The sequence below is a fragment of the Oryzibacter oryziterrae genome, from assembly GCF_021864535.1.
GTDB classification, from domain to species: Bacteria; Pseudomonadota; Alphaproteobacteria; order Rhizobiales; family Pleomorphomonadaceae; genus Pleomorphomonas; species Pleomorphomonas oryziterrae.
The window spans coordinates 56,116-113,026 of the sequence record NZ_JAKJIC010000015.1; the positions used below are offsets into that span (position 1 = coordinate 56,116).

The window sequence follows — 56,911 nt, forward strand, 5'->3', positions numbered from 1 at the left end:
CGAGAGCCGGCAAGGTGATCCGCGCGGCGGCGCGACGGGGGCGGCCGGTGCTGCGGGCGAGCGTGGTGCAGACCGGCAAGGCGATCGCGACGGGCACGCGCGTCTATGCCTTCAGCGGCATCGGACGGCCGGCCAAGTTCTTCGACCAGCTGCGGGAGGCGGGTATCGAGGTGGCGGGCACGCGCAGCTTTGCCGACCATCACCTCTTCAGCAATCTCGAGGCCAAGGAGATCCTGGCCGAAGCTGAACGGCTGGACGCGCGCCCGGTGACCACCGAGAAGGACGCGGTGCGCCTGCGCGGCCGGTCAGGGCCCGCCGCCGAACTCTATGAGAGCGTGGTGACGCTGGGCGTGGAGACGCAGTTCGAGAACCCGATCGCGGTGGCCGAACTTCTGAAAGCGGCGCGGGCGCGCTGGCTGCGCGACACCTTCGAGCAGCTGCCGACGGCCTGATGTGCCGGCTGGGATCAGCGGGCGTTGTTGGCGCGGCGATAGGCTTCGAGCGCGGCTTCCGCGTCGAGATAGGCTTCCTGGTGCTCGACGCTCCAGTATTTGAGATCCTGAATCAGGATGGGGCGCCCGGTGATCGCGCAGCGCACATAGGTGCCGTTGCGCAGGATCTTGTAGTCGCCGTCGAGATAGCGGATCTGGGCTTCGCCGCCGCCAAAGGAAAAGTCCATTCTGTTCATGCAAGATCCATCATACCAACTCGCCCGGGATGCAGATGCCTGGGCTCGTTGACTTCATTTCGAATTTCTCATCTCGATCAAGAGCATGAGAAAGCCAAAACCGGAATGTCGAGTGTCACTTCGAAGACAATCGATATAACCCCGCGACCGAGCGGCTGCAAGCCGCCTTGGGTTGATCAGGCGGCGGCTGGGCGCATGTGGCGGCCAAGCTTGCCGATTTCCCGATAGGCAATCAGCACCGCGCCGACGCCGAAGACGGCGGCACCGACGCTCCAGGCCATCATCACCGCCTCGGCGCTGCCCATCTGGTAGCCGACCCAGCAGAAAGGCACGGTGCCGAGCGTGGCACGGCCCCAGTTGAACAGCGTCGAGTAGGTGGCATAGCCGAGGTTGTTGAAGGCGGAGTTGGCCACGAAGAGCGCCCCGGTGAAGGCGAATGTGGGCGCAATCCAGCGGCAGAAGTAGACGATGATCTCGCTGGTGCCCGGCGAAGCGTTGAAGGCCATGGCGATATAGGGCGCCAGCGGCACGCAGATCAGCCAGACCACCGCCACGTAGACCAGCGTGAAGGTGAGGCTGTCGGCGAGCGTGCGGCGGACGCGATCGAACTGACGGGCACCGAAGTTCTGCCCGAAGATGGCACCGACAGAGCCTGACAGCGCAAAGATGGCGCCGAACAGCATGGGGTAGAGGCGGCCGATGATGGCCCAGGCGGCGACCGCATCGGTGCCGAAGCGCGAGATGATGGCGGTGACGAAGATGTTGCCGGCCGGCGTTGCCAGATTGGCAAGGATGGCGGGCATGGCGATGCCCATCAGCGGCCGGAAGTCCTCGCGCACATTGGCAACGGTGGGGCGCTGCAGCATGCGGTGGACCTGATGGACACCGTGCCAGCCGATGCCGATCATGACGAAGCGGGAGATGAGCGTGACGATGGCGGCGCCTTCGACCCCGAGATGCAGACCGAAGATGAAGATGGGATCGCAAAGGGCGGCGGTGACGGCACCGCCGAGCGTCACATACATGGATCGGCGGGCGTCGCCGGTGGCGCGGAGAACGCCGGTCATGGCCATGCCGATGCCGAGCAACGGGCTGCCGGGCATCGCGATCCAGAGATAGATCAGCGTGGCGTCGAGCGTCGCCCCTTCGGCGCCCATGGACGACAGGAAGGCCGGCAAGAGGGGCATCATCAGGGCGGTGACGAGCGTCATCGCCACCAGGGAGATGACGAGGCCCGAGCTGGCAAGACGGCGGGCGCGCTCGCGGTTGCCACCGCCGATGGAGCGGGCGCAAAGGGCGGTGACGGCGATGGTGAAGCCGATGCCCAGCGAGGTCATCAGGAACAGCACCAGACCGGCGTAGCCCATGGCGGCCGTGTATTCGGTGCGACCGAGGAAGGAGATGTAGAGGAGGTTGATGACGTCGACCACGAAGATGGCCATCAGACCGATGGAACCGGTGGCGGTCATCACCACCACATGGCGCATGATCGAACCACTCAGGAAGGCCGCACGCGGCGACGAAACTGTGCTCATGGTGTCCTTCCGGATGATTTCGAACAGGAAAAGTCGCCGCGTTGGGGCGGCTCAGGGCAAGACGCGCCCCAGACTAATGCTGGCCACTGCCGGAACACGACAGCAGCCGGCCGGGAGATCCCGATGATGGCCGCAAGCCTCTCGCCTGCCCGGCCGCAATAAGGCTTGGACAGGCAAGGACCCGCGAGCTTTGTCCCTCACCCAGGCCATGACACGGCCTGGCGGGTGGGGTCAATGCAGAACGGTGGCGCGAACGCCCTCAAGGCTGAGAATCTGGCAGCTTTCCGAGCCGACCACGCCCTCGCAAACCTCGGCCATGCCGCGATGGATCATGGAGAGCGCAACGTAGAAGATGATCAGCAGGCCGCCCCAGGCGATCCAGCGATGGCGGGCGAGGAGACGCGCAATCAGGGTTGCGGCGGCGCCCATCAGCGCGACGGACAGGAGCAGGCCGATCACCAGAACGACCAGATGGTTCTTGGCAGCGCCGGCGACGGCCAGGACATTGTCGAGCGACATGGAGAGGTCGGCAATGATGATCTGCGTCAGCGCCTGGCGGAAGCTCTTGTTGCCGACGGCCGGCGGGTCGTTGGACGCGTCGCCATCCATGGCGTTGGAGGCGGCGTCGAGTGCCTGCTGCTCCTCCTGGTGGGAGGCGCGGATCTCGCGGAACATCTTCCAGCAGACCCAGAGCAGCAACACGCCACCGGCGAGCGTCAGGCCGATGATTACCAGAAGCTGGGCGGCAATCAGCGCGAAGAAGATGCGCAGGAGCACGGCACCGCCGATGCCCCAGAAGATCACCTTGCGGCGAATGGCCGGATCGACGCCGGCGGCGGCCATGCCGACAACGATGGCATTGTCGCCGGCCAGTACCACGTCGATGAAGATGACCTGAAACAGCGCCGAGATCTCGCCGGCATATTGGTGAAAGAGGTTCAAGGCGCGTGGCTCCAATCAAGGACGCGACCGCGCCCGGTGTTCCTGCAGGGACTTTGGCCTGAGAGACCCTCTTTTCGATCCGGTCAGGCCAAGCTGCCCGACGGGCACTCACGTGTTCAAGTAATGGTCTGGGAGCCCTGCTTCAATACGAATTACGTGTTCGCACCGAAGGAAAAGGCAAATCTGCAACGATTTGATCAAGAGCTTGAATTCGTAAAGGAATCTATACCGGCAACCCCAGACGGCGCAGATCGGCGGCAAGACGGGCGGGATCGGTGTAGGTCAGCCCGGTGAGACCGGCCGCTGAGGCGCCCTCGGCATTCTCGGGCATGTCGTCGATGAAGACGGTTTGACCGGGGGCAAAGCCGAGATGCTCAAGGCAGCGGGTGAAGACCGCGGGATCCGGTTTCTTGGTGTCAAACTGGGCGCTGACGGTGAAGCGGTGACCGGCGCGGGCGGCAAGTTCCGGCACCAGATCGTGACGGCGCGCATGCACAAGCGGGCCGTTGTTGGTGAGGACGCCGACGGCAAGGCCCGCCGCCAGCAGCTGGTCGATGATGGCGAGCGTGCCGGGCACCAGCGTCATGGCGGCCTTGCGGGCGGCGAGCCACTGGTCTTCCGCAAGCGGGTAGCCGAGGCGATCCTGCCAGGACTTCAGGTAGAGCGGGCCGGTGGGATAGGCGCCGCCGTCGGCGGCGGCTTCGAGCCCCTCGGACCAGATGGCCGTTTCGATGAAGACAGGATCAAGGCCGGTCATCCCGGCGAGGCGGGCGACGCGGACCGAGCGATCATAGGCATAGACGACGTCGTCCATGTCGAACAGGACGAGCTTCACAGGCGAGGACGTCATGGATCAGGTCGCCGTGCCGCCGACGGTCACCGCGTCGATGCGCAGCGACGGCTGGCCGACGCCGACGGGCACGCCCTGCCCGGCCTTGCCACACATGCCGACGCCCTTGTCGATCTCCATGTCGTTGCCGACCATGGAGACGCGCTTCATGGCATCCGGGCCGTTGCCGATGAGCATGGCGCCCTTGATGGGTTCCTCGACCTTGCCGTTGCGCACGCGGTAAGCCTCGGTGCAATCGAAGACGAACTTGCCGGAGGTGATGTCGACCTGGCCGCCGGAGAAGGCGACGGCATAGATGCCGTCCTTGACGGAGGCGAGGATTTCCTCGCGCGTCTTGTCGCCGGAGAGCATGTAGGTGTTGGTCATGCGCGGCATGGGCACATGGGCATAGGACTGGCGGCGGCCGTTGCCGGTGGAGGCCGCGCCCATCAGGCGGGCGTTCTGGCGGTCCTGCATGTAGCCGACCAGCCGGCCGTTCTCGATCAGCGTGGTGCGCTGGCTGGGCGTGCCCTCGTCGTCGATGGTCAGCGAGCCGCGCGCGTCGGGGATCGTGCCGTCATCGACGATGGTCACGCCTGGGGCGGCAACCATTTCGCCCATGAGACCGGCAAAGGCGGAGGTCTTCTTGCGGTTGAAGTCGCCCTCGAGGCCGTGGCCGACCGCTTCGTGCAGGAGCACGCCGGGCCAGCCGGGTCCGAGCACCACGTCGAAGGTGCCGGCGGGAGCGGGCTTGGCTTCGAGATTGACCAAGGCCTGGCGCAGCGCCTCGTCGACGGCGGCGTGCCAGCGGTCGGGCGTGATGAAGGGGGCGAGATTGAGCCGGCCGCCCTCGCCGAAACCGCCGCTTTCCTGCCGATCGCCCTCACCGACGATGACGGAGACGTTGATGCGGACGAGCGGGCGGACGTCGCGGACGCGGGTGCCGTCGGCGCGCAGGATCTCCACCACCTTGTGCGAGGCGGCAACGGAGGCGGACACCTGACGGACGCGCGGATCGCGGGCGCGGGCATAGGCGTCGATCTCGGAGAGCAGTGCCACCTTGTCGGCGAAGATGGGCGATAGCAGCGGATTCTCGTCGCCGTAGAGCTTGACGTTGGTGGCGCGCGGCGGCGCGGACATGGTGCCGGAATAGCCCGAGGCGACAGCGCGGACGGCGTCGGCGGCGCGTTTCAGCGCCTTTTCGGAGATGTCGTCGGCATGGGCATAGCCGACGGACTCGCCGGCAACCGAGCGCAGGCCGAAGCCCTGGTTGACGTCATAGGTGGCAGCCTTGAGGCGGCCGTTGTCGAAGGCCAGCACCTCGCCCTGGGCGCGCTCCAGATAGAGCTCGCCGTCATCGGCGCCAGCAAGGGCGTCGGCAACGATGCGGTGCGCGGCGTCGGGATCGAGGCCGGTCAGGGCGAAAAGATCATGGGAATCAACGGTCATCGACACACTGCAGTCCGGTCTTCGAGGGGGCTCTTCAATAGAGCGTTGCCCGGTAGCGCTCAAGCATTTCCGCCTGGGTCTCGGCCTGGTCGAGGCCGAGCTGATCGCGCATCATCTCGCCCATGGAGGGCAGGATCGCGCGGTCGACACGGTTCTCAGCGGACCAGAGATGCGAGCGCATGAGGGCCTTGGCACAATGCAGGTAAACCTCGGCGACCGCAATGACCAGCACCGTCTTCGGTAACTTTCCCGCGACCTCGAAGCGGGCGAGGAGGTCCGGATCGGTCTCGATGGTGGCGTGGCCGTTGATGCGCAGCGTCTCGTCGACACCGGGAACCATGAAGAGCAGGCCGACGCCGGGATTATCCAAGATGTTGAGAAGACTGTCCAATCGGTTGTTGCCGGCGCGATCGGGCAGAAGCAGCGTGCGATCGTCGGCGACCGCGACGAAGCCCGGCGCGTCGCCACGCGGGGTGACGTCGCCCAGGCCGTCGGCCCCATGGGTGGACAGAAGGCAGAAGGGCGAGAGCTCGATGAAGCGGCGGGCATGGCGGTCGAGCGCGGGCAGGACCTTGCGGCGGGAGCGCTCGCGCGCATCGCCATAGAGGGCGCGCAGGGATGCTGTGTCACGGATGGCAGACATGTCACCTCCAGGTCACCGAAGGACCGGCGTTTTGTCGCGCGAATGTCGCGCTTCGTGCGCATAGGCCACCAGACACGCCAGAAGCCGTCGCCCGGCGTGGGGCGCCTCACGGCAAGGCGGCGTAGCCTTCCTTGAAGCCCTTGAGCGAGACGGGAATGCCGATGCCGTTCTCGGGCGAGTCGTAGATGACGAAGAGCGCCTTCTGGCCGGTGGAGAGCTGGTTGATCAGATCGTCCTGCAGGATCACCTCGGCATAGCAGCCGCGGGCGCGGCAACGGACGAAGCCGGCGCGGCCGATATCCTTGTCGTCGATCCGCAGGCCGAGGCCGGCCATGAGATAGACGCCGAGCGGGGCGAGCACGCGCATGATGCGCGCCTTCTTGTCCACGGTCTTCACGATGAGGACGGAGAGGCCGATGTTGTCGCGATCCTCGGCGGTGACGTTCTGCACCATGGCGCATTGCTTGTCGCGGGCGCCGACCGGCTGATCGCAGCGGATCTGCCAGTCGCCGAAAACCTGCTCGACCTTGCCGTCGGAAAACTCCTGGGCGGCGGCAGGTGTGGAAATCCCTGCAAAGGACGAAAGGACCAGCGAAAGGGACAGGAGGGTGGAAAGGGCGCGCTTCGACTGCATCGAACGATCTCGTGGTTCCGTCTGGTCCAAATACCGGCAGAGCGACTGAGCGCTGCCCGGCGCAAGCAAAACCCGCCAAATGCGGCGAATCAACGAATTACGATCTTTATACACGCAATTTTCCGCGCCCGCGTCGATCCCGTGCCGCCTGAAGGCGACGCACCGCAAGCGCGTCCCAACGTCACGCTTGCAAGGTGAGAATGCCATTGCGAATGACTTGCATATGTGGTTTTTTACGTAGGATGTTTGATCCAGATCAAGGCGCGAAACGATTTTCCTCATGGGAGAACGCGTTTTGAATCAAGGGCTCCACCGGAGACGGCAAGGCGCTCGGGCAGAGGAGAGCCCTGGGAATCACGGCATCGGGGCGACCGGCCGAAAGGCGGGAGAACGGGCCCCCGATCCGTCTGGATCAAAGTTGGGAAAGCACCGCGAAGCCGCAGCCGGCGCGACGGCTCGGAGCGGCGGGGAATGGAGGGGGAACCGTGTTCAGATCCGCAAATCGCCTGTATGGGGCGATCATTGCTGCAGGCACCTGCCTTGTATCGACCCAAGCTTGGGCAGAGGCCCAGCCGTGGGGCACCTATCTTCAGCCTGCCGACACGCAGGTGGCGGAGGATATCCACACCTTCGGCGCCCTGACCTTCTGGATCGTCGGCATCATCACGCTGTTCGTGCTGGGGCTGCTGGTCTACGTGGTGGTGCGCTTCAACGCCAAGGCCAACCCGGTTCCGTCCAAGACCTCGCACAACACCATGATCGAGGTGGTCTGGACCATCGCGCCGATCATGATCCTGCTGATCATCGCCGTGCCGTCGTTCCGCCTGCTCTATGAAGAGCTGGTGATCCCCGACGCCAAGATGACCATCAAGGTGACGGCCAACAAGTGGTACTGGAACTACGAGTATCCCGAACAGGGCGACATCTCCTTCGACAGCTACATGCTGAAGGACGAAGAGCGGACCGATCCGGTGAAGCAGCCGCGCCTCTTGGCCGTGGACTCGCCGCTGGTGCTGCCGGTGGGTGAGGTGATCCGCATCCAGGTGACGGCCACCGACGTGATCCACTCCTTCGCCATGCAGCCCTTCGGCGTGAAGATCGACGCCATTCCCGGTCGCCTCAACGAAAGCTGGTTCAAGATCGAGAACGCCGGCACCTTCTACGGACAGTGCTCGGAACTGTGCGGCCAGAACCACGCCTTCATGCCGATCGAGATCCGGGCGGTGACCGCCGACCAGTTCGCCAAGTGGACGGAAGCGGCCAAGACCGATCTCAACGCCGCCAAGGCCCTGCTGGCCCAGTTCGACGACGAGAACGCCAAGGCCCCGACCACGGTGGCCGCGAACTGACGTCTGGTCTGCCTTTCAGCGCCTTTCGGTCGGCTGAGGCCGGCCCTTGATACAGACATCCACGAGGAGCCTTTCATGGCTACAGACACGCATTCGGCCCATCACGACCACCCGCATGGATGGCGCCGCTACGTCTATTCGACCAATCACAAAGACATCGGCACCATGTACCTGATCTTCGCAGTGTGCATGGGCCTTCTGGGCGGCGGCCTGTCGGTTGCCATGCGCATGGAGCTGCAGCAACCCGGCCTGCAGATCTTCGGCGATCCCAACGTCTACAACATGATCACCACCGCGCATGCGCTGATCATGATCTTCTTCATGGTGATGCCGGCGCTGATCGGCGGCTTTGCCAACTGGTTCGTGCCCATCATGATCGGCGCGCCCGACATGGCCTTTCCGCGCATGAACAACATCAGCTTCTGGCTGCTGCCGCCGGCGATCATCCTGCTCACGCTGTCGATGTTCGTGGAAGGCGCCGACGGCTCCAACGGCGTGACCGGCGGCTGGACCATCTATCCGCCCTATTCGACCACCGGCACCCCGGGACCGGCGATGGATTTCGCGATCCTGTCGCTGCATATCGCCGGCGCGTCGTCGATCCTCGGCGCCATCAACTTCATCACCACAATCTTCAACATGCGCGCGCCGGGCATGACGCTGCACAAGATGCCGCTGTTCGTGTGGTCGGTGCTGGTGACGGCGTTCCTGCTGCTGCTGTCGCTGCCGGTTCTGGCGGGCGCCATCACCATGCTGCTGACGGACCGCAATTTCGGCACCACCTTCTTCGACCCGGCCGGCGGCGGTGACCCGATCCTGTTCCAGCACCTGTTCTGGTTCTTCGGCCATCCGGAAGTGTACATCCTGATCCTGCCGGGCTTCGGCATCATCAGCCACATCGTCTCCACCTTCTCGCGCAAGCCGGTGTTCGGCTATCTGGGCATGGCCTATGCCATGGTGGCGATCGGTGGCGTCGGCTTCGTGGTCTGGGCGCACCACATGTATACGGTGGGTCTCAGCGTCGACACCCAGGCCTATTTCCTGGCTGCGACCATGGTGATCGCGGTGCCGACGGGCGTGAAGATCTTCTCGTGGATCGCCACCATGTGGGGCGGTTCGATCAGCTTCCGCACCCCGATGCTCTGGGCGATCGGCTTCATCTTCCTGTTCACCGTGGGCGGCGTGACGGGCGTGCAGCTGGCCAATGCCGGCTTCGACCGCGTGCTGCACGACACCTATTACGTGGTGGCGCATTTCCACTATGTGCTGTCGCTGGGTGCCGTGTTCGCCATCTTCGCCGGCTTCTACTACTGGTTCCCGAAGATGACCGGCTACATGTACTCCGAAACGCTGGGCAACCTGCATTTCTGGATCATGTTCATCGGCGTGAACCTGGTGTTCTTCCCGCAGCATTTCCTTGGGCTGCAGGGCATGCCGCGCCGCTATGTGGACTATCCCGACGCCTTCGCCGGCTGGAACCTGGTCTCGTCGATCGGCTCCTACATCTCGGCCTTCGGCGTTCTGGTGTTCCTCTACACGGTGTTCGACGCCTTCGCCAAGAAGCGCGTGGCCGGTGCCAATCCCTGGGGTGACGGCGCCAACACGCTGGAATGGACCCTGCCCTCGCCGGTGCCGTTCCATCAGTTCGAGCAGCTGCCGGTGATCAAGGGCGACCTGCACTGACGAACCCGCGTTCCTCTGGCGCCCCTCAGTCTCCCAAGGGCGCCAGACCGCCCGGGTGCCGACCCGCTGGATGGCCGGCACCCGGGAATAACCTTCAAGGCAACGGCCTTGCAGCAAGAGCATAGGCGGAACCCATGGCCCTGATCGACGATACCGATGTTGTCCTCAGCCCCGCCGTAACAGGCGGTACGGGCTCGATCGGCGACTATTTCGAGCTTCTGAAGCCGCGCGTGATGTCGCTGGTGATCTTCACGGCGCTGGTGGGCCTGATGCTGGCCCCGGGCGGGCTGCATCCGCTGCTGGCCGCGGTTGCCCTGCTGGCCATTGCCGTGGGCGCGGGAGCCTCGGGCGCGCTCAACATGTGGTATGACGCCGACATCGACCGGATCATGTCGCGCACGGCGCGCCGTCCCATTCCCGACGGGCGGGTATCGCCGTCCGAAGCGCTGCATTTCGGCAGCGTGCTGTCGGTGCTGTCGGTGCTGGTGCTGGGCGTTGCGGTGAACTGGGTGGCGGCCTTCCTGCTGGCCTTCACCATCTTCTTCTACGTGGTGGTCTACACCATGGGGCTGAAGCGCCGGACCTCGCAGAATATCGTGATCGGCGGTGCCGCCGGGGCCTTCCCGCCGATGATCGGCTGGGCGGCGGTGACGGGCACGGTGTCGATCGAGAGCATCGTGCTGTTCCTCATCATCTTCTTCTGGACCCCGCCGCATTTCTGGGCGCTGGCGCTGGTGAAGTCCGAGGACTATGCGCGGGCCGGCATCCCGATGATGCCGGTGGTGGCCGGCGAGCGGTCGACGCGGCTGCAGATCTTCACCTATGCGCTGGTGCTGGCACCGATCGGCGTGGCGCCGGCGGTTCTCGGCTTTGCCTCGCTTGCCTATGGCGTCTTTGCCGCCGGGATGGGTGCGGCCTTCGTCGCGCTGTCGGCGCGCGTGGCCTTCCACGCCAAGAGCGGTGCCGAAGCCAAGCGCATCAACATGCAGCTGTTCTTCTTCTCGATCGCCTATCTGTTCGCGCTGTTTGCCGCCTTGCTGGTGGACGGCGTGGTCAGCCGCATCATCTCGTGAGGTCCGCCATGCATATCGTTCCCATCGTCGAACTCACCCCCGCCCAGAAGGCAGCCCAGCGCCGCCGCTCGATTGCCATCGGCCTCGGCCTTGGCGCGCTGGTGGTGCTGTTCTTCCTGGTCACCATCGTCAAGATCAGCGGCAATATCGCCCAGCACGCGGCCATGTGATCCGGACCGGGAGGACTGCAGGTGAACGCGCCTTCAGACGTCAAGGCTAGAGAACCGAAGGCCAACCGCAACGGTGCGGTGGCGCTGGCCTGCGCCGGCGTGTTTCTCGGCATGGTCGGCCTCGCCTTTGCTTCGGTGCCGCTCTACCGCATCTTCTGCCAGGCGACCGGCTATGGCGGGACGACGCAGGTGGCGAAGGCGGAAGCGGCGGGCCAGAAGCTCGACCGGCCGATCACCGTGCGCTTCGATGCCAATGTGGCCGACGGGCTCGACTGGGAGTTCCGCCCGGTGAGCGCACCGGAGACGCTGAAGATCGGCGAGATCGCCACGGCGCATTTCCATGTGCGCAACCGCTCGGACAAGCCGCTGTCGGCCACCGCCGCCTTCAACGTTGCGCCCGACTCCATGGGCGCCTACTTCTCGAAGATCCAGTGCTTCTGCTTCAATCAGCAATCGCTGAAACCGGGCGAGGAAGCCGATCTGGCCGTCACCTATTTCGTCGACCCCGCCATGGTGGACGACAAGAACAGCGCCGGCGTGCACACGGTCACGCTGTCCTACACCTTCTTCCCGACCGAGGAAGTGGGGCGGACGGTGGTGAGCACGGAGGCCGGCAAGGGCCAGGACACCAGGTCCTGAGACATGAATCTGATCAAACGTCCGCGCGGCCGCCGATCACGGCGTGCGGATGAGAGGGGGAAGAGGACAAATGGCTGGATCAAGCAAGATCAATCACGACTATCACCTTGTTGACCCGAGCCCGTGGCCGTTCCTGGCCTCCGTGGGCGCGTTGGTGATGGCCATCGGCGCCATCGCCTACATGCGCGCCAACGCGGGAGGCGAGCTTCTGATCGCCGGCTTCGATCTCACCACCAAGTGGATCTTCCCGGTGGGCCTGCTGATCGTGCTCTACACCATGTTCGGCTGGTGGCGCGACACGGTGCGCGAGGCGCATGCGGGCTATCACACCCGCGTGGTGAGCCTGCACCTGCGCTATGGCATGATCATGTTCATCGCCTCGGAGGTGATGTTCTTCGTGGCCTGGTTCTGGGCCTTCTTCGACGCCAGCCTGTTCCCGGGCGAACTGAAGCAGGTGGCGCGCACCGCGTTTACCGGCGGACACTGGCCGCCGCAGGGCGTGGAAGTGTTCAGCCCCTGGCATCTGCCGCTGCTTAACACCATGATCCTGCTCACCTCCGGCACCACGGTGACCTGGGCGCATCACGCGCTGATCGAGGGCGACCGGCAGGGCCTCAAGTGGGGCCTGATCCTGACGGTGGTGCTGGGCGCCTGCTTCACGGGCATCCAGGCCTTCGAATACAGCCACGCCACCTTCGGATTTGGCGGCAACATCTACGGCGCCACCTTCTTCATGGCCACCGGCTTCCACGGTTTCCATGTGCTGGTGGGCACGATCTTCCTGCTGGTCTGCCTGATCCGCGCCTTCAAGGGGCATTTCACGCCGCAGCAGCATTTCGGCTTCGAAGCCGCCGCCTGGTACTGGCATTTCGTCGACGTGGTCTGGCTGTTCCTGTTCGCCTGCGTATATGTTTGGGGCGGCTGGGGCGGCATGGTCGCCGAATGATGGAGACCGGCTGTCCGCCTGATGGACGGCCGGTGCAATATCATTTCGCCAAGATGCTGACGCATCGGCTCAATGAAGGTATTTCGAATTTCTCATTTGCATCAGGCATGAGAAGTTCGAAAGCGGAATACCAAGAGTCATTTTCAATGACACTTGGTATGAACAAGGATCGACATGATGGACAACCGCCCCTCCTCCGCGCCGGTCTCGCCTTTTGCAGCCGGCCTCAAGGGGCGGTGTCCGCGTTGCGGCGAGGGCAGCCTGTTCAAGGGCTTTCTCGACACGGCGCCGGCCTGCACCAGCTGCGGGCTCGACTACAAGTTCATCGATGCCGGCGACGGGCCGGCGGTGTTCGTGATCATGATCGTCGGCTTCATCGTGGTGGGGCTGGCGCTTTATGTGGAAGTGACCTGGCAGCCGCCCTTGTGGCTGCATGCGGTGCTGTGGCTGCCGCTGACGCTGGTCCTGGGACTGGGATTGCTGCGTCCTTTCAAGGGCGTGCTGATCGCCCTGCAATATTCCAACAAGGCTGAACAGGGCCAGCTCGACAGACCGTCCGGGCCGGACGCGCCGTGACCGACGCCGTCCTCCCCCGCCGCTCCTTCGTGCGCCTGACGGTTGCCGCGGCGATCGCCTTCCTGATCCTCGTGGGGCTGGGCACCTGGCAGGTGCAGCGGCTGCATTGGAAGGAAGCGCTGATCGACAGCGTCAATGCCCGCGTCCATCTCGCGCCCGTACCGATGCCGGCACCTCGGAGCTGGGCCGGTCTCGACACGCAGGGACTGGCCTACACGCCGGTGACCGTGAGCGGCAGCTTCGACCATTCCCATGAGATTCACGTGTTCATCGCGCTGGCCGAGCCACGCGGCCGCTTCGGCGGGCCGGGCTATTTCGTGCTGACGCCGCTGAAGCTGGACGGTGGCCAGTGGGTGTTCGTCAACCGCGGCTTCGTGCCGGAAGCCAACCGGGATCCGGCAACGCGCCTGGAAGGTCAGGTGTCGGGACCGCAGACCGTCTCCGGCCTGTTGCGACCAAGCGAACAGCCAAGCTGGCTGTCGCCGGCGGACGATATCGCCAAGAACGTCTGGTTCGTGCGCAACACGGCCGCAATGGCCAAGGCGGCGGGGATCGATCCGGCGACGGTGGCGCCCTTCACGATCGATGCCTTCGCGGGGACGCCGGGCAGCCTGCCGCAGGGCGGGGAGACAATCGTATCCTTCCCCAACAATCACCTGGGCTATATCCTGACCTGGTATGGCCTTGCGGGAACGCTGCTCGCGATCTGGGGCGTCATGCTGCGACGGCGGCTGGCGGGCACGTGAGCGCTGCGCGGCCGCTCACAGACGGCGCAGCCGTGATCCTTCAGCCCTGAACCTGTTGCGGCGAGGTGGCCTCGGCGGCCTGCTGCTGCGGCGCCTCAGGATCCGCAGATGCCGACGTGGCGACATCCGCGGGTGCTGTGGTCGCCGATACGACAGTCTGTGCGGGCGCGGAGCCGCCCTTGGTGACCGCCTTGCGGGCCTTTTCCATCAGTTTCCGCACGTCGTCGGCGGCCATGGCCTGGCCGAAGAGGAAGCCCTGGACGTAGTCCGCCCCGGCTTCGGCCAGCGCGGCGAGATCAGCCTCGGTCTCGGCGCCCTCGGCGACCACCTGAAGGCCGAGCTGATGGGCCATCTGGGTGATGGACCGCAGCATGACCTGACGGCTGGCACCGGAGGTGCGCAGGAAGCTCTGGTCGATCTTCAGCGTGTCGGCAGGCAGACGCTGCAGATAGGACAGCGAGGAATAGCCGGTGCCGAAATCATCGAGCGACAGGCCGGTGCCCAGTTCCTTGAGGCGCGCCAGAACCTGGGTGGAGAATTCGGGATTCTCCATGACGAGGCTCTCGGTGAGTTCCAGTTTGAGCACGCCATGCGGCAGGCCGGTGCGCGTCATCACCGCCTTGACGTCGTTGATGAGGTCATGGCGCAAGAGCTGACGGCTGGAGACGTTGACGCTCATGGTCAGCGTTTCGCCGAAGGGCAGATTGGCGCGCCAATCGGCGAGCTGCCGGGCGGCGCGATCGAGCACGAACAGGCCGATCTGGGTGATCAGGCCGGTGCGCTCGGCAATGGGGATGAACTGGCTCGGCGGGATGGCGCCCCGGCGGGCATGGTTCCAGCGCAGAAGCGCCTCGAAGCCGGCCACGGTACGGTCGCCGGCGCGGACGATCGGCTGGTAGAAGACCTGAAGTTCCTCCTTCTCGACGGCGCGGCGCAGGTCCTGCTCCAGCGACAGGAGGTCGGCAGACATGGCGCGCAGAGCCGGGCGGAAGGTTTCAAGGCGGTCGCCGCCGAGGCGCTTGGCATAAGTGAGCGCCACTTCGGCGTCGAGCAGCAGGTCGGCGGCTTCCTTGCGGTCGCTATCGGGGACGGCAATGCCGACCGAGGCGGTGAGGAATATCTCCTGTTCGCCAAAGGCGATGGAGGCGCGGATGGCGCGCTTGATGGCGTCGGCGAAGGCGGCGAGACGGTCGGAGGTCTGTTCGGACACCAGGACGATGCCGAACTTGTCGCCTTCGAGGCGCGACAGCGTATCGAGAGGCTTGATCAGACGGCCAAGACGGCGGGCGACGGTGAGCAGGATGGAATCGCCCACCGACAGGCCGAGGCTTTCGTTGATCTGGCGGAAGCGGTCGATGTCGATCAGGAAGACCGCCGGACGGGAGGCGCTGTCGGTCTGGGCGCGGGTGAGCGCGGTGCCGAGACGATCGAGGAACAGTTCCTTGTTGGGCAGGCCGGTGAGATTGTCGTGCACGGCGTCGTGCAGCAGGCGCTCCTGGGCGATCTTGCTGTCGGTGACGTCGAGCAGCGTGCCGACACAGCGGATCACTTCGCCGTCGGCGCCGAGGATCGGGCGGGCGCGCAGGCGGAACCAGAGATAATGGCCGTCGGCGGCGTGCAGGCGGAAGGTCTGCGACAGGCGACCGCGTCGGGCCTCGACGACGGCGTCGAGCGTTGCCTTGAAGCGGTCTCGATCCTGCGGATGCAGGATGTCGAGCCAGTCGCGTGCCGGCCCCTCCAGCTTGCCGCGCTTGAGGCCGAGGCTGTCTTCGGCTTCGGCGGAGGTGGTGATGAGGTCGCGCGTGACGTCCCAGTCCCAGATCATGTCGCCCGAACCGGTGAGCGCCAGCGCCTTGCGCTCGCTGTCGTCGACCGCGCCTTGCGTGATGGCGCCACCGGCGAAGGCGTGCTGCATGACGGTGAAGCCGAGCAGCAGGACGATCAGCACCATGCCGCCGGACAGCGCCGGCTGGACGAGATCGTTGACCAGACGGCCGGAGACGGCAAGGCCGGTGCCGGCGAGCCAGGCGATCAGCAGGATCCAGGTGGGGATCAGCATGATGGCGCGGTCGTAGCCGCGGATGGAGAGGCCGACGATGAGGATGAAGCCGAGGCCGCCGAGGGCGGCCAGCACCATGCGGGCGATGCCGGCGGCGACGGAAGGGTCGTAGAGGGCAAGGCCGAGCAGGCCGCCGAGCGCCAGCAGGATGATCAGCATCACGTGGCTGTAGCGCACGTGCCAGCGATTTAGGTTGAGATAGGCGTAGAGGAAGATGACCAGCGTGACCGCGATCATCACCTCGGACCCCGCACGGTAGAGCTGTTCGGCGCTGGAGCCGACGCTGAAAACCTTGCCCCAGAAGCCGAAGTCGATGCAGAGATAGGCCAGAACCGCCCAGGCCAGCGCCGCCGTTGCCGGGAACATCATCGAGCCCTTGACCACGAAGAGAATGGTCAGGAACAGGGCGAGCAGGCCGGCGATGCCGATAACGATGCCGCGATAGAGCGTGTAGGCGTTGACGCTGTCCTTGTAGGCGTTGGGTTCCCACAGGGTGAACTGCGGCAGGCTGCTCGAGCGCAGTTCCACTACGAAGGTGACGATGGTGCCGGGGTCGAGCGTCACCAGGAAGACGTCGGAGTCCTCGCTCGACTGGCGTTCGGGCGCAAAGCCGGAACTGGGCGTGATGGCTGCGATGCGCGAGGAACCAAGATCGGGCCACATGACGCGCGAACCGACCAGGCGGAAATGCGGCGCCACGATCAGGCGATCAAGCTGCTGGTCGGACTGGTTGGACAGGGAAAAGACGACCCAGGCGGGGTTCTGGTCGGTGCCCTTGGCGCGCACCTCGATGCGGCGCACGACGCCGTCGGGTCCCGGAGCGGTGGAGACCTGGATGGTGGAGCCGGCGTCGCGGCGATATTCGACCGAGTGGGTCAGATCGAGCGCCTTCACGTCCGGCTGCACCACGATCGGCTCGGAAGCCCATGCGGCAAAGGCGCTCAGCAGGAGAGCCAGGGCAGCGGCGAGGACAAGACGAAGTTGAGCCAAGGACGGGAACTCCGGACCTTCAGGTATCCAACAAGCCCCGCCGATCCCGTGGGGCAAAGCCCGGGAACCCTTGGGATCGAATCCGGATAAACGCCCTGCCGCAGGCATGCAAGCGGCGAGAGGGGTAAACACCGGTCAGCAACAGCAATTTCGCGCGATTGACGGGCGAGGACAGCCGCCAGGGCCGTTCAGGCGATGACGTCGGCGCCTTCGCTGTCCTTGAGGCGGGCGAAGAGCACGTGGTCCTGCCACTTTCCATCGATCAGCAAATAGCTGCGAGCGTAGCCTTCGCGAACAAATCCGGCCTTTTCAAGAAGATGGATCGAGCGGGTGTTTTCCGGCCGGGACGCGGCCTCGACGCGGTGCAGCTGAAGATCGTCATAGGCATAGCCGAGCACGAGGCGCACCGCTTCGCTCATGTAGCCCTGACCGGCATGGCGACGGGCCATCCAGTAGCCCATGGAGGCGCATTGGGAGACGCCATAGCGGACGTTGGAGAGCGTGATGCCGCCCAAGAGGGCGTCATCGTCACGGCGGAACAGGAAGAAGGCGTGGCCCTTGCGCTCGCGCAGTTCCCGCAGGCAGCGCTTGACGCGGCGCTTGAAGGCGGCGCGTGTGAGATCGTCGGCCGGCCAGGTCGGTTCCCAGGGCTGCAGGAAGGCGGCACTGTCGGTACGTTCGTCGGCCCAGGCCGGATAATCGGCGGCGACCGGCAGGCGCAGGTAGATCCGTTGTCCCGTGAGCACCGGCGGCGGATCCAGAACTCCGACGGGAAACAGTGTCATGCCGCACTCGCCTTGGCACTGCCGAAGCAGCCCGCGATGTCGCTGACCGACGGCATGGTGCTGACCGGACCGATGGAGGCGAGCGTCGGGCTGGCGGACACCAGCATGTTGCCGATGAAGTCGCAGACCTGCGTCGGCGTCACGGCGTTGATGCGGGCGACCAGTTCATCGAGCGGCAGGATGCGGCCGTGGAACATGATGTGGCGGGCGATCTGGCCGGCGCGGCCCGCCGGGCTTTCCAGCGTCATCAGCAGGCCGGCGCGCAGCTGCGACTGGGCCCGCTTGACCTCGATCTCGGTGATCTCGTGGCTGGCGCGCTGCAGCTCGACGACGATCCGCTCGGTAAGATTGGCGGCATCCTGCTCACCGGTGGCGGCGGACACGCCGAAGACACCGGTGTCGGCAAAGCCCCAGTGGAAGGCGTAGATGGAATAGCAAAGCCCCAGCTTCTCGCGGATTTCCTGGAAGAGGCGCGAGGACATGCCACCGCCGAGGATGGAGGAGGCGATCTGGGCGGTCAGATATTCGTCGCTGTCATAGGCAAGACCGGGGAAGCCGAGCACCAGCTGGGCCTCCTGCAGGTCGCGCTCCTCGCGCGCTTCGCCGCCCACATAGCTGGCACGTTCGAGCGGGACATCCGGGCCGTTGCCGAAATTCTTGAACTTCTGCCGCGCCTGGCGGACGAGATCGCGGTGGCCGACCTTGCCGGCGGCGGCGATGACGGTGCGGCGGCCGGTGTAGTGACGGCCGAGATAGCTGCGCAGGTCGGTGTCGGAGAAGCCGCGCACGGTGTCGATGGCGCCGAGGATGGGGCGGCCGATGGCCTGATCGGGGAAGGCAGTCTGCTGGAACATGTCGAAGACGAAGTCTTCCGGCGCATCGAGCGCGGCGCCGATTTCCTGGCCGATCACGTGCTTCTCGCGGTCGAGCTCTTCCGGATCGAAGGTGGAGTCCTGCAGGATGTCGGAGAGGATATCGAGGGCGAGCGGCACGTCGCCGGCCAGCACGCGGGCGTAATAGCTGGTGCTTTCGACCGAGGTGGCGGCGTTGACCTCACCGCCCACATTCTCGATCTCCTCGGCAATGGCCTTGGCGGAGCGCTTGCGCGTGCCCTTGAAGGCCATGTGTTCGAGAAGATGGGAAATGCCGTTCTCGCTGACGGCTTCAGACCGCGAGCCGGCCGACACCCACACGCCCAAGGCCGTGGAGGCCAGATGCGGCATGCTGTGCGTGACGACGGTTATGCCATTGTCCAACTCGGTTACTTCGACGGCCATCCGTTTCCCCTCCCGTGAGCGCCGGAACCGTCGTCCGCCGCCCATGCCCAGTCCATCAAGAAAGGGCGACAGCTCTCGCGCGTGCCTTGATGAAGGCTTCCACCGCGTCCAGGCTATTGTCCATCACAGTCTGCCGTTCCGGCCGTTCCATCAGATCGCCCAGCCACAGAGGCAGGGCCGGATGATCGCCACTGGCCGTCCTGACGGCATCCGGGAATTTGGCCGGATGGGCCGTCGCCAGCGTGATCATCGGGATACCCAGCTTAGCGTTCCTTTCAGCGACCGCAACCCCGGTAGCGCTGTGCGGATCAAGAAGATAGCCACTTTCCCGGCGAACGCGCCCGATGGTCGCAGCCGTGGTCGGCTCGTCGGAGCGATCGGCGGAGAACTCGGCGCGGATGGCGGCGATGCAGTCGTCGGGCAGCGTGAAGGCGCCGGACTGGCCGAGCTGGGCCATCATGCGCCTGACCGCCTCGCCATCGCGGCCGGAGGCCTCGAAAAGCAGGCGCTCGAAGTTGGAGGAGACCTGAATGTCCATGGACGGCGAGATGGTGGGGCTGACGCCCGTCACCTCGTAGCGGCCGGTCTCCAGAGTGCGGGCGAGGATGTCGTTGCGGTTGGTGGCGATGATCAGGCGATCGATCGGCAGGCCCATGCGCTTGGCGACGTAACCGGCGAAGATGTCGCCGAAGTTGCCGGTGGGTACGGTGAAGGACACCTTGCGGTGCGGCGCACCAAGGGCGACGGCAGCGACGAAGTAATAGACCACCTGCGCGGCGATACGGCCCCAGTTGATGGAGTTGACGCCGGTGAGCTTCACCCGGTCGCGGAAGGCGAAGTCGTTGAACATGCCCTTCACGTGGCCCTGGGCGTCGTCGAAGGTGCCTTCGAGGGCGATGCAGTGGACGTTGGCGTCGGCGACCGTCGTCATCTGCCGGCGCTGCACGTCGGAGACGCGACCATGGGGGAAGAGGATGAAGATGTCGGTGTTCTCGCGGCCCTTGAAGGCCTCGATGGCGGCACCGCCCGTGTCGCCCGAGGTGGCGCCGACGATGGTGGCGCGATCCCCCCGCTTGCCGAGCACATGGTCCATCAGGCGGGCGAGCAGCTGCATCGCCACGTCCTTGAAGGCGAGCGTAGGGCCGTGGAAGAGTTCGAGCAGGAAGTGATCGGGCGCCAGTTGCACCAGCGGCGTCACGGCCGGATGGCGGAAGGTGCCGGTATAGGCGCCGTCGATCATCGCCTTGAGTTCGGCGGCGGGAATATCGTCACCGACGAAGGGCGAGATGACCTCGAAGGCGACATCGGCGTAGGATTTGCCGGCGAAGCCCGCGATGGTCTCGTGTGACAGCGTCGGCCAGCTCTCGGGAACGTAGAGGCCGCCATCGCGGGCGAGGCCGGCGAGCACGACATCGGAGAAGGACAGAACGGGCGCGTTGCCGCGTGTGCTGACGTATTTCACCTTGGAACTTCCTGAGATTTGTCTTTCCGCGGCCCTACCTAACGGGCGCGCAAGACATCCGCAAGCAAAACAGGGGAAAGATCGTGCTTATTCTTTCGCTTTGCCGCATTTGTGATTGCCTCGATCCGGACACATCAAACTGCAACACCGACAGGGTAGGACCCATCGTCGACAGTGCCAAAGTGAAAGGCCGACGCCGTTGAACCCGATCATCCCCGCCTCCGCCTTTCCCCGCATCGGTCTCGCCCTCGGTGGCGGTGGGGCGCGGGGACTTGCCCATGTACATGTGGTGGAGGCGCTCGACGAGCTCGGCCTGAAGGCGGCGGCGGTGACCGGCTGTTCGATCGGCGCCATCATCGGGGCGGGCGTCGCCGCCGGCATGAGCGGGGCGGAGGTCCGCGAGCATGTGCTCTCGGTGCTCGGCAAGCCGGCGGACGTGTGGGCGCGGATCTGGCAGCTGAGGCCGCGCAACTTCTCCGAACTGATCAGCGGCATCCCGCTGTTCGATCCGGAGGCGGTGGTGACGGCCTTCCTGCCGGAGACGATCCCGGCGGCGTTTGCCGATCTGCCGATCCCCTTCGCCACCGTGGCCACGGATTTCTACGGGACTTCGGAACTCGAGATCACCGACGGACCGGTGCGGCGCGCGGTCGCAGCCTCCATCGCGCTGCCGGCGATCTTCCGGCCGGTGGAATATGACGGGCTGACGCTGCTGGACGGCGGGCTGGTCAACCCCCTGCCCTTCGACAAGCTGCCCGAAGCGATCGATCTGGTGGTGGCCTGCGACGTGGTGGGCACGCCGGTGCGGCCGGACAAGCGGTCGGTTCCCAATGCACGCGAGGCATTGTTCGGGGCGAGCCAGGTACTGATGCAGTCGCTGATCACCGAAAAGCTGAAATCGCGCCATCCGGACGTGCTGGTGCGCCCGCCGGTGAGCGACATCCGCGTGCTCGATTTCATGAAGGCGCGGGAGATCCTGGAGGCAACGGCGTCGGTCAAGGACGAGGTGAAGCGCGGCATCGACGCGGTACTGACCGGCTGGGACGTGGAAGCCTGACCGGCAGGGCCGGCCATGGCGGCGCATGGAGCGCTGTGACTCCGGGTGACTCCTCCTGACTCCCGATGAACCCGCATGGACCGATGTGCCAGACGGGGTGGGGCCGGGTTTGTGCCAGCTTGCGCCTCGCCTTGGGCGTGATTGCGCGGCCCCGGCCCTGCCTATATAGGCTGAGGGCCAAGCGGGCCGCAGCGCCCTTGCCTTGATTCCCGCAGCTTTCACCAAGTGAGCCCTCCCGTGACCCAGGTTCGCCACACCGCTCCGACGACGGACGGCAGCCCCTATGCTTTGCATTTCCGCCGGACGCTGAAGCTCGCCTGGCCGATCATCATCTCGCGGACCGGGCTGGCACTGCTGTTTGCGGTCGACACCTTCATCACCGGGCAAGTGAGTGCCGATGAGCTGGCGGGCCTGGCGGTGGGCTCGGCGCCGATGTTCACGGTCATGCTGGTCTGCCTCGGTGCAATGCAGTCGACCGTGGTGCTGTCGGCGCAGGCGCTGGGGTCGCACCGGTTGAAGGACGTGGGCGACATCTTCCGCGCCTCGATCGTCAACGCGGTGGTGCTGGGCCTGATCGCCGGGCTGATGTCGCTGTGGGCCTATCCCTTCTTTCTGGCGACCGGCCAGAGCGAAGCGGTGGCGACGCTCAGCGCCAAGGTGTCCTTCCACTTTGCCTGGGGCCTGCCGGGCCTCATGATGTTCCTCGTCGGCAATCTGGTGCTGGAATCCACCGAACGGCCGCAGGTGGGCATGGTGGTGATGGTGGTGGCCAATCTGGCCAACCTGGCTCTCGACGGCATCTTCGTACTGGGCTGGTTCAACCCGGCCGGTCCGGGCGGCGCGGTGGCGGCCATGGCGACGACGTCAATCGTACGCTGGGGCATGGCAATCGCGACGCTGTCGGCGCTGTTCGTAATGGCGCGGCGGGCGGGCGATCCGCACGGGGTGATCGGCAGCCCGAAGCTGTGGCTGCAAAGCCTGGTGACGCTGGGCGGCGCCAACGGCAAGGCGATCCGGCGCATGGGGCTGCCCATGGGGCTGGGACAGGGCGTCGAGAGCGCAGCTTTCGCGACGATGACGCTGCTGGCGGGCGCGCTGGGCGCCACCGCGGTTGCTGCCTATCAGGCGACCATGACGGTGATGTCGCTGGTCTACATGAACTCGGTGGGCACGGGCGGCGCCACCTCGATCCGCGTCGGCAATGCGGTGGGCCGGCGTTTTCCGATCGACCTGCATCGGGCCGGATGGAGCGGCATCCTGCTGGGCGGCCTGCTCTCGGGCGCCTGGGGCGTGCTGATGATCATCTTTCACGAGCCGTTGGGACGGGTGATGGTGGAAGATCCCGCGACCGCCGCCATCGCCTCCACCACCATGCTGATGGCCGGCTTCTTCGTGGCCTTCGATTCCATGATGGGCGTGAGCATGGGCGCGCTGCGCGGGCTTGGCGACGTGTGGGTCCCGCTGATCCTGCAGTCGGCGGCCTTCTGGCTGGTGTCGGTTCCCATGGGCTGGCTGATGGCGCTGCACTTCGGCTGGGGCGCCAGCGGGCTCTATGTGGGCATTGGTGCCGGCATCGCCGCTTCGCTGCTTCTTTTGGTGCCGCGCTTCAAGATTGCAGCAAAAAACACCTCGTCCCGGTGGAATTCTTGATTTTTCTGCAATCCTGCCCAGATTCCGCTTCGATCGGTGGCAAAAGGATTCCCTCATGCGGCCGATAGGCTTATGCGTAAAGCGGGTTTGGATCGTATTTGGGGACTGGGCATGCCGACCATTGCACTTGTTGACGACGACCGGAACATCCTGACGTCCGTTTCCATCGCCCTGGAATCGGAGGGGTATCGGGTCGAGACCTACACGGACGGTGCGTCCGCGCTGGACGGCCTGGCCAAGTCGCCGCCCGACATGGCGATCCTCGACATCAAGATGCCGCGCATGGACGGGATGGAGCTGCTGCGCCGCCTGCGCCAGAAGACCGACATGCCCGTGATCTTCCTCACCTCCAAGGATGACGAGATCGACGAACTGTTCGGCCTGAAGATGGGCGCCGACGATTTCATCCACAAGCCATTCTCCCAGCGCCTGCTGGTAGAGCGCGTCAAGGCGGTGCTGCGCCGCGCCGCGCCGCGCGACGGCACGCCGGTGACCAAGTCGAGCGATGCCAACCGCAACATCGAGCGCGGCCATCTGGTCATGGACCAGGAGCGCCATACCTGCACCTGGAAGGGGCAGAATGTGGTGCTGACGGTGACCGAGTTCCTGATCCTGTTCGCGTTGGCGCAGCGGCCCGGCGTGGTCAAGAGCCGCAACGCACTGATGGACGCGGCCTATGACGATCAGGTCTATGTGGACGATCGCACCATCGACAGCCACATCAAGCGGCTGCGCAAGAAGTTCAAGGCGATCGACGACGACTTCGAGATGATCGAAACGCTCTACGGCGTCGGCTATCGCTTCAAGGAGGCGTGAGGACTTTCCTCACGCTCGTCCCGGCATGGATGCGCGCAGCGATACGGGCCTGAACAGCCGCTCGCAGACCCTTCTGCGTCTCACCCGCGTGATCCTGCGCCGGGTGCGACGTTTCCTGCCCGGCGCCGCCTTCACCAGCCTGACCCGGCGCATCCTGATCCTCAATCTGGCGGCGCTGGTGGCACTGGTCGTCGGCATCCTCTACCTGAACCAGTTCCGGGCCGGCCTGATCGACGCGCGCGTCGAAAGCCTGCTGACCCAGGGCGAGATCATGGCCGGCGCCATTGCCGCGTCGGCGACGGTGGACACCAATGCCATTGCCATCGATCCCGAACGCCTGCTGCAGATGCAGGCGGGCCAGGAATCGGCCGAGGCGGATACAGCCGGAAATCTCGACTTTCCGATCAATCCCGAGCGGGTGGCGCCGCTGCTGAGGCGTCTCATCACGCCGACCCGCACGCGGGCGCGCATCTACGACCGCGACGGCGTGCAGATCCTCGATTCCAAATTCCTCTATTCGCGCGGCCAGGTGCTGCGCTTCGACCTGCCGCAGGTGGCGCCTGAAGAGCCCAATGTGATCGAGCGGGCGATCAATGCGGTGAGCTTCTGGATCCGGCGGGCCGACCTGCCCGTCTATCGCGAGCTGGGCGCCTCGGACGGCAAGGGCTATCCGGAGGTGGATACGGCGCTGAAGGGCTCGCCCGGCACGGTGGTGCGCGTCAACGAACAGGGCGAGATGATCGTCTCGGTGGCGGTGCCGGTGCAGCGCTACGGCGTGGTGGTGGGCAGCCTCTTGCTGTCGACGGAGGGCGGCGACATCGACGCCATCGTCTCGGCCGAGCGCTGGGGCATTTTCCGCGTGTTCCTGGTGGCGGCCATCGTGACCTCGACGCTGTCGGTGCTGCTGGCCGGCACGATTGCAGCGCCGCTGCGCCGGCTCGCTTCGGCGGCGGATCGGGTGCGCCGCGGCGTCAAGCAGCGCGAGGAAATCCCCTCCTTCGACCGGCAGGACGAGATCGGCAATCTCGCCCGCTCCTTCCGCGACATGACCAACGCGCTCTATACGCGCATGGACGCGATCGAGAGCTTTGCCGCCGACGTGGCGCATGAACTCAAGAACCCGCTGACCTCCCTGCGCTCGGCGGTGGAGACGCTGCCGCTGGCCAAGACCGACAACAGCCGGGGCCGGCTGCTGGAGATCATCCAGCATGACGTCAAACGGCTCGACCGGCTGATCACCGACATTTCCGACGCCTCGCGCCTCGATGCGGAACTGGCGCGCGAGGATTCCAAGCTGGTGGATCTCGGCCAGCTGCTCAATTCGGTGGTGTCCATGTCGCGGGAGACCGGGCGGCACCAGGACATCGGCATCAACCTCAAGATCACGCTCGGGCCGGAGAAGGCGCCGCTCAACGTGCTCGGCCATGACAGCCGGCTCGGCCAGGTGATCAACAACCTCATCGACAATGCCAAGTCCTTCTCGCCGGCCGGTGCCTCGGTGGACGTGACGGCCCGGCGGGTCGGGGGCATGGTGGAGATCGTGGTCGACGACCACGGGCCGGGCATCCGGGCCGAAAAGATCGAGCGCATCTTCGAGCGCTTCTACACCGACCGGCCGGAGAGTGAGGGCTTCGGCAACAATTCGGGTCTCGGCCTGTCGATCTCCCGGCAGATCGTGGAGGCCCATCGCGGCACGATCACCGCGCTCAACCGCATGGATGACAGCCAGGATCCCGCGACGGTGACCGGTGCCCGCTTCGTGGTGCTGCTGCCGGAAGAAAAGCGATGACCGCCCGCCAAACCGTACATGCGACCGCGCTGGTGGTGGGCGAGCGCGGCCTGCTGCTGCGCGGTCCGTCCGGATCGGGCAAATCCTCGCTGGCGCTGGCGTTGATCGAGGCCGAGCGCAGTGCCGGCCGATTTGCCATGCTGGTGGCCGACGACCGGCTGTTTCTGGACGCGGCGAACGGGCGCCTGATCGCGCGGGTGCCGTCGACGATCGCCGGATTGGCCGAACGCTATGGACAAGGGCTGGAGCCGCACCCACATATTGCCGCGGCGGTGATCCATCTGGTTGGCGACTTCGTGGAGCCGGCGCAATATGCGCGCATGCCCGAAACGGAAGCGCTGACCTGCCGCCTGGAAGGGGTTGAAATCAGGCGGCAACCGCTGCCGGCGCGGCGGATAGAGGAAGCCATGCGGCTGGTGCAAGCCGCCCTTCGCAGGGCATGAATGCCTGCAGGATATGTCTGAATTTCATCATTGTTGTGGCGAAAATTTGCGTTGCCTACTTGAAACATTGGCCTGACTGGTGAAGATGTGCCCATTCCGCACGGGAGCGGTTTCACGATGGCGTATGGCAAAATGCCCGCAAAACACTGCAATGGGACACCGGCATGATCGGTTTGATTCTGGTGACCCATGGCCGGCTGGCCGATGAGTTTCGACTGGCGCTTGAGCATGTGGTCGGGCCGCAGTCCGATTTCGAGACCGTTTGCATCGGTCCCGAGGACGACATGGAGCAGCGCCGTGCCGACATCATCGCGGCGGTAAACCGGGTGAACACCGGCAAGGGCGTGATCCTGCTGACCGACATGTTCGGCGGTACGCCGTCCAATCTGGCCATCTCGGTGATGGACATTGGCGATGTCGAGGTGATCGCCGGCGTCAACCTTCCCATGCTGGTCAAACTCGCGTCGGTGCGCAAGGAGCGCAGCCTCGTCGAGACCGTCACCGAGGCCCGCGACGCCGGGCGCAAGTATATTTCCGTTGCCAGCCAGGTACTTGCCGGATCATGACCGACGACATGCTTGACGATGCCCTCTTCCGCGAACTTCCGATCCTGAACAAGAAGGGCCTGCATGCGCGGGCCTCGGCGAAGTTCGTGCAATGCGTGGAACGCTTCGAGGCGGATGTGCAGGTGTCGAAAGACGGGCAGACGGTGAACGGCTCGTCGATCATGGGGCTGATGATGCTGGCGGCCGGCATCGGCACCTCGATCGAGGTGCGGGCAAGCGGCACCGACGCCCAGGCCGTCATCGACGCGCTGGCGGCCCTGGTGGGCGATCGCTTCGGCGAAGGCGAGTGATACCATTTCGCCCAGGATGCTGACGCATCAGCTCAATGCCGGAAGTTCGAATTTCTCATTTGCATCAGAGGCATGAGAAGTTCGAAAGCGGAACATCACACGACACGGCACACTGCGGGACAAGGCGAACGAACAGCGGGGAATGGCCGGCAATCTCGCGCTGGCGATGGAACGAACGGAACCTAACCCTTTGTATTCCTGCAAGATATATCGCTTGTCATGGTCCGCGAAGGCGGACCGTCCACGCAGTCATTGCAAAAATGTCCGAAGGTCCTTGCCAGCAATCAGGGAGACGCAAACCCCGTCGACGCAGCGCAGTCCATCACCACAACGCCAAAAGTTGCCATCTACATCTTTGTTTTGACTGCATGGATGGTCCGCCTTCGCGGACCATGACAAGCTGCCTGGCAAAGGCATGTGGCTCATTGTCGTGTACTGCGGCGGACCATCAAGAGTTATCTTCAAAACCTCTTGATAGGATCAGCGGCGGCCGAACAGACGCTCGATATCACTGAGTTTCAGCTCGACGAAGGTGGGACGGCCGTGGTTGCACTGGCCGGACGCCGGGGTTGCTTCCATTTCTCGCAGCAGGGCATCCATTTCCTCGACCCGCAGGCGGCGGCCGGCGCGCACCGAGCCGTGGCAGGCCATGGTGGCGGCGATGTGGTCGAGCTTTTCGCGGAGACGTGTGGCCTGATCCCATTCGGCGAGGTCGTCGGCGAGATCGCGCAGAAGGGCGGAGACGTCGGTCTTGCCGAGCAGTGCGGGGATCTCGCGAATGGCGACGGCGCCGGGGCCGAAACTCTCGACCATGAGGCCGATCTCGGAGAGTTCGCCGGCCCGCTCCAGCAGGCGGTCGACGTCCTCCTCGGCCATGTCGACGATCTCGGGGATCAGCAGCATCTGTGTCTCGACGCCCTTGGCCATCTCGGCCTTGAGACGCTCGTAGACAAGGCGCTCATGGGCGGCGTGCTGGTCGACGATGACGAGGCCGGTCTCGGTCTGGGCGACGATATAGGTCTCGTGGATCTGGGCGCGCGGGGCACCGAGCGGGCGGGACAGCGCCTCGGCGGCGACGTCGGCCAGGCCGGCGCGGGCGTCGGCTGAGACGGCCTCGCGGACCACGTCGAAGCTGGCCTGCGCCGCCTCGGCAAAGCCGGAGGCGGGCGCGAAATCGCGGGCGGTCTCGTCAGGCGCTTCGTAAATCGGCCGCTCGGGCGCGGTGCGCCAGTCGAAGGCCATGGGGCGGCTGCCGTAGCTCGGCGACGGGCGGGCGGCATAGGTGGGCGCCGGGCGGGCGGCCATTTCGGTGAGCACGTCGAGCGTGGCGGAACTGTGGGTCGAGGCGGTCTGGTGGCCGGCGTCCTGATGGGCGCGGCGCAGGGCACCGACGAGCAGGCCACGCACCAGGCCGGGATCGCGGAAGCGCACGTCGGCCTTGGTGGGATGGACGTTGACGTCGACCTCATGCGGGTCGAGATCGACGAAGAGGACGACGGCGGGGAAGCGGTCGCGCGCCATGACGTCGGAATAGCCGGCGCGGATGGCGCCCATCAGCAGCTTGTCGCGCACCGGGCGGCCGTTGACGAACAGGAACTGGTTGAGGGCGTTGGCCTTCTGCAAGGTGCCGAGGCCGGCAAGGCCCGACAGACGCACGCCCTCGCGGCTGACGTCGATGTCGATGGAGTTTTCGGCGAAATCCTTGCCCATCACCTGCAGGGCGCGGGCGCGGAAATCGCCCTCCCCTACGGCGGCATAGTCGAGCGGTGAGCGGTCGGAACCGGCGAGCGTGAAGCGGACGGAGGGATGGGCGAGCGCGAGGCGCTTGATGACATCGGTGATCGCGCCGGCCTCGGCCCGTTCGGTCTTGAGGAACTTGAGGCGGGCCGGCGTAGCGAAGAACAGGTTGCGCACCTCGACGCGGGTGCCGCCGCTGAGGCCGACCGGCTCGATGTCGCCGCGATCGCCGCCGGAGACGGTGAGCGCCCAGCCGTGCGCTTCGGCGGCGTGACGGGTCTCGATGCGCAGTTCGGCGACCGAGCCGATGGACGGCAGCGCCTCGCCGCGGAAACCGAGGGTGCGGATGTCCAGGAGGTCGGTCTCGTCGAGCTTGGAGGTGCAATGGCGCTCGATGGCCAGCTCCAGATCCTCGGCGCGCATGCCCGAGCCGTTGTCGGTGACGCGCAGCAGCGTCTTGCCGCCGCCGGCGGTGACGATCTCGATGCGATCGGCGCCGGCGTCGATGGCGTTCTCGACCAGTTCCTTGGCGACGCTGGCCGGCCGTTCGATCACTTCGCCGGCGGCGATGCGATTGATGGTGACGGGCGAGAGCTGGCGGATGACGGTCATTGGCTTTCGGGGCGCTTTCGGGGAGGCGATTCCGGACGTTGAAACCCGATGAATAGACCAATCGCCGGCGACAGGCGAGACAGCTTGCCGTGATCATTGTGGATCGCGCCGATTTATGTCAATAATATTGACCTATTGAAGGAGCCGACGCCATGACCGATACACCGCTTGCCATCCGAGCTGCCGAGGCGGCGCCGCGCCTCAAGCCGTCCAACTATCCGGAACCCTTCTTCTCGCGCATGGGCAAGCGGGAAAAGAGGCAGCTGGGCGATCTGTTCGGCTTGAAGAACTTCGGCGTCAACCTCACGCGGCTGGCGGCGGGGGGCGAATCGGCGCTCATGCACCGGCACAGCCGGCAGGACGAGTTCGTCTATATCCTGGAGGGGCACCCGACGCTGGTGACGGACGCGGGCGAGGTGCAGCTCGAGCCGGGCATGTGCGCGGGCTTCGCAGCGGCTGGATTGGCCCATCAGCTGGTCAACCGGACGGCAGCGGATGTTGTCTATCTGGAGATCGGCGACCGGACGCCCGGGGATAGTGCCGACTATCCGGTCGATGACATTGCCGCCGCCCTCGGGGGCGACGGCAAGTGGATCTTCACCCACAAGGACGGGACGGCCTACTGACGCCGTCCGGACCGTTCAGCGATCAGGCGGCGACGGCGCGATCGCCGAAGTTGGCGCGCGCGATGTCGTTGGCGAGACGATCGATCTCTTCGAGCGCTTCGCCACGCGCCTTGCCCTTGATCATCACAGGCTCGAGCCAGGTGGCGTTGAGGCGCGGCAGCTGGCCCATGATCGACGCCGGCAGGTCGCCATCCCAACCGAAGGAGCCCATCACCGCGGCAAAGCGGGTCTTGGGCGCCAGGAGGTTGATGAGGACGGCCGCGCCGGTGACGCTGGGATGCGGGTTGGACAGCACGGTGGGCGAGGCAAAGACCACCGTCGAGGCGTCGATCAGGTGCATGGCGAACTCGCCGCTGTCGAACTCGACCACGTTGACGGGCTTGGCGTTGAGGCCGCGCATCTGCAGGGCATCGACCAGGTGATCGACCATGGCCGCCGTGCTCTCATACATGGAGACGAAGGGGATCAGCACCGTGGGGCGCACGGCGTCAGAGGTCCAGTCGGCGTAGAGCCCGGTGATGAAGGCCGGGCGATTGTGCACCGGGCCGTGGCTCGGCGCGATATAGGTGGGCTTGAGGGGAAGCAGGCGCTCCAGTGCCGCCTTGGAGTGAGCCCGGTAGGGCATCATGATCTCGGCGTAATAGCGCTTGGCGGCCAGGGCGGCGGCCGGCTCGTCGACGGCGAAGAGCTCGGTGGTGGTGAGATGCGCGCCCATGAAATCGCAGGTGAAGACGATGCCGGCCTCGGGCACGTGGGTGATCATGGTGTCGGGCCAGTGCACCCAGGGGGTGAGCATGAAGTTCAGCGTCTTGTCGCCGAGCGACAGGCTCTGACCGTCGCTGACGCCGATGAAGGCGTCGCGCTCGACCGGCAGCGTATCCATGATGAAGCGGCGGCACTTGGCGTTGGTGACCACCTTGGCTTCGGGATAATGCTGCAGGATCAGGGGAATGGAGCCGGAATGATCCTGTTCGGCGTGATTGGCGACGACATAGTCGAGCTTTTCGATGCCGAGCGCCTTGAGCGCGGCAATCAGGGACTCGCCCTTGACCGGCAGGACGGTGTCGATCAAGGCCGTCTTCTCGCTGCCTATGACAAGATAGGCGTTGTAGGTGGTGCCGTCGGGCAGCGGGACCAGTTCGTCGAACAGCTTGCGGTCCCAATGCAGGGCGCGCAGGGAATAGACCCCGTTGGTGATTTGGGCGGCGATCATCTGTTGTCTCCGTGAGGCGGCAGGTGGGAGGTCCATCCTGCCGGGTAGCGGCGCGCCGCCGAATGACGGCGCAGCCTTGGAACGAACGTTCCGAGGGCCCAAGCGCCGGGACACGATCCTCACCCCCATTCGGGCCCAGCACGGCGCAAGTGTCCTGAACATGAGGACTAGGCGCACCATTCCGGCGGCACAAGTCCGAAGAAACTCTGAGTTCTGCATGTTTTGCCGGGCAAGGGCTTCTCAAATCCGGCGTTTCCGGGCTCTTGACGGGCCGCGCCATGCGCCCTATCCCGTTGTTCCCATGCAAAACGTGAACCTGATCCCCGGCCTTTCGGCCATCGCCGCCAACTACGATGGCATCATCTGCGACGTGTGGGGCGTGCTGCACAATGGCGTGATCGGCTATGAAGCCGCCGCCGTGGCGCTCGCCCGCTTCAAGGCCGAAGGCAAGGCCGTCGTGCTGCTCACCAACGCGCCGCGCCCGGCCGCGGACGTGGCCACCATCATCAAGCGCTTCGGCATCGAAGCGGAGTCCTATGACGCCATCGTCACCTCGGGCGATGTGTGCCGGACGCTGCTGTCGCGCGAGCCCAAGAAGAAGGCCTTTCACCTCGGCCCGAGCCGCGATCTCGGCCTGTTCGAGGGGCTGGACCTGACGCTCGTCGACGAGGAAGAGGCCGAGTATGTGGTGGTCACCGGCCTCTTCGACGACGACACGGAGACGGCGGAAGACTATCGCAGCATGCTGACCCGCTTCGCCTTCCGGGGGCTGACGCTCTATTGCGCCAACCCGGACGTGGTGGTGGAGCGAGGCCATCGGCTGGTTTATTGCGCCGGCGCGCTGGCCCAGCTCTATGACGAGCTCGGCGGCAAGGTGGTGACGGTGGGCAAGCCGTACAAGCCGGTCTATGACGCGGCGCTGGAGACTCTGGCGACGGTGGCCGGCGGTGCCGTGCCGATCCGCCGGGTGCTCGCCATCGGCGACGCGCTGCCGACGGACGTGAAAGGCGCCTGGGGCCAGGGCATCGACGTGCTGATGGTGACGGCGGGCATTCACGCCGCCGATTTCGGCGATCCGGACCGGCCCGACCTTGGCCTGCTCGCCAAGCGTCTCGCCGTCGAGGGCCTGACGATCCAGGCCGCCATTCCGCGACTGGCCTGGTGAGACGGACCGATCAGGCGGGCTTGCCCGCCTGACCGCGCATGACCGTGAGGCAGGCGGCGACAATCAGCACCGTTCCGGCGAGGGTCCACAGCGTGGGGATCTCGTTGAAGAAGACGATGCCGAAGGCGGATGCCCAGAGAAAACCGGTGAACTCAAGCGGCGCCAGCACATTGGCGCCGGCGCGGGCATAGGCGCGGGTGAACATCAGATGCCCGAGCGTGCCGAGCGCGCCCGACAGCACAAGCCAGAGACTGTCGACCGCCGACGGCAAGGTGAAACGGGCGATGCCGAAGGGCAGCGCAAAGAGCGTGATCATGATGTTCTGTGCGATGATCATGGTCAGCACCGGATCGCGGGCGCTGTCGCGACGGATCAGAATGGTGCCGGTGGCGTAGGTGACCGACGCGGCAATGGCCGTGGCATAGCCGATCAGCGGCCCGGTCTCGGCGCCGGAGAACCGCCCGCCCATCATCACGACAATCCCGAGGAAGCCGACAACGGTGGCGGCAAGCGCGCGCGGGGAGATCGGCTCACCGAGCAGCAGCGCCGAGCCGAACACCAGGAAGAAGGGCGCCGTGAAGGTGAGCGCCACGGTCTGGGCCAACGGCAGATATTGCAAGGTGATGAAGAACAGCGTGGCCGTCGCCAGCATGCACAGGCTGCGCAAGGCGGCCCGCTTCAGCGCCGCCACCGACGGCCAGACGCTGCGGTCGCCGATCAGCGCCAGAAGCGAGAAGGCGAGCCCGGTCAAATAGCGCATGAACACGACGAACAGCACCGGCACCGCAATGCTGGCCTGTTTGACGATGGCGTCCATGGCCGAGAAAATGGCGATGGCCAGAAGAGCAAGGCCAATGGCCTTGCGGGCGGCGGATTGGGTCACGGAAGCACCAGACGGTAGGCAAACTCCCAGCCATCGGTGGCGTCGGCAAGGTAGCGGACCACCGGCTGACGCGTGAAGCCGAGCTTTTCGTAGAAGCGGTGGCCGCTCAGGAAGCGGGTGTCGGTCCACAGCTTGAGCGTGGTGCCACCATGGGCGCGCGCGAAGGCGAGGCCCTCGGCGTAGAGCGCATGGGCGAGACCGCTGCCGCGCATGGCGCTGTCCACATAGACCTTGTTGATCTCGAAGACGCCGTCGCCGTCCTTGCAGGAAATGGCGAAGGAGCCGACCAGCAGGCCGTCCTGCTCGGCGACGAAGAATTCGCCATTGCGGTGGCGATAGTGGGAGGCGACGGCGGCCAGTTCGGGAAACTCGGCCAGCACGAAGGGGCAGCCGGGATATTCGCCGAAGACGCGTGCAATCAAGGCGGCCACCGCCGGGCCGTCGCTGTCGGCGCCGGGCCGGATCGCGGGGGGATCAATGGGCATGACTGTCACTGGGCCGGGGCGGCCGGAGCTGGCGCGGGAGCTGCTGGCGCGGGTGTCGCAGGCTCAGCGGGGACCGGGGCGACGGGAGCCGGGGCGGCCGGCTTCGGCGCCAGCGAGGCCGTGATGGTGAAGGGCAGCTCGAAATTGCCCGACTTGGTGGAGTTCTTGTCGTGCAGCGTCGTCACCAGCACATAATCGCCGGGTTTCAGGCCCTTGAAGCGATAGACGATGAAGACCTGGAATTCCTTGTTGCGTCGGCGCGACGTCATGTCGAGCGAGGCAAACCCGGCCTGCGAATGCAGGATCTGGCCCTTGGGCGTGCGCAACTCGAAATCGGCACTGAAGTCGATCTTGAACAGATCGTCCTGCTTGCCGAAGCCGTAGCCGAAGGGCTCGGCATAGACGAGCATGGGCTCGTCGGGAGCGAAGAGCGAGTTGGGACGCGAATCATAGATGCCGAAGCCGGCCGGCCGGTCGGTGACGAAAAGCGCTTCGGAGAAGGACAGCGGCGCAGCGTCCCAGGCCTGGTTGAAGGCGTCCTCGATTGCCGCAAGTGCCTGGATGGGCCGGCCGGCGGCCAGCTCGCTCTCGGCGGTGGTGGCGTCGTCCAGGATCGGACCGGCGACAGCGGCGGAGGAGCACAGGACGGTTGCGAGAGCAAGCGAGCGGAGGACGCCTACCGGAAACATTGCGCCTAATCCTTCATACCAACGCGCCGGACTGCCGAAGCAACGGCTCGTTGAAGTCATTCGGAACGAAAGCAAGGGGTCGATCCCGCTCCTCGCCGGGGACGCCGGAGGGCCGCCCCACGAAGATCAAACCCGGGCGTTCGCGCAAATCCTCGGCGAAAACCGCAAGTGTCTGTGAACCCCGCTTCACACGGGGCCGATCTTACTGATCTTCAGGGCTTTTCCAAGTCATCGCAAGCGACCGGGACAAATTATTCATGCCACGGCCGATGCTGCGCCGTCCCCCTGGTTCTGGCGCTTGCGGTAAATGGTCGACGGGCTGATCTCCAGCGCGGCGGCGGCCTTGGCGATGTTGCCGTCGAAGGCAGCGATGGCCTCTTCGATGAGGCGCGCCTCTTCCATCCACAACGGACGGATGTCGGCGGGCGACGGGCGACGGGAGTCCGAGTGAACAGCGGGAGCGTGGATGGCCCGCATGTCGCTGAGGAGCGGAGCCACCATTTCGGCGGTGATGAGATCGCCGTCAAACCGGCGGGCGAGTGACTCGATGAACGCCTTGAGTTCACCGACATCGCCGGGCCAGTCATGGCCGGTGAGCAACTGGGTGGCCGAACCGGAGATGCGCGTCAGACGCGAGCCGGCCTCGCGGGCCGCCTGGCGCAGCAATCCTTCGACCAGAAGCGGCAGGTCGTCGGCGCGATCGTCAAGCGACGGCGCGTTGATCATCAGCACGTTGAGGCGGAAGAACAGGTCCGACTTCAGCCCCTTGGGGCCGCGCAGATCGGTCAGCGCGTGGCTCGAGCTCGCGATGATGCGGACCGACAGGCGACGCGAGCGATCGACGTCGGCAATCTCGGAGGTGTCGAAGAAGCGGGTCAGCGCGTTCTGGGCGGCCTCCGGCAGGAAGCCGACGTCTTCAAGAAAAAGCGTGCCGCCGTCGGCACGGTCGAGCGCACCGTTGGGCCGGGTGAGCTCGGCCACCAGATCGGACGGCGTGCCATCCTTGCAATCCAGCGTGACGAAGGGCGCGGCCCGGCGACGGGAGCGGGCGTGAACCGCCTTTGCGATCAGGGACTTGCCACAACCGGCCGAACCGAGGATCAACACGGCGCCTTCCGACGGCGCAATGCGCTGGATCTGGTCGAACAGCGCCTGCATGCTGGGGGAGCGGCCGATCAGCCCCTCGAACTCATTGTGAACCGCCAGCTTGACCTCGACGAACTGGCGTTCGATGCGGCGGGCGAAGGCCGGGCCATCCAGCGGCTTGCCGATGAAATCGGCGGCGCCGGAGCGGACGCAGGCGACGGCGTCCTGCACGCGATCGGCGGCACCGAGCGCGTAGGCGACGACCATGGGCGTGCGATCGATGAGCGCGGAGAAGCCGGCGGGACCGCCGACGGTATCGAGATCGACCGCCACCGCGTCAAAGGCGCGCTCGGCCATCATGGCGCGGGCAGCGTCGGGCTCGGCAGTCTCCATGATCATCATGGGGCGGGCAATGCGGGCCTCAAGCGCAGAGCGCAGCAGACGACGTGCGTCAGGGTCTTCGTCCACAAGCAGAAGCCTGATTGTCGAAGAGCTAGGCTGGGCGAGACCCATCGATACGCAATCCTTGCAAGGCGACCTGCGGATTCCTTCCGCACTGGCTTCGACCTTGGCCCAATCATGGTAAACAATCGGTTGACGCCAGGGCTTGCGAGGATGGGTAAGTGATCGGCCCGACCGGATTTCCGGTCGGGGCGTCCTGGTCAGGCGGCGACGTCGTAGCCGGCAGCCTCGATGGCCTCGGAGATGGCCTTGCTGTCCTTGTCGGTCTCGACGTTGACGCGGCCCGTGGGCAGATCGATGGTGACGGCCGCATTGGGGTCGACGCGCTTGATCGCCTTTTCGACGGTGCCGGCGCAGCCGCCGCACATCATGCCTTCCACCTTGAGTTCGATCATCTTTCGCTCCTGTGCGTGCTCGCGGCACATTCCGGCCGTGGGTTGACGGTCTCCGTCGGGCGCCTTGCGTGTCCTAGAAGATGCGAGCCTTGGCCCATGCGGTCAAGTCGTGACAACACAATGTGAAAATTCATCTGGGCAAACCTCTGTCGCCCCGTCGCTTCTGTGCACAAAAACGATCACAATCACGTTGATTCGCGTGCCCCCTGTTCCGGAGTCCATCGGCCGATGAGCCGCACGAACTCGATTTTGATCCTGATCGCCATGGTCGTTACCGCCGGGTCCCTGGCGGTGGTGCTGGATGTGCAGTTCGGCTTTCCGCTGGCGCAAGCGGCGACGCTCGGTCTCGGCTTTCTGTTCGTGCTGCTGCTGGCGCAACAACTGGCCGAGCGCCGCAAGGACCGGCAGTGGCTGGAAACGCGGATCGATGAGATTTCGGCTGTGGCCGGCGACAGCAATACCGAGATCGCCAAGCTTTCGAGCCGCCTGACCCGGCTTGAGCAAACGCTCGCCCTGCGCGTGCGGGAAGAGAACGAGCCGCTGGCTGCCGAGGTCGAGGTGGTGGGGCATCTCCTCAAGCAGGTAGCCGAGGGTCTTGCAGAACTCGAGACGCAGGTGGAGCGCAAGGTCGGGGATCTCAGCGCACGGGCCGATGCGATGGCGGCGCGACAGACGGCGATGATGCCGCCCGAGCCCAGCCGGGCAGAACGCGAACCGCGCCGCGCAGAGCCCTATCCCATGCGCCAGCCGGAGAGCCCGGCGCAGTCCATGCAGAGCAGCGCGCTGTTCGTCACCGATACGCCCAAGGTGCCGAGCGCCTTCGGCCGCGAAGTGGAAAAGCTCATTCGCAGCGAGGCGATCGAGCTGCATCTGCAACCGATCGTGACACTGCCGCAGCGCAAGGTGCGCTATTACGAGGTGCTGACGCGGCTCAAGGGCGCGGACGGGCTGATCAACGCGGCCGAGTTCATTCCGGCGGCGATCGAGCAGCGGGCGATCGCCAAGCTCGACACGTTCCAGGTGATCCGCTCGTTCCAGATCCTGAAGCGACTGACACAGCGCAACAGCGAAGTGGGCCTGTTCGTCAATCTTGCCACCGAGAGCCTGTCTTCTTCGGGCTTCTTCCGCGAGTTCCAGAGCTTCCTGTCGCAGAACAAGGCCGTTGCCGATCTGGTGCTGTTCGAATTGAGCCAGAGCGCGATGCGCGACATCGGCCCGCTGGAGATGGAGAGCCTGAAGGCGATCGCCGACATGGGCTATCGCTTCTCGCTCGACGGCGTGTCCGACTTCCGCATGGACTTCCGCCGACTGTCCGACCTCGGCTTCCGCATGGTGAAGGTCAACGCCGAGCGCCTGCTCGGGCGCCAGCCGGTGGTGACCGGCGACATCCATCTGGAGGACATGGCCGGCCACATGCAGCGGCAGGGCCTGACGCTGATCGTCGACAAGGTGGAACAGGAAGGCCAGGTCATCGACCTGCTCGACTACAACATCACGCTGGCGCAAGGCTTCCTGTTCTCTGCACCCCGCCAGGTCCGCCCCGAAGTGCTGGGTGCCGCCGCTCCGGCCGCGCCGGTGACGAGCGGACGTCAGGCAGCGAACCTGCGCTGATCCTGGACGGGTTCTCAGTTTCCGGACTCACTGAACCACGGTCGCCATTGTCACCGTGACTTATCAGGCGAGCCTTGTCGCATTGCTCGCCGCTGCACCAGGTGCTTCAAACACCCCCTCTTCTGCAAACAACAACGCAGTCCCAGAAAGCAGAAACGCCGTCCGGCTATGACCGAACGGCGTTGCTTGAAATTGGGATTTCAGCGCTGCGCTTACCAGAACTTCATGCGATTCCAGAAGGATGGCTTGGGCTGGTTGTCCTCGGGTGTCTCCGTGGTCACCGGCACACCCGGAGCCGGCTGCAGATAGGCAACCGGGGGCTCGACAAGCGCGCGACGGCGCGGCGTGCCGTCGGGACCGTAGACACCGGTACCGTCGATGCCACTGCTCTGCATCTGGCCGATCTGATGGGGCAGCAGCGGCTTGTCATCCTGACGCTCTTCGCCGGGCGTGCGCACATGGCCTGTGCGCTTGGTCGGCAGCGCGCCAGCCATCAGCTCACCGGAGGGAACGGCAGCGTCGCCATCACGGGCATCCTCACGGGCCTGCGACTCGCGCAGCATGCGGGCACGGGCGAGATCGTTGTCGTCGGGCCAATTGGGCAGGGACGCGACCTGGTTGGGCGCCTCAGGCGCCACCAGCGTCGTGGTCGACGGCGGCACGACCAAAGGTGCGCGCGGGGTGTAATTGATGGGCTTCTGCCGTGCAGGCACGGCGCCGACACCTTCCATCAAGGCGCGCCCGATGGAAGGATTCGGCACCTCGGTTTCCGGGTCGTCATCGTTGGCTGTGGGGCCCATGGATGAGCAGGCGGCGAGACTGGCCGAGAGAACAGCGAGAATCGCAAAACGCTTTCCGACTTCAAAACTCATCTTCGTTCCCGCCATCACAATGCCTTTGGCGCCGGAGAGCGCCGAGACCAGTCCGCAGCCGGACAAACACGGCCAAAGCCGCACGGTCTTTCGCCTCAGTTAGCCGGATTTTGCGGCGTCACTATGGCTCTTGCCGAAGGAGTCATACAGGAGAGCGGCCACGCCTGCAACGATGGCGCAATCGGCAAGATTGAATACGTACCAGGAAAAGCTCAAAATGTGGAAATAGACGAAGTCGACCACGGCGCCATAGGCAACGCGATCGATGAAGTTGCCGATGGCACCGCCGACGATCAGGGAAAGACCGAAGATGGTCAGGCGATGACTGGCTCTGACCATCCAGGTGACCAGAGCCAGCGTGGCAACAACGGTGAAGCCGACCAGCAGCCAGCGGCCGAGAGCGCTGTCCTGCTGGAAGAGGCCATAGGAAATACCTCGGTTCCAGGTCAGCACGAGCTCAAGGCCCGGCGCCACCGTGAGGCGTTCGCCGAGCGGCAGGTCGCTGACGTTGAGAACCCAGTATTTGCTGGCCTGATCGGCCAGCACCGTCAGGCCAACCCCGGCGAAGGCCGCAAGACGTGTCTTCATCGCGGAAACAGCGGGATTGGCCAGCATGGATGCCCCGTCAGAGTCCGAGTTCACGCAGGGCGGCTGCGTCGCGCAAGGAGACGTCAGGATAGGCGGGATCGGTGCCGACTTCCGGCAGGATGCGCCAGGAACGGGCGCATTTCTTGCCGACCGCCAGCTTGGGCACCACGCCGACCGGAGTGCCATCCTCAAGACGGAAGGCACCCTCGGGCGAGGCCGAGCCGGTCACTTCGATCTGCGAGGTGATGCAGATCTCGGCAAAGTCGAGCCCATCCAGCGCGGCGAGCAGGTCGGCATCCTCCACGTAAACGGCCGGGGCCGCTTCCAGCGAGGACCCGATACGCTTCTCGCGACGCTCGATCTCGAGCGCGCCCGTGACGGCACGGCGCACCTTCTTGACCTTATCCCACTTGGCGGCGAGGTCCGGGTTGGTCCACTCGGCCGGGATGGCCGGGAAGAGTTCGAGATGCACCGAGACACCTTCACCGGGGTTGCGATCGAGCCAGGCTTCCTCGGCGGTGAAGGGGATGAGCGGCGCCAGCCACTTCACCAGCGCGTCGAACAGCTGTGCCACCACATAGAGCGACGCCTTGCGCTTGATCGACGACTTCGGATCGCAATAGAGCGCGTCCTTGCGGATGTCGAAGTAGAAGGCGCTGAGGTCGATGTTCATGAAGTTGAGCACGGACGCGAAGGAGCGCTTGAAGTCGTAGGTGGTGTAACCCTCGACCACGTCGACGCCCACTTCGGCGAGCTTGTGCAGCATGGCCTTCTCAAGCTCGGGCAGGTCGGCATAGGCGACGACCGTGCCATCGTAATGCTTCAGCGTGCCGAGCATCCAGCGGATGGTGTTGCGGATCTTGCGATAGGCGTCGGAATTGCTGTCGAGGATCTTCTTGCCGATGCGCTGGTCTTCCCAGTAATCGGTGGAGGCGACCCAGAGACGCAGGATGTCGGCGCCGGACTGCTTGATCACGTCCTGCGGCAGCACCTGGTTGCCGAGCGACTTGGACATCTTGCGCCCGTCCTCGGCCATGGTGAAGCCATGGGTCACCACCGCGTTATAGGGCGCGCGGCCGTTGACGCCGCAGCTTTCGAGCAGCGAGGAATGGAACCAGCCGCGATGCTGGTCCGAGCCTTCGAGGTAAACGTCGGCCGGCCACTTGAGGTCGGGACGGTGCTTGAGCACGAACTCATGGGTCGAGCCGCTATCGAACCAGACGTCAAGGATGTCGCGCACCTGCTCCCAATGGTCCATGTTGTCGACGAAGCCGGCCAGGAAGCGTTCCTTGGCACCGTCGGCGAACCAGGCATCGGCGCCTTCGGCCTCGAAGGCCTCCTTGAGGCGGGCGGCATAGTCGTCATTGCGATCGAACTGCGGGCCAGGCAGCAGCTGGCCGGTCTCGACATTGCGGAACACGGCGATCGGCACGCCCCAGGCGCGCTGACGCGACAGCACCCAGTCGGGACGGTTCTCGATCATCGAGCGCAGGCGGGTCTGGCCAGCCGGCGGGTAGAAGTCGGTGGAATCGATGGCGGCGAGCGCCTTGTCGCGCAGGGTCAGACCGTCGACCGAGCGGTCCATGTAGACGAACCACTGCGGCGTGTTGCGGAAGATGACCGGCTTCTTGGAACGCCAGGAATGCGGATAGGTGTGCTTGAGACGGCCACGGGCGACCATGCGACCGGCGGCGGCGAGCGCGTCGATGACGGCCTGGTTGGCGTCGCCCTTCTCGCCCTTGTCGGTAAGCACGCGCTTGCCCTCGAAGCCGGGCGCGTCCTTGGTATAGAAGCCGTCGTCGTCCACGGGGAAGGGAATGGTGGTGTCGATGCCGCGCGAGGTGAGCTCGTGGGCGTGATCCATCCAGACTTCAAAGTCCTCGCGGCCATGGCTCGGTGCGGTGTGGACGAAGCCGGTGCCGGTGTCATCGGTGACATGGTCACCGGCCAGCATGGGCACATCGAAGGTGTAGCCGAGGTTCTGCAGCGGATGGCCGCAGCGGATCGACGACAGTTCTTCGGCGGTGACCGTACGGCGACGCTCGAAGGCCACGACCTTGGCCTGCTTGAACACGCCTTCGGCCAGGGCGTCGGCGAGGATCAGGCGGTCGCCGACCTTCACCCAGTTGTCCTCGGGCGCCTCGGTGACCTTGTAGAGGCCATAGGCGATCTTCTTGGAATAGGAGACGGCGCGGTTGCCCGGGATGGTCCAGGGGGTGGTGGTCCAGATCACCACGGACGCGCCGGCGAGCGACTCATTGTGCTCGATGGCCGCGTCGGGGCCGATCTTGGAGAGCTGGCGCGAGCGCTCCTGGATGCGGTCGAGCCAGGTGGTGTTGCCGCCGAACTCGCGGGTGACGGGGAACTTCACCCAGATGGTGTCGGACTGGTAGTCCTGATACTCCACCTCGGCCTCGGCCAGCGCGGTCTTCTCGACCACCGACCACATCACCGGCTTGGAGCCGCGATAGAGCTGGCCGGAGACGGCGAACTTCAGAAGCTCGCCGGCGATGACCGCCTCGGAGAAGAAGTCCATGGTGGTGTAGGGATTGGCAAAGTCGCCCTCGACGCCCAGGCGGCGGAATTCCTCGGCCTGGATGCCGATCCACTTCTGCGCATAGGCACGGCATTCGCGGCGCAGTTCGTTGATGGGAACTTCGTCCTTGTTCTTGCCCTTGGCACGATATTCTTCCTCGACCTTCCACTCGATGGGCAGGCCGTGGCAGTCCCAGCCGGGGACGTAATTGCTGTCATAGCCCATCATCTGGCGCGAACGGGTGATCAGATCCTTGAGGATCTTGTTCAGCGCGTGACCGATGTGCAGATGGCCGTTGGCATAGGGAGGGCCGTCGTGCAGGACGAACTTCTCGCGCCCCTTGGAGGTTTCGCGCAGGCGCTTGTAGAGCTGCATCTCGTCCCAGCGGGCGAGCAGCTGCGGCTCCTTCTGCGGCAGGCCGGCGCGCATGGGGAACTCGGTTTCGGGCAGATTGAGCGTAGCGGAGTAATCGCGGGTCGGCGCCGCTTCGGACGACGGGGCGGAAGTCTCGGTCATGAACAGATCTCGTCAGGCAGAATTGGTCTTGGAAGGCAGGGCGTTGAAGTACCCGCCGGCGATAGGCCAAAGGCGATTGGTTCCCGGTCCCATGATGCTGTCCGTCACCGACGGGCAATCTGGGCCGGGCCTGTAATTCGCTCTCTTCGCGCGCGCGTCCAGACGCGTCTGTCTTGGCTCCACATGGGCGGGAGTTCTAGCGGGAAAAAGAAGATAAATAAAGGGCGGGTATATCCGAACTCAGCTTAATCACTGATTGGCATTGTTTTCGGTCTCGGTCTCAGCCTCGCGCTCACGCAGCCAATCGCGGGCCAGCCGGACCGTGTCCTTGTCGGCATCGTGGAGGCACTCGGCAACCAACGGGTCTGAAAGCACTTTCAGTCTCGCCATTTGACCCACGATGCCAGTGCGGCAGAGCGAGCAAGGCGTTTCCCGGTATGCCCAGGTCAGGAGTTGCTCCCAATCCGAGGACGGATCGCCGTGCACTTCCGCAAGGGTACGAAGACGCATGCCAAGACCATGGATCACCTGATCATCCGCCTCACAGGACTTGAGGGACGACAAGATCAATGCCGCGTCGCCGGCTTCATAATTCTGCTGCAGCAGGTAGAGAGCGATCTCAATCCGGCCTGGTGTAGCAAGAGCGTCGAGGGCCAAGCGCCGCACATCGGGGTGCCTCACCTGGCCGACAATGTCCGCGATCGGGAGCGCCTTGAGATTGTCCGACGACAGCAGCTTCTCGACCAGAGGTTCAAGCGCCAAAGGATAGGGGCGCGCCTTGAAGAGCCTTGCGTAGCGCCAGAGACGGTTCGGCACCTGCTCGGCCAACATCGCATGCGCTGCGGCTTCCAGATCCGATACGGTCGCCTGTCTGATCCAATGTTTCGTGAAGCGAAGAAACTTCTCGTCACGCGCGATCAGTTCGGCGAAGGGCACATAGGGTTCATCGGGAGGCCGTGGCTCTTGCGGTGGGTGCTCGTATTGACGGAAGAGCGCATCGAGAAAGGAGTTCTGCCGGCGCGCAAGCATGAGCCGATCCCGATCGGCGGGGCTCAACTCGCCGAGTTCGTCCACCAAGGCACCAAAGAGCCAACCCCAGTCGTCCTGTGCTGAACTCAAAACTGCATGGAAATGGCGTGCAACGAAGGAAAGGCCATCAATCCCTTCCAGACGAACCAGCGCAAGGAGATATGCCGATCCGCCGTCCTCGACGGCGCCCGATGTCGCAAAGGTGCGAAGGAGCTCTCGATCGAAGGTCGGGTCTTGCTGTGCGAAGAGACAAAGGATGGAAAAGCACTGGACTCTGTCACAGGGCGGCGTGGATCCGCCTGGATCGGTCAAGGCGGCGAGCAGGGCGTCCCGATACATACCCGGGTTGCCGGTGGCCTTGATGAGTTCGAAGAAATACCCCTCGCGGCTATCCTCAAGTTGCTTATCGTAGGTCTGAGCGGTCAGGCAGGCTTCGAGCAAGGCTGCCTGATGGTCCGCGTTGTCAGGCTGAGCCAACAGGATCAGCATGGCGCGCCCAGTGCCTTTCCTCAGAGCGTTCCTGAAATCGTCAGACGCGTTCAACGAGGCCTCCGGGGGTGGATCGTCAGATCCGGTCAGGACATCCTGGACCTCAAGGCCAGATCCAGCGGGGAATACTGGTCGAAGGCATTGAGGATCTGCCGGCCCTCTTCGGCGTCGCGGTTCATCTGGGCGACGAGGGCGGCGATGCCGTCGAACTTCATTTCGGGGCGAAGATAGCTGACGGGGGTGATGGCCAGCGTCTTGCCGTAGAGGTCGCCCGCGTAGTCGAAGACGAAGGTCTCGAAGACGGGGTTGCCGTTGTCGAAGGTCGGGCGGCGGCCCCAGCTGGCGACGCCGGCATGGCGGGTGCCGTCGAAATCGGCGAAGACGGCGTAGATGCCCTGGCCGAGGCGCACCTGTTCGGGCAGGCGGATGTTGGCGGTGGGAAAGCCGATGGTACGGCCGCGCTTGTCACCATCGACGACGACGCCTTCAAAGAACCAGCGCCAGCCAAGCAGGCCGGCCGCTTCGGCGATATTGCCCTCGGAGAGGCGGTCGCGCACGGCGCTCGAGGAGACGGTGAAGCCGTCTTCTGTCTCGAAGGGCTCGATGATCTCGACGTCAAAGCCGTAGCGCGCGCCAAGTTCGGCGAGCAGCGTCGGCGTGCCGCGCCGGCCGGAGCCGAAATGGAAGTTCCAGCCGATGGCCACGTAGCGGATGGCAAGCTGGTCGACGAGCACCGACTTGACGAACTCTTCCGGCGTCATGGCGGCGAACAGGCTGTCGAAATGGATTGAGACCATGGCCTTGAGGCCGATGGCTTCCGCAAGGCGCGCCTTGACCGAGGGTGGCGTCAGGCGGAAGACGGCGTGATCGGGACGGAAGACGTCGCGCGGATGCGGCTCGAAGGTGAGCCCGATCGCCGGTACACCGATCCTGTCGCCTGCCGCAATCGCCGCGCCGAGCACGGCCTGGTGGCCGCGATGCATGCCGTCGAAGTTGCCGATGGCGAGCGCCCCGCCCTTGAGGGAGGCGGGAACGGACGAAAGATCGAAGGACTGAAAGGCAGAGGACATGGGCAGACCAGCACGAGTGCGGGAGGCGACGGGCGTCACATCCCCTTGAATCCAGAACAGCTTGCGCGGCTTGTTCGGTTCAACACCCAAAAGCCTCAGCCGCGTCATGATGCGCCGGGACCGTGCCGTGACGAGGCGATCCGGTCAAGGGAATTTCCGCATGGCCTTGCAAAGGTGAGGGGTGCGATCAGTCGGCTGATGCCTCGCGCTCGGCCTCGGCGCGGCTTGGCACCATGACCATGGCCTCCCCTTCCAGCACCACCTTGGTGTCCACCGTGGCTTCGCAGTGAAGACGGGCGCGATGGCCCTTGTCGATGAGCTCGATGACCTCCACGGAGACCTCGATGACATCGCCGATGCGAACCGGCGCCTTGAACTTCAGCGTCTGCGACAGGTAGACCGCGCCCGGCCCCGGCAGGCGCATGCCGAGGATGGCCGAGATGAGGCTCGCCGTATAAAGGCCGTGGGCGATGCGGCCGCCAAAGCGGGTGCGAGCGGCAAAATGCTCGGACAGATGAATGGGATTATGGTCGCCGGACAGCTGGGCGAAGCCGATGACGTCGGAAGACAGCACCGTCTTGAGATAGGTCTCGCGCATGCCGACGGCGAGATCCTCGAAGAAGAACTGCTTGATTTCGGGGATAGTCATGGCTCGTTCCTGTTCCACTCGCGCGTCAAATGCACCGGCGGTGCGTGAAATCAGGCGACCGGGCCTCCCCTTTTGCTGGCAGCCTAGCGGGCTTGCAAGGCGAACTTTCGGCGATGAGACGATTGGCCAATGTTCGGGATGGTTGGCGGATCGTTAACGGCAGAAACACAGCAACGCCCCGTCGAAACATTTGCAAATGGCGGATCGCCGCCAAAAAAACGATTCAAATCGAAAAGACACGGTAAATCAAACGTTTCCAAAATCACCACTTTTCTGCCCGGGGCAAGATCTGCCAAGTTAACCTACTTTTCAGCTCCATGGCTTATGTTGAGGCATAAGCACGGGTTGCCCTCACGGGCTTTTCACCCGCCCGTGCCGGATTTGGCTCGTCATCGAGGCGCGGGTGGCGTCGCGGCAGTGTGGAGTAAACGATGGCACTGGACACTTCGATTCCGGTACTCGTGGTCGACGATTACAAGACCATGATCCGAATCATCAGAAACCTGTTGAAGCAGCTCGGCTTTGAAGACGTCGATGAGGCGTCGGACGGCACCGAAGCGCTCGGCAAGATGAAGGAGCGCAAGTATGGGCTCGTCATCTCCGACTGGAACATGGAGCCGATGACCGGCTACGAACTGCTCAAGCAGGTTCGTGCGGACTCCGGCCTGGCGAAGACACCGTTCATCATGGTGACCGCCGAATCCAAGACGGAAAACGTGATCGCTGCCAAGAAGGCCGGCGTGAACAACTATATCGTGAAGCCCTTCAATGCGCCGACGCTGAAGAGCAAGATCGAGGCCGTCTTCGGCGACTGATGCCGAGTTGACAAAGCGGGTGAAACAAAGAGGTCCGGCGACCGTGTGCGGTCGCTGGCCACACCTGCAGGCCAGACCATACGGCCAGCCAGGCTTAGTCGGCTTCAAAACCAACAAAAACCACGGCAGCGCCGTCCGCCGCGTGCAGCTGTCACTTTCCAAGGGCCGGCCCGCCTCGACGCCTGTCGATTGCCGCCCGTAGGGGGATGGAATTATGTCGACCATGTCGGACGAGCATGTGGCTCGCATCATCGACTTTCTGAGGAACGAGCGTCGCGCCGAAGACGTGTCACTTGAAGACGTGATGCGCCTTGCCGAAATCATGGCCGAAAGCTTCCAGTCCCTGTTCGAAACCCTCGACGTGACCATTTATGCCGAGCTGGGCGAAATGGCGCACGAGATCGCCAACATGAAGGATGACCTGTCGCAGCTGCGGCTCGCCGACATGCGGTCCGAGCATATTCCGACGGCCGGGCGTGAGCTCGATGCCATCGTCGAGGCGACGGAAGAAGCCACCAACACGATCATGTCGGCCGCCGAAGAGATCATGGGCGCAGATCCCAGCGACCACGAAGCCTATCAGGCCGTGGTCAACGAGAAGATCATCGACATCTTCCAGGCCTGTTCCTTCCAGGACATCACGGGCCAGCGCATCTCCAAGGTCGTCACCACGCTGAATGCGCTGGACGTGCGCATCACGACGCTGGTGGAAAAGCTCAAGATCATGAAGATCACCGACGCTCCGCTGACCGAGACCGAGGAAGAGCGCCGCAAGCGCGAACTGATCCTGCACGGTCCGCAGTTCAAGGGCGAAGGCGTGAGCCAGGACGACATCGACGCCTATTTCTGAGCGTCGGTATCCTTGAAGTTCAATGCATGAAAAAGGCCCGTCGGGCCTTTTTCTCATTTGATATCAATTCGCCAGAATGCTGACGCATTGGCTCATTGAGAACAATTCGTATTTCTCATTTGCGTCAAAGGCATGAGAAATTCGAATACGGAATACCAAGTGGAATTTTCAATGCCACTTGGTATGACGGTGCCCTCCATCGTGCTGTTGCCGGCGCAAGGGGGCGGCGGCCAATCGCCTGCCCGGAGGCTTGCGGAAACTTCCCCGGGCCCGAGCCGCGTCCAAGTTGCCTTGCGTTAGCCATTTCATGCGCCGGCCCTTGACATCCCGGCCCCCCGAACCTATTTCACCCTCGCTTGGCACTCACTACAGTCGAGTGCTAACAGCGTCTCATTGAGCCGCCTCAGAAGGTCCCGCCGCAAGGGCGCCGGGCCTGGAGCGGTAGATTTTTAGGAGCAGAACCCATGAAGTTCCGTCCCCTGCACGACCGTGTTGTCGTTCGTCGGCTTGAGTCCGAAGAGCGTACCGCCGGCGGCATCATCATCCCCGACACCGCCAAGGAAAAGCCCCAGCAGGGCGAAGTCGTGGCTGTTGGCCCCGGCGCCCGCAACGACAAGGGCGAGCTCGTCGCCCTCGACGTGAAGGCCGGTGACAAGGTGCTGTTCGGCAAGTGGTCCGGCACCGAAGTCAAGATCGACGGTCAGGACCTCCTGATCATGAAGGAATCCGACGTGATGGGCATCATCGGCTGATTGAAGCCGACGCCTTCCGTCCCTTTCCAACTCTCTTCAAGGAGCAACTGAAATGGCTGCCAAAGAAGTCAAGTTTGCCGCCGACGCCCGCGAGAAGATGCTTCGCGGTGTCGACATCCTCGCCGATGCGGTGAAGGTTACCCTCGGCCCCAAGGGCCGCAACGTCGTCATCGAGAAGTCCTTCGGCGCTCCGCGCATCACCAAGGACGGTGTCTCGGTCGCCAAGGAAATCGAGCTTGCCGACAAGTTCGAGAACATGGGCGCCCAGATGGTCCGCGAAGTCGCTTCGAAGACCAACGACATCGCCGGTGACGGCACCACCACCGCCACGGTTCTGGCCCAGGCCATCGTTCGCGAAGGCGCCAAGGCTGTTGCCGCCGGCATGAACCCGATGGACCTCAAGCGCGGCATCGACATGGCCGTTCTGGAAGCCGTCAAGGACCTGAACGCCCGTTCGAAGAAGATCTCCACCTCGGCCGAAGTGGCCCAGGTCGGCACGATCTCCGCCAACGGCGAGACCTCGATCGGCCAGATGATCGCCGAGGCGATGCAGAAGGTCGGCAACGAGGGCGTCATCACCGTCGAAGAAGCCAAGACCGCCGAGACCGAGCTCGAAGTCGTCGAAGGCATGCAGTTCGACCGTGGCTACCTCAGCCCCTATTTCGTGACCAACGCCGAGAAGATGGTCGCCGAGCTTGAGGATCCGTATATCCTCATCCACGAGAAGAAGCTCTCGAACCTCCAGGCCATGCTGCCGGTGCTCGAAGCCGTCGTGCAGTCCTCGCGTCCGCTGCTCATCGTTGCTGAAGACGTCGAAGGCGAGGCCCTGGCCACGCTCGTCGTCAACAAGCTGCGTGGCGGCCTGAAGATCGCTGCCGTCAAGGCTCCGGGCTTCGGCGATCGCCGCAAGGCCATGCTGGAAGACATCGCCATCCTCACCGGTGGTCAGGTCATCTCCGAAGACCTCGGCATCAAGCTCGAGACCGTGACGCTGGCCATGCTCGGCCGCGCCAAGAAGGTGGCGATCTCCAAGGAGAACACCACGATCGTTGACGGCGCCGGTCAGAAGTCCGACATCGAAGGCCGCGTGGCCCAGATCAAGGCTCAGATCGAAGAGACCACCTCCGACTACGACCGCGAGAAGCTGCAGGAACGCCTTGCCAAGCTCGCTGGCGGCGTTGCCGTCATCCGCGTCGGCGGTTCGACCGAAGTGGAAGTCAAGGAGCGCAAGGACCGCGTCGACGACGCTCTGAACGCCACACGCGCCGCTGTCGAGGCCGGTATCGTTCCGGGCGGTGGTACCGCTCTGCTGCGCGCCAAGGCCGCCGTTGCCAAGCTGTCGTCGGACAACGCCGACATCGAGCGTGGCATCAAGATCGTTCTCGCCGCTCTCGAGGCTCCGGCCCGCCAGATCGCCATCAACTCGGGTGTTGAAGGCTCCGTCGTGGTCGGCAAGGTTCTCGAACTCGGCGACACCATGGGCTTCGACGCCCAGAACGAGACCTACGTGGACATGATCCAGGCCGGCATCATCGACCCGACCAAGGTCGTGCGCACCGCCCTGCAGGACGCCGCCTCGGTGGCCGGTCTGCTGATCACCACCGAAGCCATGGTGGCCGAGCTGCCGCGCAAGGAATCCGCTCCTTCGATGCCGGGCGGCGGCGGCATGGGCGGCATGGACTTCTAAGAAGTCCATAAAGGCCGCCCATCCTCGGGAGTGGTTCAAGTCGGATCAATCCGACTTGAACTGGCGGCATGGACTTCCAAGAAGTCCGTAAAGGCCGCCCATCCTCGGATGGAACACGATTGGGGCGTCGCGCAAGCGGCGCCCTTTTCGTTTGTGGGGCGGGCCTCGGACCTAACCAAAGCTTCATCTTCCGCGCCACATTGCCGCCCCTTTTGCCGGCTGCTGTCAGGTGACTGATCTCAAGGGATTTTTCGCCGTGTTGAACACGGGAATGGCTTGCGTCGCCTCGGGAAATCCCGTCTGATCCTTGGCAGAACAATCGACGGGGAAACACGAATGAAAGCGCTCTTGCGGGTTCTTGCTGCGGCTTGGCGACTGGCCTGGCCCTATTTCTGGACCAAGGACAAACAGACTTTCGATCTTGGCCGGTTCGGCAGCTTTCGCATGCAGGAGCGCTGGTTTGCACTGATGGCCCTCGTGCTGATTCTGGGTGTGAATCTGGGCCAAGTGTATATTTCAGTGGAGCTAAGTTACTGGAACAACAGGTTCTACACCGCGCTGCAAGAGCGAAACGGCCCGACCTTCTACAAGGAACTTTTCTTTTGGTTCCAGATTGTCGCCTTTCTCATCGGCTCGATTATCTTTGAGGCCTATGTAACGCGTTGGCTACAGATCCGCTGGCGCCGCTGGATGACCGAAGGATTCCTGATGCGTTGGATGAACAACGGCGTTCACTATCGCCTGATGATCGACGGTTACACCAAGTCAGACAACCCTGATCAGCGTATTTCTGAGGACATCGATCAATTCATTGGAAATACTTGGGGCAATTTCATCAGCATTTTCAACTTAACTTTCAAGACAAGCGCCTTTGTTGGAATCCTGTGGGGTCTTTCAACCGACTTTTCTTACTCCGTTGGTTCATTCAATCTGGCATCGATCCCCGGCTATCTTGTCTGGGGCGCCTTGATCTACTCCATCGGTGGTACCTGGATCGCATATCTGGTCAACCGACCGCTGATCCGGCTCTACTATGACCAGCAGCATTTTGAAGCCGACTTCCGCTTCTCACTGGCACGCTTGCGCGAAAACTCCGAACAGGTCTCATTGCTGCGTGGCGAAGCGGTGGAACGCAAAGGTGTGCTGATTCACTTCAGCCACATCATGAGCAACTGGTACAAAATCATGGCTCGCCGCGTCATCGTCGGTATCTATGCCAACTTCTACGGCCAGTTCTCGTCCGTATTTTCCTTCATCCTGCTAGCGCCGGCATACTTCACTTCGGCGACCATGCCACTTGGAAACATGATGCAAACCGCAAGCGCCTTTGGCGACGTGCAAGGTGGCTTCTCGTTCTTTGTTGACCTCTTCAGCAGCAATGCCAGTAACAGCATTCCGCAGTGGAAGGCAGTGCTCGACCGCCTGACAACCTTCGAGGCTGCCATGAAGGCGGCGGAAGCCGCCGCGACCAACTCCGAAATCGTCGTCGCTCAGACTGCAGACAAGACCCTCGCCATCCCCGATCTCGCTGTCGCCCTGCCCTCCGGTGTGCCGCTGGTCGCCGCGCGTGATCTCAGCTTTGCGCCGGGTCAGGCAGTGCTGATCAATGGTCCTTCGGGGTCGGGCAAGACGTCGATCTTCCGGGCGATTGCCGGCATCTGGCCCTATGGCAAGGGCAAGATCTCGGTCCCCGAGGGCAAGTCGGTGATGCTGTTGCCGCAGCGGGCCTATCTGCCCACGGGCAGCTTGCGGGAGGCGGTGACCTATCCGCGCGGGCCGGAGGTCTACGACGACGCCACGGTGAAGGACGTGCTGATGGCCGTCGGCCTTGGGGCGATGGTGGGCCGGCTCGACGATCTGTCCGAAGGGCCGAACCTCTCTGCGCGCCTGTCGGGCGGTGAACAGCAGCGGGTGGCCGTGGCGCGGGCTATCCTCGCCAAGCCGGACTTCCTGTTCCTCGACGAAGCAACTGCGTCGCTGGACGAAGCCTCGGAAGCGGCGCTCTACAGGCTGCTGCGCGAGCGGCTGCCGGCGACGGCGCTGGTCTCCATCGGCCATCGGTCGAGCCTCAAGGAGCTGCATGACGCCACGCTCAACCTGCAGGCAACCGGCGACGGGCGCTATCTCCTGGCAGGTTCCAGCGGCCAGACTAGCTGATATCGTAGACATAGCCGCCAAGCGCAGCCGCATTGTCCATCCACTGGAAACAATGTGTGCTGCAATTGGCGGCTTCCGCCCTCGGGTAAAGCTGGATATTGAACTCCACTAAGGTCAGTCAAAGGTGACTGCAGCCCTTCAACGGAGTTCAGAACAATGGATAGCCTCAAGGCCCCCGCCCTGCTCGTCGGTCGCATTTTCCTCTCGATCATCTTCATCACCGCTGGCTGGGGCAAGATCACCGGCTATGCCGGCACCGCCGGCTACATGGAAGCCATGGGCGTGCCCGGCGTGCTGCTGCCGCTCGTGATCCTGACCGAGCTCGGTGGCGGCCTCGCCATCCTCGTCGGCTTCCAGACCCGCATCGTCTCGATCCTGCTGGCCGGCTTCTGCGTGATCTCGGGCTACCTGTTCCACTTCAAGGCCATCACCGGCGCCCCGGACCAGGCCATGGCCGACATGACCAACCAGATCATGTTCATGAAGAACGTCGCCATGGCCGGCGGCTTCCTCGCCCTGTTCGCCGCTGGCGCCGGTTCGCTGTCGGTGGACGGCAAGCTCGGCAAGGGCTGATTTCAGCGACCGGGCAAGGCCATTCGCCTTGCCCTTTGCGCCTTGATCGATTACTTGGAACCCGCGTGGCCCCGCCCCGCGGGTTTCACGTTTTTCGCCGTTTTCGGCTTCATCCAGGACCTCTATCCATGTCGGACTTTCTCAAAGCGCGCCTGCCGCGCGGCCTCGTCGACCGCAGCCCTTCCGAGCTCAAGGCAGCTCACCGGATGCTGGAGACGATCCGACATACCTATGAGCTCTATGGCTTCGAGCCGGTGGAAACGCCGCTGATCGAATATACCGACGCGCTCGGCAAGTTCCTGCCCGATCAGGACCGGCCGAACGAGGGCGTGTTCTCCTTCCAGGACGACGACGAGCAGTGGCTCAGCTTGCGCTATGACCTGACGGCGCCGCTGGCGCGCTTCTATGCGGAGAACCACGAGAAGCTGCCCAAGCCCTATCGCAGCTATCGCAACGGCTGGGTGTTCCGCAACGAAAAGCCGGGCCCGGGCCGCTTCCGCCAGTTCATGCAGTTCGACGCCGATACGGTGGGAGCGCCGTCGGTGACCGCCGACGCGGAGATCTGCATGATGATGGCCGACACCATGGAGGCGCTGGGCATCGGCCGCGGCGACTACATCGTGCGTGTCAACAACCGCAAGGTTCTCGACGGCGTGATGGAAGTGGCGGGCATCGGCGGTGCCGAGCATGCCGGCACGCGCCTCACCGTGCTGCGCGCCATCGACAAGCTGGACAAGATCGGCCCGGCCGGCGTGCGTGACCTGCTGGGTGCCGGCCGCTGGGAAAATCCGGAAGAGAAGTCGGGCGACTACACCAAGGGCGCGGGCCTCTCGTCCGAGCAGGCCCAGGTGGTGCTCGACTTCGTGGCGAGCGGCGCGGACGATACGGCGGCGACCATCGACAACCTGCGCAAGCTGGTGGCCTCCAGCGCCACGGGTTCGGACGGCGTCGAGGAACTGGCGCTGATCGGGCAGCTGATCGAGGCGGCCGGCTATACGGCGCGGGTCAAGATTGATCCGTCCGTCGTGCGCGGTCTCGAGTATTACACCGGCCCGGTGTTCGAAGTGGAGCTGACCTTCCAGGTGACGGGCGATGATGGCGCGCCGGTGCGCTTCGGCTCGGTGGGCGGCGGCGGACGCTATGACGGGCTGGTCGGGCGCTTCCTCAAGGATCCGGTGCCGGCCACGGGCTTTTCCATCGGCGTGTCGCGCCTGATGGCGGCGCTGAAGACGCTGGGCAAGCTCGGCGCAGCCGAGGTGTCCGGGCCGGTCTGCGTGCTGGTGATGGACAAGGATCCTGCCGCGCTGGCCGACTATCAGGCCATGGTGTCGGAGCTGCGTCAGGCGGGCATCGCCGCCGAAATGTATCTCGGCGGCTCCGGCATGAAGGCGCAGATGAAATATGCCGACCGGCGCAACGCGCCCTGCGCCATCATCGTCGGCTCCAACGAGCGTGCTGCGGGTATCGTGCAGATCAAGGATCTGGCGCTCGGCAAGCAGCTTTCGACGGGGATCACCGACAATGCCCAGTGGCGCGCCGAGCGTCCGGCGCAGAAGGAAGTCAACCGCGCCGATCTCGTCGCGGAAGTGCGGGTGATCGTCGAGGCGGTCACGGGGCGAAGCGCATGAGCGACGCCCTGACCCTTGCCGGCGACAGCTTCCGCGCCAACGGCTTTTCCGCCGTCGACGTGCCGGTGCTGCTGCCGATGGAAGACTTCGTCCGCATCTCGGGCGAGGAGTTCCGCCGCCGCATCTTCGTCACCTCCTCCAATCGCGGCGACGACTGGTGTCTGCGCCCCGAGTTCACCATTCCCGTGGTGCGCGCCACGCTGAAGACCGATCCGGATGGCGGCAAGTTCTGCTATTCGGGCCGCATCTTCCGCAATGGTCGCCCCGGCGAGGCGGACGAGGTCTGGCAGGCAGGCGGCGAGATCATCGGTGCCCATGACACGGTGGCCACCGACGCTGCCATACTGGCCCAGGCCCTGACGCTGGCCGCCGACTGCGGCGTGCAGTCGCCCAAGGTCATCGTCGGCGACGTGGCACTGTTCACCGCGCTCCTTGAAGCGCTGGACATTCCGCCGGCCTGGCGGACGCGACTGGCGACCCTGTTCGGCGACCCGGCGAAGATCGCCGACACGCTGGACCGCATGGAACAGCGCCGCTTCGGCTTCCCGGGCTTTGCCGCCCATGCGGAGATCATCGAGGCGCTGTCGCGCTTCCCCGCCGACAAGGTGGGGCAGCTCTTCGCCGACATCCTGTCTATCGCCGGCGTGCAGACAGTGGGTGGCCGCACCACCGGCGAGATTGCCGAGCGGGTGCTGGAACAGGCCATGCTCGCCTCGTCCAACGGCCTTGCCGAGGACAGCCTAGCCGCCATCCGCGCCTTCATGTCCATGCATGACGGCGACCACGGCGACCTGCCGATCCGCGAGGGTGCGGCGCAGCTGAAAGCGCTGTCGGCGCGTATCGACCATGCGGCGCCCTTCGCGGCGGCGGTGGAACGCTTCGTGGGGCGCCTCTCCGCACTGGAAGCGGCCGGCGTCGATCTCGACCGGCTCACCTATGCGGCGGGCTTCGGCCGTCGGCTCGGCTATTACGACGGCTTCGTCTTCGATCTCATCGATGAGGCCAACGCGGCGGTCGGCCAGGTGATCGGTGGCGGCCGCTATGACGGCCTGCTCAGGCATTTCGGGGCGAAGCCCGGTCTCAAGGCCATTGGCTTTGCGGTTTGGACCGAACGATTTCAAGGGGTTGGCGCATGAGTGAGACGCTTATCGTCGCCGTCCCGTCCAAGGGGCGGCTGCAGGAACAGACGCTGGCCTTCTTCGAACGTTCCGGCCTGCCGATCCGGCAGGCGCGCGGCGCGCGCGATTATTTCGGCACCATCGACGGCCTGCCGGGCGTGGACGTGCAGTTCCGATCGGCCTCCGAGATCGCCCGTGAAATCGGTGCCGGCAATGTGCATCTGGCGGTGACCGGCATCGATCTCTTGCACGAGACGCTGGGCGGCGACGGCGAAGACGGTTTTGAAAAGCACATCGTCGCCGAGGACGCACCGGCGCCGGCGCATATCGTCACGCGTCTCGGCTTCGGCCATGCGGACGTGGTGGTGGCGGTGCCCCAGGCCTGGCTCGACGTGCAGAGCATGGCGGACCTCGCCGACGTGGCGGCCCGCTTCCGCCTGAAGCATCATCGGCCCATGCGGGTGGCGACCAAATATGTGGCGCTGACCCGGCGCTTCCTGACTGCCCATGGCGTGCATGACTATCTGATCGTCGAGAGCCCCGGCGCGACCGAAGGCGCTCCGGCGGCGGGCACGGCCGAACTCATCGTCGACATCACCTCGACGGGGCGGACGCTGATCGAGAACGGTCTCAAGATCGTCGACGACGGCGTGATCATGCGCTCGGAAGCGGCATTGACGGCCTCGCTGAAGGCGGGCTGGACGCCGGCGGTGCGCAAGGCTTGCCGCACCATGCTGACGCGCATTGCCGCCGACGATCGGGCGCGCTCGGTCAAGAAGATCGACGCGGCGATCACGGTGACCGACAGCCTGAAGGCGGATCTCACAGCCCGCGCCGGCGTGACGCTGGCCGGCTCCACCGCCGACAGCCTGTCGCTGATCTGCCCGCGCAAAAAGGCACAGACGGAAGCCGAACGGCTGATCGGTCTCGGCGCCCGCACGGTGACCATCAGTTCGGTGGAATATGTGTTCGAAGCGGAAAACGCACTGTTCGACGCACTGGAAGCCCGCCTCGGCTGATCTGCACCTCAGCGCGGGCGGACGAAAGCCGCCCGCTCTGCCTCACAGACGGCACGGAATGCGCAACCCTCGACGTGATCGTTGACGAGGCCCATGGACTGCATGAAGGCGTAGACCGTGGTGGGGCCGACAAAGCTCCAGCCGCGTTTGCGCAGCTCCTTGGAAAGGGCCGTCGATTCGGCCGACTTGCCCATGCTGCACAGCGTCGCCTTGTCGAGAAAGGCGGGGCGACTCGCCGGATCGGGCTCATAGCGCCAGATGAAGGCGGCGAGCGATCCCTCGCGATCGCGCAGCTCGCGGGCTCGCTTGGCATTGTTGATCACCGAAGCGATCTTGCCGCGATGGCGGACGATGCCGGCATCCTGGACCAGGCGTTCGATCTCGGCCTCGCCGAAGCCGGCGACGGTTTCGATGTCGAAGTTGGCGAAGGCAGCGCGGAAATTCTCCCGCTTCTTCAGGATGGTGATCCAGGACAGGCCGGACTGGAAGCCTTCGAGGCAGAGCTTTTCGAAC

At 64.7% G+C, this 56,911-nt stretch carries 53 protein-coding genes (2 of these 53 running past the window's edge); 28 read left to right on the plus strand and 25 right to left on the minus strand.

The annotated features are described in order from the left end of the window. On the plus strand, positions 1 to 452 hold the 3' portion of the coding sequence (lpxK, locus tag L2I41_RS15840) for a tetraacyldisaccharide 4'-kinase (RefSeq protein WP_237154549.1). 580 nt of this gene lie to the left of the window's left edge; 452 of the gene's 1,032 nt are visible here — the last part of the coding sequence; its start codon lies off the left edge, out of view; it ends in the stop codon at positions 450 to 452. A gap of 14 nt (positions 453 to 466) precedes the next feature. On the opposite strand, the gene L2I41_RS15845 is transcribed toward lpxK, so the two are convergent. From L2I41_RS15845 to L2I41_RS15875, 7 genes are all read right to left on the minus strand, one after another. After that, positions 467 to 688, minus strand: coding sequence for a DUF2093 domain-containing protein (locus L2I41_RS15845; RefSeq protein ID WP_237154550.1), 222 nt, complete (start codon positions 686 to 688; stop codon positions 467 to 469). 176 nt (positions 689 to 864) lie between these two features. Beyond that, complete coding sequence (locus tag L2I41_RS15850) at positions 865 to 2,223, minus strand: MATE family efflux transporter (RefSeq protein WP_237154551.1); 1,359 nt, start codon at positions 2,221 to 2,223, stop codon at positions 865 to 867. A gap of 231 nt (positions 2,224 to 2,454) precedes the next feature. After that, positions 2,455 to 3,165, minus strand: coding sequence for a TerC family protein (locus L2I41_RS15855; protein WP_237154552.1), 711 nt, complete (start codon positions 3,163 to 3,165; stop codon positions 2,455 to 2,457). Positions 3,166 to 3,388: 223 nt separating this feature from the next. Then, the gene (locus tag L2I41_RS15860; protein WP_237154553.1) at positions 3,389 to 4,015 is read right to left on the minus strand and encodes an HAD family hydrolase; all 627 of its coding nucleotides are present in this window, start codon (positions 4,013 to 4,015) and stop codon (positions 3,389 to 3,391) included. Between the two features lie 3 nt (positions 4,016 to 4,018). Further along, a complete protein-coding gene (tldD, locus tag L2I41_RS15865; RefSeq protein WP_237154554.1) occupies positions 4,019 to 5,443 on the minus strand; it encodes a metalloprotease TldD in 1,425 nt (474 codons plus the stop codon). Positions 5,444 to 5,477: 34 nt separating this feature from the next. Next, positions 5,478 to 6,086, minus strand: a complete 609-nt coding sequence (locus L2I41_RS15870) for a pyridoxamine 5'-phosphate oxidase family protein (RefSeq protein WP_237154555.1) — start codon at positions 6,084 to 6,086, stop codon at positions 5,478 to 5,480. Between the two features lie 106 nt (positions 6,087 to 6,192). After that, a complete protein-coding gene (locus L2I41_RS15875; RefSeq protein ID WP_237154556.1) occupies positions 6,193 to 6,720 on the minus strand; it encodes an invasion associated locus B family protein in 528 nt (175 codons plus the stop codon). A 485-nt stretch (positions 6,721 to 7,205) separates the two neighbouring features. Here L2I41_RS15875 and coxB point away from each other — a divergent pair, with 485 nt between their 5' ends. The 8 genes from coxB to L2I41_RS15915 all read left to right on the plus strand — a co-directional run bounded on the left by coxB (position 7,206) and on the right by L2I41_RS15915 (position 13,902). Continuing rightward, a complete protein-coding gene (coxB, locus tag L2I41_RS15880; RefSeq protein WP_237154557.1) occupies positions 7,206 to 8,069 on the plus strand; it encodes a cytochrome c oxidase subunit II in 864 nt (287 codons plus the stop codon). Between the two features lie 75 nt (positions 8,070 to 8,144). Next, positions 8,145 to 9,752: a cytochrome c oxidase subunit I gene (gene ctaD / locus L2I41_RS15885; protein WP_237154558.1), complete on the plus strand. Its 1,608-nt coding sequence runs from the start codon at positions 8,145 to 8,147 to the stop codon at positions 9,750 to 9,752. A 134-nt stretch (positions 9,753 to 9,886) separates the two neighbouring features. Continuing rightward, a complete protein-coding gene (locus L2I41_RS15890) occupies positions 9,887 to 10,825 on the plus strand; it encodes a heme o synthase (RefSeq protein ID WP_237154559.1) in 939 nt (312 codons plus the stop codon). An 8-nt stretch (positions 10,826 to 10,833) separates the two neighbouring features. Beyond that, positions 10,834 to 10,995 carry a cytochrome c oxidase system small membrane protein gene (locus L2I41_RS15895; RefSeq protein WP_237154560.1) on the plus strand — a complete coding sequence of 54 codons (162 nt, stop codon included), beginning with the start codon at positions 10,834 to 10,836 and terminating at the stop codon, positions 10,993 to 10,995. Between the two features lie 21 nt (positions 10,996 to 11,016). Next, complete coding sequence (locus L2I41_RS15900; protein WP_237154561.1) at positions 11,017 to 11,634, plus strand: cytochrome c oxidase assembly protein; 618 nt, start codon at positions 11,017 to 11,019, stop codon at positions 11,632 to 11,634. 70 nt (positions 11,635 to 11,704) lie between these two features. Further along, positions 11,705 to 12,580, plus strand: a complete 876-nt coding sequence (locus L2I41_RS15905; protein ID WP_237154562.1) for a cytochrome c oxidase subunit 3 — start codon at positions 11,705 to 11,707, stop codon at positions 12,578 to 12,580. Positions 12,581 to 12,757: 177 nt separating this feature from the next. Beyond that, positions 12,758 to 13,156, plus strand: a complete 399-nt coding sequence (locus tag L2I41_RS15910) for a DUF983 domain-containing protein (protein ID WP_390634333.1) — start codon at positions 12,758 to 12,760, stop codon at positions 13,154 to 13,156. Then, positions 13,153 to 13,902: an SURF1 family protein gene (locus L2I41_RS15915; RefSeq protein ID WP_237154564.1), complete on the plus strand. Its 750-nt coding sequence runs from the start codon at positions 13,153 to 13,155 to the stop codon at positions 13,900 to 13,902. Before L2I41_RS15910 ends, L2I41_RS15915 begins: the two co-directional genes overlap by 4 nt. 40 nt (positions 13,903 to 13,942) lie before the next feature. On the opposite strand, the gene L2I41_RS15920 is transcribed toward L2I41_RS15915, so the two are convergent. The 4 genes from L2I41_RS15920 to thrC all read right to left on the minus strand — a co-directional run bounded on the left by L2I41_RS15920 (position 13,943) and on the right by thrC (position 20,475). Continuing rightward, positions 13,943 to 16,951, minus strand: coding sequence for an EAL domain-containing protein (locus L2I41_RS15920; protein ID WP_237154565.1), 3,009 nt, complete (start codon positions 16,949 to 16,951; stop codon positions 13,943 to 13,945). A 188-nt stretch (positions 16,952 to 17,139) separates the two neighbouring features. Beyond that, positions 17,140 to 17,736, minus strand: coding sequence for a GNAT family N-acetyltransferase (locus tag L2I41_RS15925; protein ID WP_237154566.1), 597 nt, complete (start codon positions 17,734 to 17,736; stop codon positions 17,140 to 17,142). Beyond that, positions 17,733 to 19,013 (minus strand): M16 family metallopeptidase, encoded by a 1,281-nt coding sequence (locus L2I41_RS15930; protein ID WP_237154567.1) that lies wholly within the window; start codon positions 19,011 to 19,013, stop codon positions 17,733 to 17,735. The genes L2I41_RS15925 and L2I41_RS15930 overlap by 4 nt, the downstream gene beginning before the upstream one ends. A gap of 55 nt (positions 19,014 to 19,068) precedes the next feature. Then, positions 19,069 to 20,475: a threonine synthase gene (gene thrC / locus L2I41_RS15935; RefSeq protein WP_237154568.1), complete on the minus strand. Its 1,407-nt coding sequence runs from the start codon at positions 20,473 to 20,475 to the stop codon at positions 19,069 to 19,071. Positions 20,476 to 20,674: 199 nt separating this feature from the next. Here thrC and L2I41_RS15940 point away from each other — a divergent pair, with 199 nt between their 5' ends. The 7 genes from L2I41_RS15940 (at position 20,675) to L2I41_RS15970 (ending at position 27,086) form a co-directional block, all read left to right on the plus strand. Further along, entirely contained in the window at positions 20,675 to 21,532 is an 858-nt protein-coding gene (locus L2I41_RS15940; RefSeq protein WP_237154569.1) for a patatin-like phospholipase family protein, read from the plus strand. Positions 21,533 to 21,769: 237 nt separating this feature from the next. Continuing rightward, on the plus strand, positions 21,770 to 23,182 hold the full coding sequence (locus L2I41_RS15945) for an MATE family efflux transporter (protein ID WP_237154570.1): 1,413 nt from the start codon (positions 21,770 to 21,772) through the stop codon (positions 23,180 to 23,182). 111 nt (positions 23,183 to 23,293) lie between these two features. Next, a complete protein-coding gene (locus tag L2I41_RS15950; protein WP_237154571.1) occupies positions 23,294 to 23,998 on the plus strand; it encodes a response regulator transcription factor in 705 nt (234 codons plus the stop codon). A gap of 25 nt (positions 23,999 to 24,023) precedes the next feature. Then, positions 24,024 to 25,787: a sensor histidine kinase gene (locus tag L2I41_RS15955; protein WP_237154572.1), complete on the plus strand. Its 1,764-nt coding sequence runs from the start codon at positions 24,024 to 24,026 to the stop codon at positions 25,785 to 25,787. Further along, positions 25,784 to 26,230, plus strand: coding sequence for an HPr kinase/phosphorylase (locus L2I41_RS15960; protein WP_237154573.1), 447 nt, complete (start codon positions 25,784 to 25,786; stop codon positions 26,228 to 26,230). The genes L2I41_RS15955 and L2I41_RS15960 overlap by 4 nt, the downstream gene beginning before the upstream one ends. Positions 26,231 to 26,394: 164 nt before the next feature. Then, positions 26,395 to 26,796 (plus strand): PTS sugar transporter subunit IIA, encoded by a 402-nt coding sequence (locus L2I41_RS15965; protein WP_237154574.1) that lies wholly within the window; start codon positions 26,395 to 26,397, stop codon positions 26,794 to 26,796. Beyond that, the gene (locus L2I41_RS15970) at positions 26,793 to 27,086 is read left to right on the plus strand and encodes an HPr family phosphocarrier protein (RefSeq protein WP_237154575.1); all 294 of its coding nucleotides are present in this window, start codon (positions 26,793 to 26,795) and stop codon (positions 27,084 to 27,086) included. Before L2I41_RS15965 ends, L2I41_RS15970 begins: the two co-directional genes overlap by 4 nt. 480 nt (positions 27,087 to 27,566) lie before the next feature. Here the strand turns inward: L2I41_RS15970 and mutL are convergent, their stop codons facing one another. Continuing rightward, positions 27,567 to 29,435, minus strand: a complete 1,869-nt coding sequence (gene mutL, locus L2I41_RS15975) for a DNA mismatch repair endonuclease MutL (protein WP_237154576.1) — start codon at positions 29,433 to 29,435, stop codon at positions 27,567 to 27,569. 152 nt (positions 29,436 to 29,587) lie between these two features. Between mutL and L2I41_RS15980 the strand changes: the two genes are divergently transcribed. Continuing rightward, positions 29,588 to 30,061 (plus strand): cupin domain-containing protein, encoded by a 474-nt coding sequence (locus L2I41_RS15980; protein WP_237154577.1) that lies wholly within the window; start codon positions 29,588 to 29,590, stop codon positions 30,059 to 30,061. A 22-nt stretch (positions 30,062 to 30,083) separates the two neighbouring features. Here the strand turns inward: L2I41_RS15980 and L2I41_RS15985 are convergent, their stop codons facing one another. Beyond that, the gene (locus L2I41_RS15985; protein WP_237154578.1) at positions 30,084 to 31,274 is read right to left on the minus strand and encodes an FprA family A-type flavoprotein; all 1,191 of its coding nucleotides are present in this window, start codon (positions 31,272 to 31,274) and stop codon (positions 30,084 to 30,086) included. A 301-nt stretch (positions 31,275 to 31,575) separates the two neighbouring features. Here L2I41_RS15985 and L2I41_RS15990 point away from each other — a divergent pair, with 301 nt between their 5' ends. Next, on the plus strand, positions 31,576 to 32,439 hold the full coding sequence (locus L2I41_RS15990) for a TIGR01459 family HAD-type hydrolase (protein ID WP_237154579.1): 864 nt from the start codon (positions 31,576 to 31,578) through the stop codon (positions 32,437 to 32,439). Positions 32,440 to 32,449: 10 nt separating this feature from the next. On the opposite strand, the gene L2I41_RS15995 is transcribed toward L2I41_RS15990, so the two are convergent. From L2I41_RS15995 to L2I41_RS16015, 5 genes are all read right to left on the minus strand, one after another. After that, positions 32,450 to 33,322, minus strand: coding sequence for a DMT family transporter (locus tag L2I41_RS15995; RefSeq protein ID WP_237154580.1), 873 nt, complete (start codon positions 33,320 to 33,322; stop codon positions 32,450 to 32,452). Then, the gene (locus L2I41_RS16000) at positions 33,319 to 33,807 is read right to left on the minus strand and encodes a GNAT family N-acetyltransferase (protein WP_237154581.1); all 489 of its coding nucleotides are present in this window, start codon (positions 33,805 to 33,807) and stop codon (positions 33,319 to 33,321) included. The genes L2I41_RS15995 and L2I41_RS16000 overlap by 4 nt, the downstream gene beginning before the upstream one ends. 5 nt (positions 33,808 to 33,812) lie before the next feature. Further along, positions 33,813 to 34,496 carry a hypothetical protein gene (locus tag L2I41_RS16005; RefSeq protein ID WP_237154582.1) on the minus strand — a complete coding sequence of 228 codons (684 nt, stop codon included), beginning with the start codon at positions 34,494 to 34,496 and terminating at the stop codon, positions 33,813 to 33,815. Between the two features lie 255 nt (positions 34,497 to 34,751). Beyond that, the gene (locus L2I41_RS16010; RefSeq protein WP_237154583.1) at positions 34,752 to 36,050 is read right to left on the minus strand and encodes a sigma-54-dependent transcriptional regulator; all 1,299 of its coding nucleotides are present in this window, start codon (positions 36,048 to 36,050) and stop codon (positions 34,752 to 34,754) included. 194 nt (positions 36,051 to 36,244) lie between these two features. Beyond that, positions 36,245 to 36,439 carry a heavy-metal-associated domain-containing protein gene (locus L2I41_RS16015; RefSeq protein ID WP_237154584.1) on the minus strand — a complete coding sequence of 65 codons (195 nt, stop codon included), beginning with the start codon at positions 36,437 to 36,439 and terminating at the stop codon, positions 36,245 to 36,247. Between the two features lie 228 nt (positions 36,440 to 36,667). Here L2I41_RS16015 and L2I41_RS16020 point away from each other — a divergent pair, with 228 nt between their 5' ends. Beyond that, on the plus strand, positions 36,668 to 38,050 hold the full coding sequence (locus L2I41_RS16020) for an EAL domain-containing protein (protein WP_237154585.1): 1,383 nt from the start codon (positions 36,668 to 36,670) through the stop codon (positions 38,048 to 38,050). Positions 38,051 to 38,262: 212 nt separating this feature from the next. Here L2I41_RS16020 and L2I41_RS16025 read toward each other — a convergent pair whose 3' ends face one another. From L2I41_RS16025 to L2I41_RS16050, 6 genes are all read right to left on the minus strand, one after another. Beyond that, positions 38,263 to 38,922 carry a hypothetical protein gene (locus L2I41_RS16025; protein WP_237154586.1) on the minus strand — a complete coding sequence of 220 codons (660 nt, stop codon included), beginning with the start codon at positions 38,920 to 38,922 and terminating at the stop codon, positions 38,263 to 38,265. Positions 38,923 to 39,021: 99 nt separating this feature from the next. Next, positions 39,022 to 39,537, minus strand: a complete 516-nt coding sequence (gene lspA / locus L2I41_RS16030; RefSeq protein ID WP_237154587.1) for a signal peptidase II — start codon at positions 39,535 to 39,537, stop codon at positions 39,022 to 39,024. Positions 39,538 to 39,547: 10 nt separating this feature from the next. Continuing rightward, on the minus strand, positions 39,548 to 42,562 hold the full coding sequence (gene ileS / locus L2I41_RS16035) for an isoleucine--tRNA ligase (protein ID WP_237154588.1): 3,015 nt from the start codon (positions 42,560 to 42,562) through the stop codon (positions 39,548 to 39,550). 249 nt (positions 42,563 to 42,811) lie between these two features. Further along, positions 42,812 to 44,080, minus strand: a complete 1,269-nt coding sequence (locus L2I41_RS16040; protein ID WP_237154589.1) for a hypothetical protein — start codon at positions 44,078 to 44,080, stop codon at positions 42,812 to 42,814. Between the two features lie 86 nt (positions 44,081 to 44,166). Beyond that, positions 44,167 to 45,150: a bifunctional riboflavin kinase/FAD synthetase gene (locus L2I41_RS16045; RefSeq protein WP_237154590.1), complete on the minus strand. Its 984-nt coding sequence runs from the start codon at positions 45,148 to 45,150 to the stop codon at positions 44,167 to 44,169. A 187-nt stretch (positions 45,151 to 45,337) separates the two neighbouring features. After that, the gene (locus L2I41_RS16050) at positions 45,338 to 45,799 is read right to left on the minus strand and encodes a MaoC family dehydratase (RefSeq protein ID WP_237154591.1); all 462 of its coding nucleotides are present in this window, start codon (positions 45,797 to 45,799) and stop codon (positions 45,338 to 45,340) included. 431 nt (positions 45,800 to 46,230) lie between these two features. Here L2I41_RS16050 and L2I41_RS16055 point away from each other — a divergent pair, with 431 nt between their 5' ends. The 9 genes from L2I41_RS16055 (at position 46,231) to hisG (ending at position 56,398) form a co-directional block, all read left to right on the plus strand. Then, the gene (locus tag L2I41_RS16055; RefSeq protein ID WP_237154592.1) at positions 46,231 to 46,614 is read left to right on the plus strand and encodes a response regulator; all 384 of its coding nucleotides are present in this window, start codon (positions 46,231 to 46,233) and stop codon (positions 46,612 to 46,614) included. 214 nt (positions 46,615 to 46,828) lie between these two features. After that, positions 46,829 to 47,464 carry a protein phosphatase CheZ gene (locus L2I41_RS16060; protein WP_237154593.1) on the plus strand — a complete coding sequence of 212 codons (636 nt, stop codon included), beginning with the start codon at positions 46,829 to 46,831 and terminating at the stop codon, positions 47,462 to 47,464. Positions 47,465 to 47,928: 464 nt separating this feature from the next. Beyond that, positions 47,929 to 48,216, plus strand: a complete 288-nt coding sequence (groES, locus tag L2I41_RS16065; protein WP_237154594.1) for a co-chaperone GroES — start codon at positions 47,929 to 47,931, stop codon at positions 48,214 to 48,216. 52 nt (positions 48,217 to 48,268) lie between these two features. Next, positions 48,269 to 49,903, plus strand: a complete 1,635-nt coding sequence (gene groL / locus L2I41_RS16070; protein ID WP_237154595.1) for a chaperonin GroEL — start codon at positions 48,269 to 48,271, stop codon at positions 49,901 to 49,903. 336 nt (positions 49,904 to 50,239) lie between these two features. After that, on the plus strand, positions 50,240 to 52,060 hold the full coding sequence (locus tag L2I41_RS16075) for an ABC transporter ATP-binding protein/permease (protein WP_237154596.1): 1,821 nt from the start codon (positions 50,240 to 50,242) through the stop codon (positions 52,058 to 52,060). A 156-nt stretch (positions 52,061 to 52,216) separates the two neighbouring features. Further along, positions 52,217 to 52,633 carry a DoxX family protein gene (locus L2I41_RS16080; protein ID WP_237154597.1) on the plus strand — a complete coding sequence of 139 codons (417 nt, stop codon included), beginning with the start codon at positions 52,217 to 52,219 and terminating at the stop codon, positions 52,631 to 52,633. A gap of 128 nt (positions 52,634 to 52,761) precedes the next feature. Further along, entirely contained in the window at positions 52,762 to 54,261 is a 1,500-nt protein-coding gene (gene hisS / locus L2I41_RS16085) for a histidine--tRNA ligase (protein ID WP_237154598.1), read from the plus strand. After that, positions 54,258 to 55,397 carry an ATP phosphoribosyltransferase regulatory subunit gene (locus L2I41_RS16090; protein WP_237154599.1) on the plus strand — a complete coding sequence of 380 codons (1,140 nt, stop codon included), beginning with the start codon at positions 54,258 to 54,260 and terminating at the stop codon, positions 55,395 to 55,397. Before hisS ends, L2I41_RS16090 begins: the two co-directional genes overlap by 4 nt. Then, on the plus strand, positions 55,394 to 56,398 hold the full coding sequence (gene hisG, locus L2I41_RS16095; RefSeq protein ID WP_237154600.1) for an ATP phosphoribosyltransferase: 1,005 nt from the start codon (positions 55,394 to 55,396) through the stop codon (positions 56,396 to 56,398). The genes L2I41_RS16090 and hisG overlap by 4 nt, the downstream gene beginning before the upstream one ends. Before the next feature lie 8 nt (positions 56,399 to 56,406). Here hisG and L2I41_RS16100 read toward each other — a convergent pair whose 3' ends face one another. Then, positions 56,407 to 56,911, minus strand: partial view of a DNA-3-methyladenine glycosylase I gene (locus L2I41_RS16100; RefSeq protein ID WP_237154601.1) — the 3' portion only. The gene runs 122 nt beyond the window's last position; the window shows 505 of its 627 coding nt (coding positions 123-627); the start codon falls outside the window, past its right edge; it ends in the stop codon at positions 56,407 to 56,409.

Excerpts from the sequence above, each read along its gene's own strand:
- L2I41_RS15845 (WP_237154550.1), bottom strand. The coding sequence starts at position 688 with ATGAACAGAATGGACTTTTCCTTTGGCGGCGGCGAAGCCCAGATCCGC.
- L2I41_RS15850 (WP_237154551.1), bottom strand. The coding sequence starts at position 2,223 with ATGAGCACAGTTTCGTCGCCGCGTGCGGCCTTCCTGAGTGGTTCGATC.
- L2I41_RS15860 (WP_237154553.1), bottom strand. The coding sequence starts at position 4,015 with ATGACGTCCTCGCCTGTGAAGCTCGTCCTGTTCGACATGGACGACGTC.
- tldD (WP_237154554.1), bottom strand. The coding sequence starts at position 5,443 with ATGACCGTTGATTCCCATGATCTTTTCGCCCTGACCGGCCTCGATCCC.
- L2I41_RS15870 (WP_237154555.1), bottom strand. The coding sequence starts at position 6,086 with ATGTCTGCCATCCGTGACACAGCATCCCTGCGCGCCCTCTATGGCGAT.
- L2I41_RS15875 (WP_237154556.1), bottom strand. The coding sequence starts at position 6,720 with ATGCAGTCGAAGCGCGCCCTTTCCACCCTCCTGTCCCTTTCGCTGGTC.
- ctaD (WP_237154558.1), top strand. The coding sequence starts at position 8,145 with ATGGCTACAGACACGCATTCGGCCCATCACGACCACCCGCATGGATGG.
- L2I41_RS15890 (WP_237154559.1), top strand. The coding sequence starts at position 9,887 with ATGGCCCTGATCGACGATACCGATGTTGTCCTCAGCCCCGCCGTAACA.
- L2I41_RS15895 (WP_237154560.1), top strand. The coding sequence starts at position 10,834 with ATGCATATCGTTCCCATCGTCGAACTCACCCCCGCCCAGAAGGCAGCC.
- L2I41_RS15905 (WP_237154562.1), top strand. The coding sequence starts at position 11,705 with ATGGCTGGATCAAGCAAGATCAATCACGACTATCACCTTGTTGACCCG.
- L2I41_RS15910 (WP_390634333.1), top strand. The coding sequence starts at position 12,758 with ATGGACAACCGCCCCTCCTCCGCGCCGGTCTCGCCTTTTGCAGCCGGC.
- L2I41_RS15925 (WP_237154566.1), bottom strand. The coding sequence starts at position 17,736 with ATGACACTGTTTCCCGTCGGAGTTCTGGATCCGCCGCCGGTGCTCACG.
- L2I41_RS15930 (WP_237154567.1), bottom strand. The coding sequence starts at position 19,013 with ATGGCCGTCGAAGTAACCGAGTTGGACAATGGCATAACCGTCGTCACG.
- L2I41_RS15950 (WP_237154571.1), top strand. The coding sequence starts at position 23,294 with ATGCCGACCATTGCACTTGTTGACGACGACCGGAACATCCTGACGTCC.
- L2I41_RS15955 (WP_237154572.1), top strand. The coding sequence starts at position 24,024 with ATGGATGCGCGCAGCGATACGGGCCTGAACAGCCGCTCGCAGACCCTT.
- L2I41_RS15960 (WP_237154573.1), top strand. The coding sequence starts at position 25,784 with ATGACCGCCCGCCAAACCGTACATGCGACCGCGCTGGTGGTGGGCGAG.
- L2I41_RS15965 (WP_237154574.1), top strand. The coding sequence starts at position 26,395 with ATGATCGGTTTGATTCTGGTGACCCATGGCCGGCTGGCCGATGAGTTT.
- L2I41_RS15970 (WP_237154575.1), top strand. The coding sequence starts at position 26,793 with ATGACCGACGACATGCTTGACGATGCCCTCTTCCGCGAACTTCCGATC.
- mutL (WP_237154576.1), bottom strand. The coding sequence starts at position 29,435 with ATGACCGTCATCCGCCAGCTCTCGCCCGTCACCATCAATCGCATCGCC.
- L2I41_RS15980 (WP_237154577.1), top strand. The coding sequence starts at position 29,588 with ATGACCGATACACCGCTTGCCATCCGAGCTGCCGAGGCGGCGCCGCGC.
- L2I41_RS15985 (WP_237154578.1), bottom strand. The coding sequence starts at position 31,274 with ATGATCGCCGCCCAAATCACCAACGGGGTCTATTCCCTGCGCGCCCTG.
- L2I41_RS15990 (WP_237154579.1), top strand. The coding sequence starts at position 31,576 with ATGCAAAACGTGAACCTGATCCCCGGCCTTTCGGCCATCGCCGCCAAC.
- L2I41_RS16000 (WP_237154581.1), bottom strand. The coding sequence starts at position 33,807 with ATGCCCATTGATCCCCCCGCGATCCGGCCCGGCGCCGACAGCGACGGC.
- L2I41_RS16005 (WP_237154582.1), bottom strand. The coding sequence starts at position 34,496 with ATGTTTCCGGTAGGCGTCCTCCGCTCGCTTGCTCTCGCAACCGTCCTG.
- L2I41_RS16015 (WP_237154584.1), bottom strand. The coding sequence starts at position 36,439 with ATGATCGAACTCAAGGTGGAAGGCATGATGTGCGGCGGCTGCGCCGGC.
- L2I41_RS16020 (WP_237154585.1), top strand. The coding sequence starts at position 36,668 with ATGAGCCGCACGAACTCGATTTTGATCCTGATCGCCATGGTCGTTACC.
- L2I41_RS16025 (WP_237154586.1), bottom strand. The coding sequence starts at position 38,922 with ATGAGTTTTGAAGTCGGAAAGCGTTTTGCGATTCTCGCTGTTCTCTCG.
- lspA (WP_237154587.1), bottom strand. The coding sequence starts at position 39,537 with ATGCTGGCCAATCCCGCTGTTTCCGCGATGAAGACACGTCTTGCGGCC.
- ileS (WP_237154588.1), bottom strand. The coding sequence starts at position 42,562 with ATGACCGAGACTTCCGCCCCGTCGTCCGAAGCGGCGCCGACCCGCGAT.
- L2I41_RS16040 (WP_237154589.1), bottom strand. The coding sequence starts at position 44,080 with ATGCTGATCCTGTTGGCTCAGCCTGACAACGCGGACCATCAGGCAGCC.
- L2I41_RS16045 (WP_237154590.1), bottom strand. The coding sequence starts at position 45,150 with ATGTCCTCTGCCTTTCAGTCCTTCGATCTTTCGTCCGTTCCCGCCTCC.
- L2I41_RS16050 (WP_237154591.1), bottom strand. The coding sequence starts at position 45,799 with ATGACTATCCCCGAAATCAAGCAGTTCTTCTTCGAGGATCTCGCCGTC.
- L2I41_RS16055 (WP_237154592.1), top strand. The coding sequence starts at position 46,231 with ATGGCACTGGACACTTCGATTCCGGTACTCGTGGTCGACGATTACAAG.
- L2I41_RS16060 (WP_237154593.1), top strand. The coding sequence starts at position 46,829 with ATGTCGACCATGTCGGACGAGCATGTGGCTCGCATCATCGACTTTCTG.
- groES (WP_237154594.1), top strand. The coding sequence starts at position 47,929 with ATGAAGTTCCGTCCCCTGCACGACCGTGTTGTCGTTCGTCGGCTTGAG.
- groL (WP_237154595.1), top strand. The coding sequence starts at position 48,269 with ATGGCTGCCAAAGAAGTCAAGTTTGCCGCCGACGCCCGCGAGAAGATG.
- L2I41_RS16075 (WP_237154596.1), top strand. The coding sequence starts at position 50,240 with ATGAAAGCGCTCTTGCGGGTTCTTGCTGCGGCTTGGCGACTGGCCTGG.
- L2I41_RS16080 (WP_237154597.1), top strand. The coding sequence starts at position 52,217 with ATGGATAGCCTCAAGGCCCCCGCCCTGCTCGTCGGTCGCATTTTCCTC.
- hisS (WP_237154598.1), top strand. The coding sequence starts at position 52,762 with ATGTCGGACTTTCTCAAAGCGCGCCTGCCGCGCGGCCTCGTCGACCGC.
- L2I41_RS16090 (WP_237154599.1), top strand. The coding sequence starts at position 54,258 with ATGAGCGACGCCCTGACCCTTGCCGGCGACAGCTTCCGCGCCAACGGC.
- hisG (WP_237154600.1), top strand. The coding sequence starts at position 55,394 with ATGAGTGAGACGCTTATCGTCGCCGTCCCGTCCAAGGGGCGGCTGCAG.